Origin of the sequence: Brevibacterium linens ATCC 9172 (assembly GCF_900169165.1) — a bacterium.
GTDB lineage: Bacteria > Actinomycetota > Actinomycetes > Actinomycetales > Brevibacteriaceae > Brevibacterium > Brevibacterium linens.
Map to the genome: position 1 here is coordinate 1 of NZ_FXYY01000021.1, position 55,969 is coordinate 55,969.

General features: G+C 65.2%; 54 protein-coding genes, 1 tRNA gene, 1 other RNA gene and 1 pseudogene (1 of these 57 cut by a window edge). 26 read left to right on the forward strand and 31 right to left on the reverse strand.

What is annotated here, in order from left to right; all coding sequences use genetic code 11:
• Positions 1-259: 259 nt before the first annotated feature.
• The 11 genes from BLIN9172_RS13885 to BLIN9172_RS13935 form a co-directional block, all read right to left on the reverse strand.
• On the reverse strand, positions 260-2,623 hold the full coding sequence (locus BLIN9172_RS13885) for a transglycosylase domain-containing protein (protein WP_101555584.1): 2,364 nt from the start codon (positions 2,621-2,623) through the stop codon (positions 260-262).
• 55 nt (positions 2,624-2,678) lie between these two features.
• Complete coding sequence (locus BLIN9172_RS13890) at positions 2,679-3,611, reverse strand: metallophosphoesterase (RefSeq protein ID WP_101555585.1); 933 nt, start codon at positions 3,609-3,611, stop codon at positions 2,679-2,681.
• A 91-nt stretch (positions 3,612-3,702) separates the two neighbouring features.
• Positions 3,703-4,611, reverse strand: coding sequence for a metal ABC transporter permease (locus BLIN9172_RS13895; protein ID WP_101555586.1), 909 nt, complete (start codon positions 4,609-4,611; stop codon positions 3,703-3,705).
• Entirely contained in the window at positions 4,608-5,477 is an 870-nt protein-coding gene (locus tag BLIN9172_RS13900) for a metal ABC transporter ATP-binding protein (protein WP_025780867.1), read from the reverse strand. The genes BLIN9172_RS13895 and BLIN9172_RS13900 overlap by 4 nt, the downstream gene beginning before the upstream one ends.
• 2 nt (positions 5,478-5,479) lie before the next feature.
• Positions 5,480-6,544 carry a metal ABC transporter solute-binding protein, Zn/Mn family gene (locus tag BLIN9172_RS13905; protein WP_101555628.1) on the reverse strand — a complete coding sequence of 355 codons (1,065 nt, stop codon included), beginning with the start codon at positions 6,542-6,544 and terminating at the stop codon, positions 5,480-5,482.
• A gap of 399 nt (positions 6,545-6,943) precedes the next feature.
• Entirely contained in the window at positions 6,944-7,996 is a 1,053-nt protein-coding gene (locus tag BLIN9172_RS13910; protein WP_101555587.1) for an aspartate-semialdehyde dehydrogenase, read from the reverse strand.
• A complete protein-coding gene (locus BLIN9172_RS13915) occupies positions 7,993-9,318 on the reverse strand; it encodes an aspartate kinase (protein ID WP_101555588.1) in 1,326 nt (441 codons plus the stop codon). Before BLIN9172_RS13915 ends, BLIN9172_RS13910 begins: the two co-directional genes overlap by 4 nt.
• Positions 9,319-9,684: 366 nt before the next feature.
• Complete coding sequence (locus tag BLIN9172_RS13920; RefSeq protein ID WP_101555589.1) at positions 9,685-9,918, reverse strand: helix-turn-helix domain-containing protein; 234 nt, start codon at positions 9,916-9,918, stop codon at positions 9,685-9,687.
• Positions 9,918-10,646 (reverse strand): DUF2975 domain-containing protein, encoded by a 729-nt coding sequence (locus tag BLIN9172_RS13925; RefSeq protein ID WP_101555590.1) that lies wholly within the window; start codon positions 10,644-10,646, stop codon positions 9,918-9,920. Before BLIN9172_RS13925 ends, BLIN9172_RS13920 begins: the two co-directional genes overlap by 1 nt.
• A gap of 89 nt (positions 10,647-10,735) precedes the next feature.
• Complete coding sequence (gene recR / locus BLIN9172_RS13930; RefSeq protein ID WP_025780860.1) at positions 10,736-11,341, reverse strand: recombination mediator RecR; 606 nt, start codon at positions 11,339-11,341, stop codon at positions 10,736-10,738.
• Entirely contained in the window at positions 11,338-14,667 is a 3,330-nt protein-coding gene (locus BLIN9172_RS13935; RefSeq protein WP_101555591.1) for a DNA polymerase III subunit gamma and tau, read from the reverse strand. Before BLIN9172_RS13935 ends, recR begins: the two co-directional genes overlap by 4 nt.
• Positions 14,668-14,759: 92 nt before the next feature.
• Between BLIN9172_RS13935 and BLIN9172_RS13940 the strand changes: the two genes are divergently transcribed.
• The 8 genes from BLIN9172_RS13940 to BLIN9172_RS13975 are packed head-to-tail and all read left to right on the forward strand — an operon-like array spanning position 14,760 to position 20,543.
• The gene (locus BLIN9172_RS13940) at positions 14,760-15,422 is read left to right on the forward strand and encodes a DUF1707 SHOCT-like domain-containing protein (protein WP_101555592.1); all 663 of its coding nucleotides are present in this window, start codon (positions 14,760-14,762) and stop codon (positions 15,420-15,422) included.
• Positions 15,419-15,673: a hypothetical protein gene (locus BLIN9172_RS13945; protein ID WP_145997971.1), complete on the forward strand. Its 255-nt coding sequence runs from the start codon at positions 15,419-15,421 to the stop codon at positions 15,671-15,673. The genes BLIN9172_RS13940 and BLIN9172_RS13945 overlap by 4 nt, the downstream gene beginning before the upstream one ends.
• A gap of 31 nt (positions 15,674-15,704) precedes the next feature.
• Positions 15,705-16,733: a GNAT family N-acetyltransferase gene (locus BLIN9172_RS13950; RefSeq protein ID WP_101555594.1), complete on the forward strand. Its 1,029-nt coding sequence runs from the start codon at positions 15,705-15,707 to the stop codon at positions 16,731-16,733.
• A 24-nt stretch (positions 16,734-16,757) separates the two neighbouring features.
• Entirely contained in the window at positions 16,758-17,408 is a 651-nt protein-coding gene (locus BLIN9172_RS13955; RefSeq protein WP_101555595.1) for a DUF4178 domain-containing protein, read from the forward strand.
• Positions 17,408-18,019 carry a DUF2617 family protein gene (locus BLIN9172_RS13960; protein WP_101555596.1) on the forward strand — a complete coding sequence of 204 codons (612 nt, stop codon included), beginning with the start codon at positions 17,408-17,410 and terminating at the stop codon, positions 18,017-18,019. The genes BLIN9172_RS13955 and BLIN9172_RS13960 overlap by 1 nt, the downstream gene beginning before the upstream one ends.
• Positions 18,016-18,453 carry a hypothetical protein gene (locus tag BLIN9172_RS13965; protein ID WP_205751082.1) on the forward strand — a complete coding sequence of 146 codons (438 nt, stop codon included), beginning with the start codon at positions 18,016-18,018 and terminating at the stop codon, positions 18,451-18,453. Before BLIN9172_RS13960 ends, BLIN9172_RS13965 begins: the two co-directional genes overlap by 4 nt.
• A gap of 18 nt (positions 18,454-18,471) precedes the next feature.
• Positions 18,472-18,900, forward strand: coding sequence for a DUF350 domain-containing protein (locus BLIN9172_RS13970; RefSeq protein WP_051505309.1), 429 nt, complete (start codon positions 18,472-18,474; stop codon positions 18,898-18,900).
• Positions 18,897-20,543: a polyamine aminopropyltransferase gene (locus BLIN9172_RS13975; RefSeq protein WP_240812221.1), complete on the forward strand. Its 1,647-nt coding sequence runs from the start codon at positions 18,897-18,899 to the stop codon at positions 20,541-20,543. The genes BLIN9172_RS13970 and BLIN9172_RS13975 overlap by 4 nt, the downstream gene beginning before the upstream one ends.
• 122 nt (positions 20,544-20,665) lie before the next feature.
• Here the strand turns inward: BLIN9172_RS13975 and BLIN9172_RS13980 are convergent, their stop codons facing one another.
• The 3 genes from BLIN9172_RS13980 to BLIN9172_RS13990 form a co-directional block, all read right to left on the reverse strand.
• Positions 20,666-21,070, reverse strand: a complete 405-nt coding sequence (locus BLIN9172_RS13980; protein WP_101555597.1) for a DUF4190 domain-containing protein — start codon at positions 21,068-21,070, stop codon at positions 20,666-20,668.
• Positions 21,071-21,173: 103 nt separating this feature from the next.
• Positions 21,174-21,764 carry a TIGR03085 family metal-binding protein gene (locus BLIN9172_RS13985; RefSeq protein ID WP_101555598.1) on the reverse strand — a complete coding sequence of 197 codons (591 nt, stop codon included), beginning with the start codon at positions 21,762-21,764 and terminating at the stop codon, positions 21,174-21,176.
• An 83-nt stretch (positions 21,765-21,847) separates the two neighbouring features.
• Entirely contained in the window at positions 21,848-22,759 is a 912-nt protein-coding gene (locus BLIN9172_RS13990) for a Sir2 family NAD-dependent protein deacetylase (protein ID WP_101555599.1), read from the reverse strand.
• Positions 22,760-22,817: 58 nt separating this feature from the next.
• Between BLIN9172_RS13990 and BLIN9172_RS13995 the strand changes: the two genes are divergently transcribed.
• The 4 genes from BLIN9172_RS13995 (at position 22,818) to BLIN9172_RS14010 (ending at position 25,700) form a co-directional block, all read left to right on the forward strand.
• Complete coding sequence (locus BLIN9172_RS13995) at positions 22,818-23,267, forward strand: flavodoxin family protein (protein WP_101555600.1); 450 nt, start codon at positions 22,818-22,820, stop codon at positions 23,265-23,267.
• Positions 23,268-23,424: 157 nt separating this feature from the next.
• Positions 23,425-23,847, forward strand: coding sequence for a hypothetical protein (locus BLIN9172_RS14000; RefSeq protein ID WP_101555601.1), 423 nt, complete (start codon positions 23,425-23,427; stop codon positions 23,845-23,847).
• 13 nt (positions 23,848-23,860) lie between these two features.
• Positions 23,861-24,223 (forward strand): winged helix-turn-helix domain-containing protein, encoded by a 363-nt coding sequence (locus BLIN9172_RS14005; RefSeq protein ID WP_101555602.1) that lies wholly within the window; start codon positions 23,861-23,863, stop codon positions 24,221-24,223.
• A 67-nt stretch (positions 24,224-24,290) separates the two neighbouring features.
• Positions 24,291-25,700, forward strand: a complete 1,410-nt coding sequence (locus BLIN9172_RS14010) for an amidase (RefSeq protein ID WP_101555631.1) — start codon at positions 24,291-24,293, stop codon at positions 25,698-25,700.
• 15 nt (positions 25,701-25,715) lie between these two features.
• Here the strand turns inward: BLIN9172_RS14010 and BLIN9172_RS14015 are convergent, their stop codons facing one another.
• The 4 genes from BLIN9172_RS14015 to BLIN9172_RS14030 form a co-directional block, all read right to left on the reverse strand.
• Positions 25,716-26,381: a DNA alkylation repair protein gene (locus tag BLIN9172_RS14015; protein WP_101555603.1), complete on the reverse strand. Its 666-nt coding sequence runs from the start codon at positions 26,379-26,381 to the stop codon at positions 25,716-25,718.
• A 13-nt stretch (positions 26,382-26,394) separates the two neighbouring features.
• A complete protein-coding gene (locus tag BLIN9172_RS14020) occupies positions 26,395-27,465 on the reverse strand; it encodes an FUSC family protein (RefSeq protein ID WP_101555604.1) in 1,071 nt (356 codons plus the stop codon).
• Positions 27,466-27,646: 181 nt separating this feature from the next.
• Positions 27,647-28,861, reverse strand: a complete 1,215-nt coding sequence (locus BLIN9172_RS14025) for an RNA polymerase sigma factor (RefSeq protein WP_101555605.1) — start codon at positions 28,859-28,861, stop codon at positions 27,647-27,649.
• A 24-nt stretch (positions 28,862-28,885) separates the two neighbouring features.
• On the reverse strand, positions 28,886-29,293 hold the full coding sequence (locus BLIN9172_RS14030; protein ID WP_101555632.1) for a YciI family protein: 408 nt from the start codon (positions 29,291-29,293) through the stop codon (positions 28,886-28,888).
• A 274-nt stretch (positions 29,294-29,567) separates the two neighbouring features.
• Between BLIN9172_RS14030 and BLIN9172_RS14035 the strand changes: the two genes are divergently transcribed.
• From BLIN9172_RS14035 to BLIN9172_RS14045, 3 genes are all read left to right on the forward strand, one after another.
• Positions 29,568-30,254, forward strand: a complete 687-nt coding sequence (locus BLIN9172_RS14035; protein WP_101555606.1) for a hypothetical protein — start codon at positions 29,568-29,570, stop codon at positions 30,252-30,254.
• Positions 30,255-30,524: 270 nt separating this feature from the next.
• On the forward strand, positions 30,525-31,058 hold the full coding sequence (locus BLIN9172_RS14040; protein WP_101555607.1) for a type 1 glutamine amidotransferase domain-containing protein: 534 nt from the start codon (positions 30,525-30,527) through the stop codon (positions 31,056-31,058).
• A 157-nt stretch (positions 31,059-31,215) separates the two neighbouring features.
• Positions 31,216-32,520 carry a SpoIID/LytB domain-containing protein gene (locus tag BLIN9172_RS14045; protein WP_101555608.1) on the forward strand — a complete coding sequence of 435 codons (1,305 nt, stop codon included), beginning with the start codon at positions 31,216-31,218 and terminating at the stop codon, positions 32,518-32,520.
• Between the two features lie 43 nt (positions 32,521-32,563).
• Here BLIN9172_RS14045 and sfnG read toward each other — a convergent pair.
• Positions 32,564-33,476, reverse strand: a pseudogene (gene sfnG / locus BLIN9172_RS14050) (dimethylsulfone monooxygenase SfnG); the annotation flags it as partial.
• Positions 33,477-33,818: 342 nt separating this feature from the next.
• Positions 33,819-33,906, reverse strand: a tRNA-Ser gene (locus BLIN9172_RS14055).
• A 349-nt stretch (positions 33,907-34,255) separates the two neighbouring features.
• Here BLIN9172_RS14055 and ffs point away from each other — a divergent pair.
• Positions 34,256-34,351: signal recognition particle sRNA small type (gene ffs, locus BLIN9172_RS14060), an RNA gene on the forward strand.
• A 191-nt stretch (positions 34,352-34,542) separates the two neighbouring features.
• A complete protein-coding gene (locus tag BLIN9172_RS14065; protein WP_240812025.1) occupies positions 34,543-36,051 on the forward strand; it encodes a L,D-transpeptidase in 1,509 nt (502 codons plus the stop codon).
• Positions 36,052-36,098: 47 nt separating this feature from the next.
• Here BLIN9172_RS14065 and BLIN9172_RS14070 read toward each other — a convergent pair whose 3' ends face one another.
• Entirely contained in the window at positions 36,099-37,127 is a 1,029-nt protein-coding gene (locus BLIN9172_RS14070) for an iron-siderophore ABC transporter substrate-binding protein (protein ID WP_101555609.1), read from the reverse strand.
• A gap of 66 nt (positions 37,128-37,193) precedes the next feature.
• Positions 37,194-37,532 (reverse strand): ClpP family protease, encoded by a 339-nt coding sequence (locus tag BLIN9172_RS14075; protein ID WP_101555610.1) that lies wholly within the window; start codon positions 37,530-37,532, stop codon positions 37,194-37,196.
• A gap of 113 nt (positions 37,533-37,645) precedes the next feature.
• Between BLIN9172_RS14075 and BLIN9172_RS14080 the strand changes: the two genes are divergently transcribed.
• From BLIN9172_RS14080 to BLIN9172_RS14090, 3 genes are all read left to right on the forward strand, one after another.
• On the forward strand, positions 37,646-38,284 hold the full coding sequence (locus BLIN9172_RS14080; RefSeq protein WP_101555611.1) for an endonuclease: 639 nt from the start codon (positions 37,646-37,648) through the stop codon (positions 38,282-38,284).
• A 52-nt stretch (positions 38,285-38,336) separates the two neighbouring features.
• Entirely contained in the window at positions 38,337-38,642 is a 306-nt protein-coding gene (locus tag BLIN9172_RS14085) for a hypothetical protein (protein ID WP_035320514.1), read from the forward strand.
• Between the two features lie 128 nt (positions 38,643-38,770).
• Complete coding sequence (locus BLIN9172_RS14090; protein WP_101555612.1) at positions 38,771-39,592, forward strand: YidC/Oxa1 family membrane protein insertase; 822 nt, start codon at positions 38,771-38,773, stop codon at positions 39,590-39,592.
• A 101-nt stretch (positions 39,593-39,693) separates the two neighbouring features.
• On the opposite strand, the gene BLIN9172_RS14095 is transcribed toward BLIN9172_RS14090, so the two are convergent.
• From BLIN9172_RS14095 to BLIN9172_RS14110, 4 genes are all read right to left on the reverse strand, one after another.
• Entirely contained in the window at positions 39,694-42,243 is a 2,550-nt protein-coding gene (locus tag BLIN9172_RS14095) for an ATP-dependent Clp protease ATP-binding subunit (protein WP_101555613.1), read from the reverse strand.
• A gap of 116 nt (positions 42,244-42,359) precedes the next feature.
• The gene (locus BLIN9172_RS14100; RefSeq protein ID WP_101555634.1) at positions 42,360-43,151 is read right to left on the reverse strand and encodes a DUF3152 domain-containing protein; all 792 of its coding nucleotides are present in this window, start codon (positions 43,149-43,151) and stop codon (positions 42,360-42,362) included.
• A gap of 105 nt (positions 43,152-43,256) precedes the next feature.
• Positions 43,257-43,925, reverse strand: a complete 669-nt coding sequence (locus BLIN9172_RS14105; RefSeq protein WP_101555614.1) for a VOC family protein — start codon at positions 43,923-43,925, stop codon at positions 43,257-43,259.
• Positions 43,913-44,614 carry a VOC family protein gene (locus BLIN9172_RS14110; protein WP_101555615.1) on the reverse strand — a complete coding sequence of 234 codons (702 nt, stop codon included), beginning with the start codon at positions 44,612-44,614 and terminating at the stop codon, positions 43,913-43,915. The genes BLIN9172_RS14105 and BLIN9172_RS14110 overlap by 13 nt, the downstream gene beginning before the upstream one ends.
• Before the next feature lie 192 nt (positions 44,615-44,806).
• Between BLIN9172_RS14110 and BLIN9172_RS14115 the strand changes: the two genes are divergently transcribed.
• The 6 genes from BLIN9172_RS14115 to BLIN9172_RS14140 are packed head-to-tail and all read left to right on the forward strand — an operon-like array spanning position 44,807 to position 52,528.
• Complete coding sequence (locus tag BLIN9172_RS14115) at positions 44,807-46,528, forward strand: TIGR04028 family ABC transporter substrate-binding protein (protein WP_101555616.1); 1,722 nt, start codon at positions 44,807-44,809, stop codon at positions 46,526-46,528.
• Positions 46,525-47,604 (forward strand): ABC transporter permease, encoded by a 1,080-nt coding sequence (locus tag BLIN9172_RS14120; RefSeq protein ID WP_101555617.1) that lies wholly within the window; start codon positions 46,525-46,527, stop codon positions 47,602-47,604. Before BLIN9172_RS14115 ends, BLIN9172_RS14120 begins: the two co-directional genes overlap by 4 nt.
• Complete coding sequence (locus BLIN9172_RS14125; protein ID WP_101555618.1) at positions 47,601-48,467, forward strand: ABC transporter permease; 867 nt, start codon at positions 47,601-47,603, stop codon at positions 48,465-48,467. The genes BLIN9172_RS14120 and BLIN9172_RS14125 overlap by 4 nt, the downstream gene beginning before the upstream one ends.
• Positions 48,464-50,158 (forward strand): dipeptide ABC transporter ATP-binding protein, encoded by a 1,695-nt coding sequence (locus tag BLIN9172_RS14130; RefSeq protein ID WP_101555619.1) that lies wholly within the window; start codon positions 48,464-48,466, stop codon positions 50,156-50,158. The genes BLIN9172_RS14125 and BLIN9172_RS14130 overlap by 4 nt, the downstream gene beginning before the upstream one ends.
• Before the next feature lie 5 nt (positions 50,159-50,163).
• Positions 50,164-51,216 (forward strand): putative FMN-dependent luciferase-like monooxygenase, encoded by a 1,053-nt coding sequence (locus BLIN9172_RS14135; RefSeq protein WP_101555620.1) that lies wholly within the window; start codon positions 50,164-50,166, stop codon positions 51,214-51,216.
• Between the two features lies 1 nt (position 51,217).
• Complete coding sequence (locus BLIN9172_RS14140; protein ID WP_101555621.1) at positions 51,218-52,528, forward strand: alkylhydroperoxidase domain protein; 1,311 nt, start codon at positions 51,218-51,220, stop codon at positions 52,526-52,528.
• A gap of 92 nt (positions 52,529-52,620) precedes the next feature.
• Here the strand turns inward: BLIN9172_RS14140 and BLIN9172_RS14145 are convergent, their stop codons facing one another.
• The 5 genes from BLIN9172_RS14145 to BLIN9172_RS14165 form a co-directional block, all read right to left on the reverse strand.
• Positions 52,621-53,040 (reverse strand): DUF779 domain-containing protein, encoded by a 420-nt coding sequence (locus tag BLIN9172_RS14145; protein ID WP_101555622.1) that lies wholly within the window; start codon positions 53,038-53,040, stop codon positions 52,621-52,623.
• Positions 53,040-54,563 carry an acetaldehyde dehydrogenase ExaC gene (gene exaC, locus BLIN9172_RS14150; protein WP_101555623.1) on the reverse strand — a complete coding sequence of 508 codons (1,524 nt, stop codon included), beginning with the start codon at positions 54,561-54,563 and terminating at the stop codon, positions 53,040-53,042. The genes BLIN9172_RS14145 and exaC overlap by 1 nt, the downstream gene beginning before the upstream one ends.
• Positions 54,564-54,722: 159 nt before the next feature.
• Positions 54,723-55,337, reverse strand: coding sequence for a M23 family metallopeptidase (locus tag BLIN9172_RS14155; protein WP_101555624.1), 615 nt, complete (start codon positions 55,335-55,337; stop codon positions 54,723-54,725).
• A complete protein-coding gene (locus BLIN9172_RS14160) occupies positions 55,334-55,777 on the reverse strand; it encodes a GNAT family N-acetyltransferase (protein WP_180956976.1) in 444 nt (147 codons plus the stop codon). The genes BLIN9172_RS14155 and BLIN9172_RS14160 overlap by 4 nt, the downstream gene beginning before the upstream one ends.
• On the reverse strand, positions 55,774-55,969 hold the final stretch of the coding sequence (locus tag BLIN9172_RS14165; RefSeq protein WP_101555625.1) for a GNAT family N-acetyltransferase. The gene runs 275 nt beyond the window's last position; only the last 196 of its 471 coding nucleotides appear in the window; its start codon lies off the right edge, out of view; the stop codon is at positions 55,774-55,776. Before BLIN9172_RS14165 ends, BLIN9172_RS14160 begins: the two co-directional genes overlap by 4 nt.

Sequence of the window (55,969 nt, forward strand, 5' to 3'; positions counted from 1 at the left end):
TCGAGGCGGAGACATTCGAGTCTGGGTTATCGAGCACCGGTTGACTTCGAGGTCGATTACACATTTATGATGGACATTGCCGCCTGATAGTACACATTGATGTGTCCACTTCCAGGGGTTCACGCCCGACTCGCCGTGGACGGAATTGTCGGCAAGAAGACCTGGTGTGCGCTAGACGCCGTGTGACAGGTACCAACAGCTTTTGCTCCTAATGGCTGGGGGTAGACCATGTCTGGACATGGTCTACCCCCAGCCATGTTCAGTTGCCGCCGAGACCCGGTGCCTCACCGCCGTCTCCGCCGCCGTCACCGCCGCCTCCGTTGTCGCCGGAGTTGCCGCCGCCACCGCCGCCGTTGTTGCCGGAGTTGCCTCCGCCGCCACCGCCGTTGCCGCCGCCGTTGTTGTGGCTTCCTCCGCCACCGCCGCCGTTGCCGCCTCCGCTGCGGTTCGGGCCGGTCGAGGTGCCACCGCCTCCGGAGCCGCCGCCGCGGAAGTATTTGCTGCTGGGCTTCGGGAACGCGGTGTTGCCCTTGGTCTCTTTAACCGCCTGGCTCATAAAGGCCTGCCAGGTCTTACCGGAGATGGTCGCACCGTAGATCTGGCCGCTAACGACACCAGCACCATTGGTGCGCCAGTCGCGGGTTCCGCTCGGGTCACCGGTCCAGACTGCGGTCGACAGGGTCTTCGTGAATCCGAGCAGCCACGTGTGCCCGACCTCGAAGTTCGTCGTACCAGTCTTCGCACCGGCCGGCACTCCGATCTTCAGCGAGCTGGTCGTACCGCCGTTGAACGTCTGCGTCAGTGCGTAGGCGACACCTCTGGCGACGTCCTTGGAGAGCACACGCTTGCAGCCTTCGCCGGGAAGATCGAGCTTCTTGCCGTTGCGGTCCTTGATCTCGATGATCGGCTTGGGACCGCAGAACTCGCCCTCGTTCGCGAAGGTGGCGAACGCCGCAGCCATGGCAATCGGCGTCGTCTCGGTCGTACCGAGGATGGAGGACGGCGACAGGGCCTGGATGAAGCCTCGCTTGTCCTTGAAGTCGAGCGCCTCACCACTGCCGTAGCGGATGCCCAGATCCATCGCGGTATCCATGATGTCGCACATGTTCATCTGGTTGCCCATCGCGGCATACCCGGTGTTCACCGAATTCTTCGTCGCCTCGAGAGCGGTCATCGACCCCTTGCCTGGTCCGTCACCGGCGTTGTTCGGGTCCCAGGGGCCTGCCATATTCGGGCAGCCGTCGTACTTCCAGGAACTGGCCGGGAAGTTGCGCTTCGTAGCATTGACCGTGGTGTTGAGGCTCTTGCCTTCCTTGAGCCAGGCCGTGAGCACGAACGGCTTCCACGTCGAACCGACCTGGAACCCGCCGCCACCGTTGTGCTTCTTATCAACGGTGTAGTTGATCGAGGTCTTCTTGTTCTTGTCCTTCTTCTTCACATCGCCGACCGTGTACTCACGGTTCTCGGCCATCGCAATGACCTCACCTGTACCCGGTTCGATGGTCACAAGGGCGTGGCCTGCGCCGGAGGGATCCCCGACGGGCACACGCTTCTTGACCTCTTTGTCCGCGATCTTCTGAATATCGGGGTTGAGGCTGGTCTTGATCGTCAGGCCGCCGCGCTGCAGGAAAGCCAGGCGGTCTTCGGCCGTCTTTCCGAAGGTATCGTCATTCATGATGACGTTCTGCACATAGTTGCAGAAGAACTCTGCCTTGCTCTTGGCCGCCGAACACCCGTTCGGTGTCTCATGCAGATCGAGATCGAGGTCGGTCTTGACCGCCTTGTCGTATTCCTTCTGCGTGATGTGGTCGTACTTGAGCATCTGGCTCAGCACGATGTTGCGACGCTTGAGGACTTGGTCGGGGAACCGCTGCGGATTGAAAGCCCGTGGGTTCTGCACGATTCCGGCGAGCATCGCCGACTGCTGGATGTTGAGATCCTTCGCGTGGATGCCCCAGTACCGGTAGGCCGCGGCTTCGACGCCGTAGACGTTCGGCGAGCCCGAGTAGTTGTTGATGTTCATGTAGCGGTTGAGGATTTCCTTCTTGGAGTACTTCTTCTCAACCGCGACAGCGAGTTTGGCCTCACGCAGCTTACGCGCGTAACCCGCGGTGCCTTCGGATTCCTTCGCCGCAGCGACTCCCTCGGAGTCCTCTTCTGCGTGCGCGTTCTCGGCCAGCACGTTCTTCACATACTGCTGGGTCAGCGTCGACCCGCCCTGAGTCGTCGAGGACACCATATTGTGCACCGCAGCACGGGCGATGCCCTCGATGTCGACGCCGCCGTGTTCGAAGTACCGGTAGTCCTCGACCGCGATCGTCGCGTTCTGCATGTTCTTCGAGATCTTGTCCAGCGGCACTTCTTGGCGGTTCTGCCAATAGAAATCTGCGATTTTGGAACCGTCGGAGGCAAGCATCGTCGACTTCTCGCCGAGATCCTTGATCTCCAAGGTGGCGGGAAGCGAATCGAAGATCTCGACAGCACTGTTCGCGCTGGCTGTTGCGACGCCGACGCCGGGAATGGCCAGACCGGCAGCGACGATTCCCGCCACCGCACTGACGGCCACGAACTGCATGAACGCGCCCATTTTTGTGGGTGGGGCGTTTGACTCAGGAGACACCATGGTAGTCAGTTTAACGAATTCGCCTTGTGCAGATCTTCAGAAATCGCTGAACGGCCTAGGCTCTTGCAACGAGTTCCAGGACGCTGACTTCCGGTCGGCAGGCAAAACGCACTGGTGAGTACGGTGAGAAGCCGAGTCCTGCGGAGATCGTGACGAGACTCTGCCGGTAAGGGAAAACTCCGCGTGCGCGTGTCCGGTCGAGGTCGCAGTTCGTCACCGGTGCGCCCCAGAAGGGCACACGGATCTGTCCGCCGTGCGTGTGTCCGGCCATGATGAGATGCGCCCCCGCCGAGGCGAATGCCTCCAAGGTCCGCGAATACGGAGCATGTGTCACTCCCACTTTGAGACCGGCCGACGGATCGAATTGCGGATGCTCGAGGTCGCCCTCCCCCGGTTCTCCCCCACTCCAGCGGATCCGATCACGGTCGATATGGGCGTCGCCTAGGCCCGAGAAGTGGATCCGGGTGCCCTTGATCGTCAGCGCCGCCTCGGTGTTGTCGAGGAAATGCCATCCCTGCCCGCCGTTCGCCGTCTCGCCTTCGAACCCGCGGACGAGTGCCTTGACGTCGAGGTCGGGGCTGACGCGGTGCTTGACCTGGGACGGTGAGCGCAGATATTTCGCAGGGTTCTTCAGCTGCGGGGAGAAGAAGTCATTCGACCCGAGGACGAACACACCGGGGATGTTGAGGAGTCCCGAGTAGACGTCGAGGACCTCGGGCACGATGTCGGCGGAGAGGTTGTCGCCAGTGTTGACCACGAGGTCGGGTTCGAGGCGAGTGAGCGCTGTGACCCAGGAGGCGCGATGCTTCTGCCAGGGAGCCAGGTGCAGGTCGGCGACGTGGAGAATCCGGATGGACTCGGCTCCGGCAGGCAGGATCGGCAGGGTGTGGCGGCGGATGGCGAAGAGGTGCGGTTCGATGACCGCACCCCAGATTCCGGCGGCCGCGGGAACGGCAAGAGCACCGGAGAGGAGAGCGCGCTTCTTCATTCCCCCAACTCTATCCGCTCCTCCAATTGCTACCTGACGGCGGCCCAGCAACCTCGCGCGGGGTTGCTGGGCCGCCGTCAGGTAGCAATTATCAGGGGGTGGGGATGGGGGTGTTGTGTTCTTTTGCGGCACGGTGGGCGCGGCGGCGGTGCAGGGATCTCATCCGGCGGCGACCGACGAGGCGGCAAGTGACGTAGATGAGGAACGAGATCGTCGTGACGAACGGGCTGATCGGCACCACCGGCGAACCGAGGGCGATGAGGATGCCCCCGACCGAGGCGGTCACGGCGAAGATCACGCTGAGGACCGGCACCCACACCGGGGAGGCCGAGAGCTGAGTCGCTGCGGCGGCCGGGGTGATGAGCAGCGCAAGGACGAGGAGGACTCCGACGACCTGCACGCTCAGTGCCACGGCAAGTCCGAGGGTGAGCATGAAGACGATGGTGAGCACGCTGACCGGCACGCCCTTCGCCCGAGCCACGTCAGGGTCGAGGCTGGAGAACATGAGCGGACGCCACACGATCGCCAACACCACGAGCACGGCCAGCGCGCAGATGATGAGAGTGAGGATCTGGCCGGGAGTGATGGCGACGATCTGGCCGGTGAGCAGCCCGAACTTGCTCGCCGCCCGCCCGTCGTAGAGGGCGAGGAAGAGGATCGCCAGGCCCAGGCCGAAGGGCATGAGGACGCCGATGATCGCGTTCTTCTCCGAATCCTTGGCGCCGCCGATGCCGATGATGAGAGCGGCGACGATGGATCCGACGATCGACCCGGTCACGACGTCGAAACCGACGAGCAGCGCGAAGGCGGCACCGGCGAAGGAGAGTTCGGAGACTCCGTGAACGGCGAAGGGAATGTCGCGGGCCATGACGAAGACGCTGATGAGACCTCCGACGACGCCGAGTAGCGCAGCGGCGATGAGCGAGTTGGCCAGCAGCGCGACGAGTTCGCCGTAGTCCTCGAAGGTGAAGAGGTTGGCAAAGATCTCAGGAACACTCATCGGTTCGCCACCGTCCCGTCGAGGTCGAAGGAGTCATCGGGCAGATTGTGGTGGTCGACGCACTCCTCTTCACCGCCGACGACGACGAGGCGTCCGCCGACGCGGACCACTTCGACCGGGGAGCCGTAGAGCCGGGACAGCGATTCGGTGGTCATCACTTCAGAGGGGGTGCCGATGAGGAAATGCCCGCCGACGATGTAGAGGACCCGGTCGACGTACGGCAGGATCGGGTTGATCTCGTGGGTGACGAATACGACGGCGGCATCGCGTTTGACCCGCTGTTCGTGCAGCAGAGCGGCCACCACCTGCTGGTGGTGCAGATCGAGCGACAGCAGCGGTTCATCGCAGAGCAGCACTGCGGGATCATTGGCCAGGGACTGAGCCACTCGCAGCCGCTGCAGCTCTCCGCCGGAAACCGTGCCGGCGGGGGCATCGGCATAGTCGGTGGCGCCGACGGAGGCCAAGAGTTCCTCGACCTTCTTCTTCCGACCCCGGGACAGCAGGCCCATCCCCCACCGGTGACCGTCGATGCCCATACGGACCAGATCGCGGCCGCGCATCGGGGTGTGCGGGTCGATTCCGCGCTGCTGCGGAATGTAGCCGATGGCAGGGTTGCCCTTATGCACTTCCCGACCATCGACCTCGGCGGTTCCGGCCGACAGTGTGTTCTGCCCCAGCAGCACCTTGAGCAGTGACGTCTTTCCTGTGCCGTTGGGGCCGAGCACGGCGAGGAACTCCCCCGGCGCGACGTCGAGGTCGAGATCGTGCCAGAGCACCCGCGGGCCGAAGCGCAGTTCGGCATCGCGCAGTCGAATCACCGGCTCCCGGGGTGCAGGTTGCGCGGAAGCGTCGGATTCTTTGGCCATAGTCAGTGCTTGTGTCCTTCGAGTGCTGTCGAAATATCGGTGATGTATCCGTCCATCCAAACGACGTAATGCTCGCCGTCGGGCATGGTCTCGGCGAGGTCGACGACCGGAACATCGGAGTCGTCCGCGGCAGACTTCAGCGCTTCCGCCTGGGGACCTGCCGCCTGAGTATTGTATCCGAGCAGCACCGCCTCGCCGTCGGAGATCTGCTTCTCCGCTTCCTTGAGCACGAGCGGCGGCACATCGTTGCCTTCTTCGACGGCTTCGAGGAACTCGTCCGACGTGATGTTCTCCAGGCCCATATCGGCGAACAGCCACAGCGGCACCGGCTCGGTCGCCGCGACCTTCTCACCGTCGTGGTCCTTCTTGACCGCGTCGATCTTCGTCTGCAGTTCGCCGAGGCTCTTCTTGTACTCATCGGCATTGGCAATGAAGTCATCCTTGTGCTCCGGCACCGCCTCGCCGAGGTGGATCGCCGCCTCATCGACGAGTTTGGTCATCGTGGGCACCGAGTACCAGACATGTTCGTTGAACTCGCCGTGGTCATGCCCCTCGTGCTCGTCGGCTTCTTCGGAGTGCTCGTGTTCCTCCTCGGAGTGCTCGTCGCCCTCGTCGTGCGTGTGTCCGCCCGCCTGGGCCTCGTCCTCGTCCTCGCTGTGGCTGTGATCGTGAGGCTCGTTGCCGAGATCCTCGGAGCCGGGCAGGTCGGAGATCGAGACCGCATCGATCACCTCGGGATCGGCGTCCGAAGCTTCGAGCATTGTGGTCATGAAGGCGTCGTAGCCGCCGCCGTTCTCGACGACGAGGTCGGCCTTCGACAGCTTGAGGCGGTCCTGGGTGGTCGCTTCGTAGGAGTGCGGGTCCTGATTGGGATCATCGATGATTGGGCTCACCTCGGCGTAGTCGCCGGCGACTTGGGAGATGATGTCGGCGTAGACGTTCGTCGAGGTCACGACCCGCAGCTCGCCCGATTCCGAACCGGAGGCCCCTCCCCCGCAGCCGCTGAGGACCAAGGCCGTCGAAGCGGCGATGGCTCCGGTGGTGAGAGCGATTCGCGAAGATGTCATGAGGAGCCTTTCTAAGGCATCGAGGATCAAACAACATCATCGACGATACTCAGATCAGAACTCCGGCACTAATATAAATATTTATATATAGCAACCTTTTTATACGTCCCCGCTGCTCTCAGCATTCTGCGCGCGCTCAGGGGTTTTCGGCCGAATAGTGTGCATGAGCGGCTTCAGAATTCATACGCGGTGATCTTGATCAGGGCGTATGAACTTCGAAGCCGCGAGTGCCGACTTTCCGTTGGGCCGTGTGCCTTCCGCTCTTGCGCTTGTACGAGTCTGATGGGCAGCCGAGCACAGTCGCCGGAGACGACGAACCGCCCGGAAGCGGGTGCTTCCGGGCGGTTCGTCGGCCGCTTCGCCTTACCGATCAACACCGGCGGGCACCAGCAGAGTTTCTCAGGCGGCCTTCGCTTCGAGCTTGGCAGCCAGCAGGGCGGCGATCTGGACGGTGTTCAGTGCCGCGCCCTTGCGCAGGTTGTCGTTGGAGACGAAGAGGACGAGTCCCTTGCCTGCTGGTGCCGACTGGTCGGCGCGGATGCGGCCGACGTAGCTGTCGTTCCGACCTGCGGCCTTGAGCGGGGTCGGGACCTCGTCGAGGGCGACTCCGGGTGCCTGCGACAGGATTTCGGTGGCCTGCTCGGGGCTGATGTCGGAGTCGAATTCGGCGTGGATGCTCAGGCTGTGTCCGGTGAAGACGGGTACGCGCACACAGGTGCCGGCGACCAGGAGGTCGGGCAGGCCGAGGATCTTCCGGCTCTCGTTGCGCAGCTTCTTCTCTTCATCGGTTTCGTTCTGCCCGTCGTCGACGACCGATCCGGCCATCGGCAGGACGTTGAACGCGATCGGTTCGACGTAGTTGTCCGGTGCCGGCAGGCTCACGGCATTTCCATCGGTGGTGAGCTTGCGGGCATCGGGGATGCCGGCCTCGAGCTGACTGGCGAGTTCCTCGACTCCGGACAGACCCGAACCGGACACGGCCTGGTAGGTGGCCACGATGAGGCGGCTGAGTCCGGCCTTGTCATGGAGGGCCTTGAGCACAGGCATGGCGGCCATGGTCGTGCAGTTCGGGTTCGCGATGATGCCCTTGGGCGGCTCGTCGAGTGCGTCGGGGTTGACCTCGCTGACGACGAGCGGGACCTCAGGGTCCGAACGCCACGCCGAGGAGTTGTCGACGACGATGGCACCGGCGGCCGCGAAACGCTCGGCCTGCGCCTTCGACGTTGCTCCACCGGCGGAGAACAGAGCGATATCGAGTCCGCTCGGGTCCGCCTCGGCAGCGTCTTCGATGGTGATGGGCTGGCCCTTGAAGTCGATCGTCTTCCCGGCCGAACGGGCCGAGGCGAAGAGCCTCAGGGATCCGATCTCGAATCCGGGATCCTCGGCCAGGAGGTCGAGCATGACTCCGCCGACCTGGCCGGTTGCACCGACTACTCCGATATTGACGCTCATCGTCCGGTACCTCCGTACACCACTGCTTCGTTGTCTTCGCTGTCGAGTCCGTACGCGGCATGGGCGGCACGGACTGCGTCGTCGAGCAGGTCTGCTCGGGTGACGACGCTGATGCGGATCTCCGAGGTGGAGATCATGTCGATGTTGACCTGGGCTTCGCTGAGCGCCTCGAAGAGAGTCGCGGTCACGCCCGGGTGGGAGCGCATTCCGGCGCCCACGACTGAGAGCTTGCCGATCTGGTCGTCGTAGCGGACCTGGTCGAAGCCGATCTCGGCCTTGACTGCGTCGAGGGCCTCGAGCGCCTTGGCGCCGTCGTCCATGGGCAGGGTGAAGGAGATGTCCGTCTTTCCCGGCTCACGGGTCGAGATGTTCTGGACGATCATGTCGATGTTGGCTTCCTGCTTGGCCAGAGTCTTGAAGATTTCTGCTGCCTTGCCGGGGACATCGGGAACGCCGACGATCGTGACCTTGGCTTCCGAGCGGTCATGAGCGACGCCGGAGATGATTGCCTGTTCCATGGTGGGCTCCGTTTCTGGTTCCGCTGCCGGGGTCGATGATCCCCGGCCCTGGCGGAAGGCTTCGGGGATGGGTGAATCGGTCACCCAGGTTCCTTGGTTGCGAGAGAATGAGGACCGCACGTGCACCGGCACGTTGTAACGGCGGGCGTATTCGACACAGCGGAGCATGAGGACCTTGGCGCCCGAGGCGGCCATCTCCATCATCTCTTCGTAGCCGATCTCGTCGATCTTGCGAGCCGTGGGCACGATGCGCGGGTCGGCGGTGAAGACGCCGTCGACGTCGGTGTAGATCTCGCACACATCGGCATCGAGCGACGCGGCCAGTGCCACGGCCGTGGTGTCGGAGCCGCCGCGGCCGAGAGTGGTGATGTTCTTCGCGGTCTGGCTGACACCCTGGAATCCCGCGACGATGGCGACGTATCCCTCGTCGAGGGAGGACCGGATGCGGCCGGGAGTGACGTCGATGATTCGGGCCTTGCCGAACTGCTCATCGGTGATGACTCCGGCCTGGGAGCCGGTGAAGGACTGGGCTTCGAAGCCGAGGTTGGCGATCGCCATGGCCAGGACCGCCATCGAGATGCGCTCCCCGGCGGTCAGCAGCATGTCGAGTTCGCGGGCGGGGGGCATGGGGGAAACCTGTTGGGCCAAGTCGATGAGATCATCGGTACTGTCACCCATGGCCGACACCACGACAACTACTTCGTGACCGGCTTGACGGTACTCGACAATTCGTTTGGCCACTCGCTTGACCGATTCCGCATCGGCTACCGAGGACCCACCGAACTTCTGGACGACTATGCTCACTGCAGTATCTTCCTTATCGCTGATAAGTTCCGTGCCAGGCGATCGATTCCATGGTTCCAAACATGGAGGTCTCGTGCTGCATCGATCAGGATTTCAGCCGTGTCGGGCTCCCGGCACCTGAACCATTGTATGAGGTAGGTCATTTCGGTTCACCTTCGCCCGTCATTCAGACACCGCCTGACCGGGCCGAATGTCACCTGACGGCAACCCGCTCGATCAGCGCGCACATGGGCGAGCCCGGGGTCGACCACGTACCGTTCAGCGCCTGTTCAGAAATCGTTATATTCCGGGGTCGTGAACCCCAGACAGCAGCCCCTCGCCGAGGCGGCCCGCCGGCTTCGCGCCGACGGGCGCTGCCCTTGGCGGTCAGTCCGACCGTCGCTCCATGGTGAAGAGGTCACCGGGCTGACAGTCGAGGACCTCGCACAGAGCAATGAGAGTGGAGTAGCGCACTGCCTTCGCCCTGTTGTTCTTAAGCACTGAGAGGTTTGCGAGCGAGACCCCGACGCGTTTGGACAATTCGGTCAGGCTCATGTCTCGCCGAGTCAGCAGACTGTCGAGGTGGCAGATAACCCGGGAGGAGTCGAATTCCTCGGCCATCACACGAGCCCTTCGAGCTCTTCTTGAGCTTCGCGCCCTGATCTGAAGCACCGCCGCAGCAGTTCAGCGCCGCCGACGACCCCGAGAACGAAGAAAGCCCGGACGACGGTGACGCCTGGCCCAACTCCGTCGGCGATGCCGATATCGGCGGAGATCCAATTGCTGCCGAGGCCCATGGTGACGAAGTAGACGATCCATCCGATCGCCACGACCCACTCAAACGCAACGAATGCGCGGGCAGCCCGCGGAGTGAACGGCGTCCCCGCCGCTATGTCGCGTATGACAGGCACAAGGGAGACAGCGGCCGCCAGCACTGTGAGGATGACTGCGATTTCGGCGATTGTCACGAGCACAACCGCTCCGGCCGAGGCGTCCGCAGTCGGAACAACGATCTCGGTGACTCCGGTCAGCGATGCTGTTCCGCTCCCGGCCTCAATCGAAGAAGCCTCATCGTCGGAGAAGTTCACCATCACTGCCACTTCGGAGTGAGCTATTCGGGCAACGAGGTCAGTGATGGCGTAGATGACATAGAACCCGACTGCCAAACCGATCCAGAGTTCGTAACCTGTGCCGAACGCCTTGCGCTTCTGAGGTTCGTCGTCCGGCTTCTGTTCCTCTGTTGGTGACATGACAACGCCTTCCCGCCTCGGCGAGAAGCAGGCGAGCTTTCCGCCGACCTTCGCCGCATCCAATGACTTATCGTTTATCGATATATCGATAAACAACATAGTTCACGATTATCGATATGCTGTCAACAGCTCGGCGGACTTCGATTGGAATCGGAAGGGGCCGAAATCCCAGCCCCTCGCCGAGGCGGTCAGTCGATTTCGCGGCGCCCGGAGAATGCTCGGCCGAGGGTGACCTCGTCGGCGTATTCGAGGTCGCCGCCGACGGGCAGTCCCGAGGCCAGGCGGGTCACGGTCACGCCGAGCGATCCGAGGAGGCGGACGAGGTAGGTGGCGGTGGCTTCGCCTTCGAGGTTCGGGTCGGTGGCTATGACGGTCTCCTTGACCTCACCGTCCTGAAGGCGAGTCATGAGTTCCTTGATCCGCAGGTTGTCGGGTCCGACCCCGGCCATCGGGTCGATGGCTCCGCCGAGGACGTGGTAGAGACCCCGGTATTCCCTCGTCCGTTCGATCGCGACGACGTCCTTGGGCTCTTCGACCACGCAGATCATCGACCGGTCGCGGCGCGGATCCTGGCACACCGTGCATTCGGCTTCCTCGGAGACGTTTCCGCAGATCTCGCAGAACCGCACTCGCTTCTTCACGTCGGTGAGTGCCTGCGCCAGCGCATTGACGTCCTGCGAGTCCGTCTGCAGGATGTGGAACGCCAGACGCTGGGCCGACTTCGGCCCGATGCCTGGGAGCTTGCCGAACTCTTCGACCAAGTCCTGGAGGGCACCTTCGTATACAGCGCTCATACTTCTCTTTCGTCAATGATTTCGCCGCCGAGGACCCGTGCGATCACGTCGACGCCCATCTGCGGCGCTTCGGAGACGTCGAGGTCCGTTTCCGGATCATACTCGTCCTCAACCGATCCGGACTGCTGCGGGTAGGCGTTCGATCCCGGCGCCGAGGCGGCTCCCGGACCAGATCCGCTCGCCGGTTTGGCCCGTGGCGCGGATCCGTATCCGGATCCGACAGTCGGAGTGGTGGTGACACCGTGTTTCTCGGCCAGTGCGGCGAAGCGCGATTTGAACGGCTTCTCTCCCCCGTGGGTCGAGGCCGGTGGCGGAGACTGCACGTCTGGTGCCGGCTGTTCGAAGGCTCCTCCCCCGAAGTCGCTGCGGCTCTCTGCGAGGTCGGGGTAGTCGAGATCGTCGTCGGGCGGGGGCACGACGACGGCTCCGACGTCGACGGCTCCGCTGCCTGCGCTCGTCTCATCGACGTCGGCCGAGGCGGTGCCCGTCGATGCAGAGTCGACCGATGAGGGGTCGATCGGTGAGGGACCGTCGTTCCAATTCGGCTCTTCCCACCGCGGTTCGACGTACTCCATCGGCGAGTCGTCGGCGAAGCCGGACGACCCCGCAGACGCTGTTCCCGCATGGTGGTCGGGACCAGATCGAGCGTAGTCGCCGGCTGGTCCGGAGCCAACTGATCCGTCGCCAGCCGGTTCGGATGCGGTGTCGGCCGGCGGGCCGAAGAAGTCATCGTCGGAGAGATCGGGAACGACGACGTCCGGGGCGACCGAGGAAGCGGGCGCATTCTCAGCAACTCGGGCGCTCTCGGCCACAGGCTCATTTTCGGTTTCGGGAGCCGACTCGGCTGCAGGGCCTGCGTCATCGTGCGGTGAACTCGCGCTCACGCCATCAGTGCCGGACTGCTCAGCATCGGCAGATGGTTCGTCGGCCGGTTCGGCAGAGCCGAAGGAGTCGTCGTGTGTCGTGGGTTCAGTCGGTGGACCCGGCTGTTCTCCCTCCTCGTCGTCGGAGGACCAAGGACCCTGAGTCGGGCCGCTGGGCTCCCAGAACTTCTCGTGGTCGACCTGCGGCTTGTCGACCTCACGGGTCCCGACGACCGCGGCGACTTCCTGCGGGCTGGGGCGGCGCTGGCTCGGTGCCGGTCCGTGATTGCCGCCGGAGTCGTTCATGGGCGGAGCCGAGGATCCTTTGCCCTGGTTGCCGCCGCCGGCGCTTCCTCCGCCGATCCGACCGACATCGCCGACGTCGATTCGAGCCTGAATGCCGAGGACGTCATTGATCGCCGCAGAGAGTTTGGCCGCATGGTCGCGCTGCTGGAATCCCTGCACGGAACCGGCATTGTTGAAGCCGAGGTAGACGACCCCGTCGGAGAACGACTGGGGAATCGCATTGGCCGCGATGATCGCACGGGTCAGGCGGCTGCGCTTCTCCACCGAGGCGAGAATGCTCGGCCAGGCGCGGCGGATGGCTTCGATCTCACCACCGATGTCACCGGATCCCGCCACCGAGGTGGCTTCCGGTGCCGCTGCCTGCTCGGTCATCTGACGCTGAGGCTGGTCCGCCGGCGCCGAGTCCGGTCCGGAGTCCGTTGCGGAACTGGGCGCTGAGGCACCGGCAGGGTCGTACCTCTGCTGATCGTCCTGCACAGATTGCGACTCAGTTCGCGGCGCACCCGCCGCTTCGACCGAAGGCTCGGGCGACGGATCGGCCGAAGGCTGCGGTTCCTGCGTCGGCCGGCCCGCATCTGCGCTCCGGGGGTCCTCAGCAGACAGCTGCTGCGGCCCCGCGTCCGCGGTCTGAGATTGCGGCTCGGACTGCGACGCCGGCTCCGGCTCGGCCTGACGCTGTTGCCCCTGCTCAGATTGTTGCCTCGGCTGCGCCGGAGATTCGTTGAGCATCGACTCGGCGGCTGCTGCCATGGCTGCGATGTCGTCGAAATCGTCGTGAGCTGCACTCTGAGACTGCCTGGCGGGCGCGTTCGCGGCAGGTGCCTGCCCCTGGCCTGCCCCATCCGCCGACGTCCGACCGCTCGCGTGTCCCTGATCAGCTGCAGGTGCCTGCCCCTGCCCTGTCCCGCCGGCCGGAGCTCCCGGCCCAGCGCCCTGACCAGCACCCTGGTCCGGGGTCTGCGCCGGCGGCATGTTTGCGGCCACGCCGGTGGCCGACATCCCGATGCGACGCTCCATCCGCTCGACGCGGCTGAGCACAGCGTCTCGGCTGCGACCGGAGCCGGGCAGCAGAATGCGGGCACAGATGAGTTCGAGCTGCAGCCGCGGCGAGGTGGCACCCGACATCTCCGTCAGGCCCACATTCAGCAGGTCCGCGGCACGGGAGAGCTCACCCTGTCCGAAGCCGTTGGCCTGCAGGGTCAGCCTCTCCAGACGGTCCGGCGGCACTTCGGGCAGGAAGGCATGGGCCGCCTCGGGTGCGGCATGGATGACGATGAGATCTCGGAAGCGCTCCAGCAGATCTTCGACGAAGCGCCTGGGGTCCTGACCGGATTCGATGACCCGCTCCACCGCGCGGTACACCCCGGCCCCGTCACCGGCGGAGAACGCATCAACGATGTCGGACAGCAGTGAATCCGGAGTGTATCCGAGCAGAGCGACTGCTCGGCCGTAGTCGACCCCGTCGGGCCCGGAACCGGCGATGAGCTGGTCGAGGACCGACAGCGTGTCACGCACCGAGCCTCCGCCGGCCCGGACGACCAACGGCAGCACGCCCTTGGCCACCTGCACACCTTCACGCGTGCACAGCTCGTCAAGGTAGTTGCCCAGGGCCTCCGGCGGCACCAGGCGGAACGGATAGTGGTGGGTCCGCGATCGGATCGTGCCGATGACCTTCTCGGGCTCGGTCGTGGCGAAGACGAATTTGATGTGCGGCGGCGGCTCTTCGACGATCTTGAGCAGAGCGTTGAAGCCCTGCGAGGTGACCATGTGGGCCTCATCGAGGATGAACACCTTGTACCGGTCGCGCGCTGGCGCATAGACGGCGCGCTCACGCAGGTCACGGGCGTCGTCGACGCCGTTGTGACTGGCCGCGTCGATCTCGACGACGTCGAGCGATCCGGGTCCTCCGTTGGCCAGATCCCGACAGCTCGGGCACTCCCCGCACGGCACCGGAGTCGGCCCCTGCTCACAGTTGAGGCACCGAGCCAGGATCCGCGCCGAGGTGGTCTTTCCACACCCGCGCGGGCCGGAGAACAGGTAGGCATGGTTGATGCGGCCACGTTCGATGGCGGCCTTCAGCGGATCGGTCACATGCTCTTGACCGATGACCTCGTCGAAGGTCTCTGGGCGGTATCTTCTGTACAGTGCGGTGGACACGCCCCCTAGCCTAATGCCAACGACTGACACGAGATACGGCTCCCCGAGTCCCGCCGTTGTCGCTGACCTCCCGATCAGGCACGATAGAGATCATGAGCTCAGCCACCCCCTCCCCCGGCGAGAACGACCCCGCGAAGACCTTCCGCATCGGCCACAAGGAACGCGACGAGGCGATCGAGCTGCTCCGCGAAGCCGCCGGCGACGGTCGGATCACGGTCGACGAGCTCGACGAGCGGATGGAGAAGGTCCAGGCCGCGAAGTTCCCCATCGACCTCGACGCGGTGCTCGCCGACCTCACCACCGAGCTGCCCTCCAATCGCTTCCGTCCCACCTCGGCGATCGCGCCCGCCGCCGGCCACGCAATGGCGGTCAACGGCCACGACCGCTTCGACCCGCTCGTCATCAAGGCCGGCTGGGAGTCCGAAGTCCGCCGCGCCCGATGGGCTGTCCCGCCCTTCATCCGCTGCGAACCCTCGATGTCGAACATCGAGCTGAACTTCCTCGAGGTCGAGACCGATCTCGAGGCCATCGAGATCGAGGTCGTCGCCGGCATGGGCTCGGTCACCGTCGTCATCCCAGACGACTGGGCGGTCAACGTCGACCAGCTCTCAAAGTCCTGGGGAAGCGTGAAATCCGTCGTCGACGCCGTTCCGACCGGCCGCCGACCTCTCGTGCGCGTGGGCGGATCGATCGGAATGGGCTCCTTCAAGGCCCGCTTCGCGAACTACTTCGACCGCCGCCGATTGGCAAAATGATGGAACCCGGACTCGGCGCTGTCATCTTCCTCACCGTCTGCATTATCGTCGTCTTCAGCATCGGCGCCTGGCTCGTCTACCGGGTGATGACGAAACCGGGTGCGCACATCGGCTCCCGCCTGCCCAACCACGACCCCCACGCCGAGGCGGCCCCCACCGACCCGCCCGACCGCGGATCCGCTGCGGACCGAACCGAAGCAGACGACCCCGACGACCCCGACAGTCCCGATCACGGTCACCGGCATCCTTGAAAACCAGTCCCCGCCGTGATCGACTTTCACCATGTCTGAGATCCAGATCACGCGCATCGCCGCCGACGATGAGTCTGCGCTGCTGACATGGAACGACGTCATGCGCACCGCCTACACCGAGGCCCGCACCGCCGCCTGGTGGCGCAGCGCCGAGACGACGCTGACCCAATTCGCCCACCCGCGCCCGGGAGGACAGGACATCGCCCTGATGGGCCGCCTCGGCGAGGAGATCATCGGCGGCGCCGAGATCAGCCTCTCCCCCGACACACCGACCGATATCGAACTCGGTGTCCTCTCCGCTCACCGCCGCCGAGGTTTCGGCACGGCCCTCGCCGAGGCGGCCGCACAGTTCCTTGGACACGATGACCGATCCTCGGCGATCGTGCAGACCGAAACCTACTGCCCGGCCGGGGTCGCCTTCGCCAGAGCGCACGGGATGAGCATCGGCAACGCAGAGCACCGGCTGCTGCTCGACCTTCCCGCCTACCTGGAGGCCGATGCGAATCGGTACAAGGATTCGGGTGCGTCGACGGTCGTGCCCGTGATCAGGGAGGACCCGGACTTCTCGGTCACCTCATGGATCGGAGCCTGCCCCGAGGACGTGTTGGAATCCTGGACGCAGCTGCGGGAGCAGATGGATGAGGACGTGCCCGTCGGCGACCTCACCCGCTCCGCCACCCACGCCAGCACCGCGGCGATCCGCAGCCATGAGGAGCGGATGGAAGGGCAGGGCTGGACCTTGGTCAGCTCGATGGCGCACGTGGGCGACCTGGCCGTCGGCTATACGGAGATCATGGTCTCCGCCCACGATCCGCAGATCGTCATCCAGGAGGACACCCTCGTCGACCGTGCCTTTCGAAGCCGGGGGATCGGTCGGGCCCTCAAGGTCGCGAACCTGCGTCAGCTGCCCGCGGTCGCCGCGACCGCCGCGGCGGAATGGGTGCAGACGTACACGGCGACGGACAACGAACCGATGCTCGCACTCAACCGGGACCTCGGGTTCGCCATCGCCGATACGATGACCGCCCTGGAGAAGAAGGTCGACCAGAACTGTCAGTGACGTTCATTTCGACTAGAGTGGGCGATGACCCGTCCGGCCATCGAACCGAAGCAGACCGCTGTGCCCTCAGAACTCCTCATCGCCGTCCTCGTCTTCATCATCGTCGCCCTCGTGACCGTGCTCGTCATCCGCTCCCGCGCGAACAAGGCCCGCCACGACGCCGAAGCGAAAGCACCCGCCGCCCCGCGCGATCCCTTCGCTGCCGATCAGAACACCGGCGGTGACCCGGAGACCATCAAGGCCGGAGACCTCCTCGAGTTCGGCAACGAGAAGTACTTCGTCCGCGGCACCCTGCGCATCTCCGAGGGCGGCTACGACTGGGCCGAACACTTCTTCCAGGCCGACGCCTCGGCGACCCGCATGTGGCTGAGCGTCGAACGCGACCCCGATGTCCAGATCGCCCGCTGGCGCGACCGCCCCGACCTCGACATCGAACCGAAGGCCCGGACCATCACCATCGACGGCACCGACTACGACCTCGTCGAACACGGCACTGCCTCCTACCGGTCCGAAGGCACCACGGGACTGAACGAGAAGGGCGGGGTCGACTACGTCGACTACGAATCCGGCGACGGCCGCCTGCTCGCCTTCGAACGCTTCGACCACGGACGCTGGGAAGTGAGCACCGGAGAGACCATCCCGACCGGCTCGTTCACCATCTACTCCGGCAGCTGATGCTCACTCTCCCCCGCCCGCTCGACGTCCCCTTCACCGACACCAGTGCCGAGGCGCTGCGGCTGAGCCTCGACCACGACCGGATCGCTCCACTGGCCACCCGCAGCGTCGATGTGCCCACCGCAGCTGCACCCACTGACACAGCCTCCGCCCTCGCCGAGGCGGTTCCTGAGCTGACCCTGACACTGACCGTCATCGGTTCCTCCCACCAGGCGATCCTGACCGATGGCGCCGCTGATGCGTTCGTCGAGACCTTCGCCTGCCTCGGCGAGGGGGCCGACGAGTCCTCACCGATCCGACCACTGTGGAACCGCGAAGTCATCCGCCGCGGTCGGTGGGCCGGTTTCACCGAACACCGATTCACCGCGACCCGCACGGGTGTGCACGGAGACTTCCCGGATGCCGCCGCCGAGGTGCTCGCCGCCGGTGCCGACCGTGCACTCACCGCTGACGACCACCTCGCGGTCGCGTTCCCCGGACAGCCCGGCGCACTGACGGCACTGTCGCTGACGTGTGCGGGACCCGAGCGGATAGCCTGGCAGTCGTGGCACTGCTACCCGCAGCATCGGGAGATCGTCCACAGCAGCTCCGAGTTGAGGAGGTCGACATGAGTCAGGGACCGAACGTCTCGATGGGCGGAGGCTCCTTCGACTTCGACCGCGCAGGAGGCGGCGGGAACGGCCCGCAGCGCCCCGGCGGACCACATCGTCCCGGCAGCGGATCGGGGCGGAAGCCGCGCCGCTTCGGCTGCGGAACGATCATCGGAATCGTCATCGTCCTCATCGTCCTCGGCAACGTCTTCCGCGGCTGCGGATCGCCCGCGAGCGCCGACTGCGGTGACTACGACCTGACCAACGGCCAGTACGTCTCGAACCCCGGCAAGGGCGACTACGAGAAGAACGGCAGCAGCTATGACTACGTCGGCTGCGACACCTCACGCTCCGGAGGCGGCGGATTCTTCTTCCTCCCGTTCTTCTCCGGCGGCGGATCGAACTACGGCGACGGCTCGGGCTTCCGCGGCGGCGGACCGGGCACCGGAAAATAGGCACAGCGAAAGGCAGACATGCTCCTGAACTACCTCATCTACGAGACCGGAGTCGTCCTCTCCTATGCGGGCTGCGGGCTCCTCCTCATGGTCATCGGCTATTTCGTCGTCGACCTGCTCACCCCGGGCAAGCTCCACGTCATCCTGTGGGAGCAGAAGTCGCGCAATGCGGCAGTCCTCGTCGCCTCCGACCTGGCCGGAGTCGCGATCATCGTCATCGCCGCCATCCGCGCCAGCTCCGATGACCTGGCCGCAGGCATCCTGTCCACCCTCGTCTTCGGCATCCTCGGCATCATCCTCATGGGAGTGAGCTTCCTGCTCATCGGTCTGCTCACCCCGGGCAGGACCGGCGACCTCATCAATTCCCCGCAGATGCACCCCGAGGTCTGGGTCAACGCCACCGCTCATCTGGGCATTGCCGGCATCATGGCCGCAGCCCTCCTTTGAGCACCTCTGACGAATCCGGTCAGACGTCGGCCGCGGCCGCACCGACCGACTCGACCACGGACACCACCACCGAGGCGGCCCGACCGGTCACGCTGCCGATGCGGCCGGGTCCGGCTCGGTTCTTCGTCCTGCTGGCCGTGTTCATCTGCGCGAGCTGCGGAATGGTCTACGAGCTCGCGCTCGTGGCCTTGGGGTCCTATCTGCTCGGCGACACCATCGTTCAGGCCTCCATCGTCCTGGCCGTCATGGTCTTCGCAATGGGTGTGGGTTCGCTGGCGACGAAACGGCTGACTGGGTTCGCGGCGGTCTCCTTCGCACTCATCGAGGCGGCCCTGGGCATCATCGGCGGGCTGTCGGTCATTCTGCTCTATCTCGCCTTCGCCTTCGCCGATGTCTACACCGTGGCCATGGTGGCCCTCGCGTTCGTCATCGGCGCACTCATCGGCGCGGAGATCCCGCTGCTCATGGAGCTCGTCCAACGCATCCGCGCCCAGAAGGCCTCGAGCGCGGTGGCCGACCTCTTCGCCGCCGACTATGTGGGCGGACTCGTCGGCGGGCTCGCCTTCCCCTTCCTCCTGCTGCCGCTGCTCGGACTGCCGCGCGGCGCGCTGGCGGTGGGGATGACGAATGCGCTGGTGGGCATCCTCATCGTCCTCTGGCTCTTCCGCACCGAGATCTCCCGCACCGCACAGGTCATCTTGGCGGCACTGCTCGTCGTCATCCTCGGCGGGCTCACCGTGGTGTGGATCTACACCGACGACATCGAAGTCACCACCCGGCAGCGTCTCTACCGGGATCCGATCGTGTATTCGCAGCGCTCGGACTATCAGGAGATCGTCGTCACCGAAGCCCGCAAGACCGGCGATACGCGGCTGTTCCTCAACGGGGATCTGCAGTTCGCTTCGGCCGACGAATACCGTTATCACGAAAGCCTCGTCCATCCGCTGCTGGACGGTCCGCGCCGCAACGTGCTCGTCCTCGGCGGCGGCGACGGCTTGGCCGTGCGCGAGATCCTCAAATACCCCGACGTCGCATCCATCACGCTCGTCGACCTCGACCCGAAGGTGCTGGAACTCGCGAAGACCTCGGAGCACTTCACCGCATTCAACGACGATTCCCTCGACGATCCGCGGGTGAAGACGATCGCCGCCGATGCCTTCACATGGCTGCGGGAGGCGAAGCATTCTGCCTACGACGCGGTCATCGCCGATCTTCCCGACCCCGATGATGTGGCGACGTCGAAGCTCTACAGCATCGAGTTCTACGGGCTCATCCGCCAGGTGATGTCCCCGGAAGCGCGCCTCGTCGTCCAGGCCGGCTCCCCTTATTTCGCCCCAGAGGCCTATTGGGGCATCGGTGAGGCCGTCGCCGAGGCGGGACTGTCGACGACTCCGTATCACGTCGATGTCCCCAGCTTCGGTGATTGGGGATATTTCCTCGCCGATCTCGGCGGCGAGGGCCCCGAGGTGTCCGTGCCCGATGATGCCCCGAGCGGGTTGAAATTCGCCACCTCCGAGGTGCTCGCCGCCTCGACGACGTTCCCACCGGACCGTGATCGCGCGTCTGTGGGCACGGTCGAAGCTTCAACGCTGCTGCATCCGCGGGTCCTCGATCAGGAACGCGGCGCCTGGGTCGGATACTGAATTCGTCTGACACGGGCTTCTCACAACGGGCTTCTCACAACGGCGTCCGACTGCGGCAGAGGGCCGACCCACACGGGTCGGCCCTCTGCCGTTTCTCTGTCGGTGTTGCCTCGTTGTCGTGGTCAGCCGGCCATGAGGCTGGCCAGGCCGCCGACGATGCCGAAGGAGATTCCGAGTGCCCATCCGAGGACGAGGAGTCCGAGGAAGACGAGGCCCAGGATGAAGCCCCACTTGCCCATCTCGTTGTCTCCGTACGCGGCTTCTCGTGAACGCTTGCGCGCCATGTGTCCGGTGATGATGCCGATGACGGGTCCGATGAAGTTGAATCCGAGGAAGGTCGACAGACTCGCCACGAGCGAGACGATGCCGAGCACCTTGCCCGGATCCTCCTCGGTGCGTTGAGCATTGGCCGTATACGGATTCGGGTAGGTCTGCGGTGCCTCGTACTGTCCGGTGGACGGGTGGGGGTACTGTCCCGCGGAGGTCGGATCGAACTGATCGGGCGTCGGGCCGGGTGCTGCGTTCATGGTGCTGGTCTCCTCTGTATCGGCTGTTGGCACCAGCCTAGGAAGACCTCGCCGACCGCCGACAGGGACCAATCCCCCGACCTGGAGGGGGTTTTCCCGACATTCAGTGCACGTCAACGAGCGCGTGGTCGTCTCGTCCCATGAGGTAGAGAAGCAGTTCGAGCGGTGCCCCGGTGATCGTCGTGGCCTCACCGCTGCCTTTCTTCCCCGCGGTGCGGGTACCGAAGCTCGGTGCTTCGATCGTCACGGGACCCTTCGCCTTCGCGGCAAACGGCAGCAACGCTACCTTCGTCTGCGCCCAGACGGTCACCGTCTCTGCCTTGGACAGCTGGCGCGGAATCCATTCGATCGCGGCCCGGCGGATGTCTTCATGGTGGACGAGGAACTCGGTCGTGTTCATCACCGTCTCCACACCCGGCAGGGCGCCCGGAGTCCACTTCGGAGGTGCGGCGACGAGTCCGAGCAGCCGGCTGAACGGCATCTGCGCGTACTCGTCCTCCTTGGCCCGCAGGCGGTCGGAGAACTTCGGCATGAAGATGCCCGCGGCAGCGCGGGGATGACGTTCGCGGATGACGAGGTGGGTGGCAAGGTCCCTGACGTTCCATCCCTCGCACAGTGTGGGGGCGTCTTCACCCGCGCGGCGGGCGGAGTCGACGAGTCGCAGTCGTTCGGCGCGTGCCAAATTGTCTTTCATACCCGCCAGTCTTCCATCTCCGGCTTGGACTCGCCTGGACGCTTCGTCATCTCACCGCACGGTCGCTTCGCCGGCCTGTCACTTCACCGGCGGGCCCAGGTCGTGACGAAGTCGGCGACGCGGGAGATCGACCGGTAATCGGCGAGCTCGTCACCGCGGGTCGGCCCGTCGGTGACGATGACGACGGGTTTGCCCTCTTTTGCCGCCGTCCTGACGAATCGCAGACCGGACAGCACCGCCAGAGAGGAACCGAGCACCACGATGCCGGCGGCCTCGTCAGCGATCCGATTGGCCTGTTGGACCGTGGCCGCGGGGACGGAATCACCGAAGTAGACGACATCGGGTTTGAGCAGTCCGCCGCATTCGGGGCAGTCGGGGACGATGAAACCGGCGGTGTCCTCGAGTTCGACGTCGCCATCGGGTGCGGTTTCGACGTCGATCGGGTCGATGCCGACTTCCTCGGCGAAATCCGGGTTGAGCTCACTCAGTCTCCGCTGCACGAGATCACGGTCGAACAGGTGGCCGTTCTTCAGGCAGATCACCCGGTCGAGGCTGCCGTGGAGATCGATGACGGGACTCGGCGCCGGCGCTCCGGAATCGTTTCCGCGTTCGGCGGCGACCGCCTCGGCGGCGGATTGGTGGAGGCCATCGACATTCTGGGTGATGATCCCGGCCACCGGCAGCTCGGCCAGGGCGAGGTGGGCCCGATTGGGTCGGGTGCCGCGCATCCGCGGCCAGCCCGTCCATGACCGCGCCCAGTACCTGGCGCGCTGATCGGGGTGGGAGAGGAAGGTCTGGATCGTCATCGGCTTCCGCGGCGGGGAATCGGGTCCGCGGTAGTCGGGGACGCCGGAGTCCGTGCTCATTCCCGCGCCTGTCAGCACCGCCCAGTCCGCATTCGCATGCTGCCTGGTGAGGACGTCGATGATCTCGGCATCGGAGTGGCTGGCGTCCGGACGCACACGTCCGCGCAGGGGGTCGAAGATGACTGCCATGGCTCCACTGTAGACATGAGGGCTGACGGAAGGCACCGGGCGGGGCTAGGGTGGGGCCATGGTCAACGTTCTGCTCGTTCATCATTCCCCGTCCGCTGCGACGGTACGGATCGCCGAGGCGGCCGAATCCGGACTGCGCATGCCCGAGCTCGGCGACATCGACGTCACGGTCCGCCCGGCGCTGGAGGCGAGCGTCGAGGATGTGCTCGCCGCCGACGCCTATGTGCTGGGCACGACCGCGAACTTCGGCTATATCTCCGGTGCCCTCAAGCACTTCTTCGACACCACCTATGACGCGGTGCGCGAGCCGACCGCCGGCAGGCCGTTCTCCTATTGGATCCACGGCGGCTATGACACGACCGGGGCCGAGACCGCGATGAAGCAGATCACGACCGGCCTGGACTGGAAGCTCGCTTTCGATCCCCTAATCGTCACCGGCGAGGTCACGGACGAGCATCTCGAAAGGGCCACGGAGTTAGCCGCCACAGTCGCAGTCTCCACCCCCTAATTGCTACCTGACGGCGGCCCAGCAACCTCGCGCGAGGTTGCTGGGCCGCCGTCAGGTAGCAACGGGGAAGTTTGCGGTGAAAGTACTTTCCAATATGGAAAGTAGTTGGTACTGTGGAATTACTTCCACAGAGCAACCCCCAATCAGAGGAACCGACATGAACGCCGACCCCACCCCACACCAGGCTGCAGATCTTCTCAACCAGGTCGAAGCGAACCAGTCCCAGGCGCGCAGCGGCGATGCGTGGCCGCTGGTCACACTGCTCTTCGTCCTCTCTGCCGGGCTCTCCGTCGGACTCATGGCCATCGGCATCATCGACGACAACACCACCCAGCTGATCATCGCCGGAGCCGGACTGAGCTGGATCATTCCCGCCCTGGTCGTCTACCTCGCCAAGGCCCTGTCCTGGAGCCGCCGCTCCACGGCCCTGCTGCTGACATGGCTGGGCGTCATCATCGTCGCCTTCATCGCCGGCGTCATGGCCGATTCGTTCGCAGCCAGCGGTCCGATCCCGTTCATCGCCGCAGGACTGCTGTGGGTCGCCGCCCCGGTCTTCTCCCTGCTGGCCCTGCGCCGCTGAGGAGGGACCGACGATGACTGCGAAACAGAACTCCGCAACCGAACCAGAGGACGCGTACACCGAAGACGAAACGATCCCCCACCTCGGCGACTCTCTGACCCGCCTCGAACCGGAGCTCAACAACCCCACGCGGCTCGGCATCGTCTCGAGCCTGAAGAACCGGGACAGAGCCGAGTTCAAACTGCTGCGCGACAGTCTCGGCGTCTCCGATTCCGTGCTCTCCCGGCACATCACCGCACTCGAGAAGGCCGGAATGGTCGAGGTGAAGAAAGGGTACGTGGGCAAACGCCCGCGCACCTGGGTCTCGATCAGCAAAAACGGGAGCAGACGACTCGAGGCGCACATCCAAGCACTGCGGGAACTGGCCGGAGCATAGCCCTGGAAATCACTATTCCCCCTGGTGAGAAGATCGGCTAGGGTGAGGGAAACCGATGCTGGGAGGCATGATGACCACACCGACGAGCACCGAGATCCCGTTCCTCGAACTCCACGAAGTCTCAACACTCATTCGGACCAGGCAGCTGACCTCGCGCGAGGTCACCGAAGCGATGCTCGAACGCATCGCCGACCTCGAACCCCGGCTCCAGGCCTTCGCCACGGTCATGACTGAATCCGCCCTCGCCGAGGCCGACCGCGCCGATGCGCTCCTGTCCCGCGGGAACTGGCTCGGCGATCTGCACGGTGTCCCCGTGGCGGTGAAGGATCTTGCGAACACCCACGACGCACCGACCGGTGCAGGTACCACGATCCATGCCGACTTCCGACCAGATTACGATGCCACCGTCGTCGCTCGACTGCGAACCGCCGGAGCCGTCATCCTCGGCAAACTGCGTCTGACCGAGGGGGCGTTCGCCGGTCACCATCCCGACCTGCCGACCCCGGTCAACCCGTGGGATGCCGACGCCTGGTCAGGGGTGTCCTCCTCGGGGTCCGGTGTGGCCACTGCAGCCGGTCTCTGCTTCGCCGCTCTCGGCTCGGACACCGGCGGATCGATCCGCCTTCCGTCCTCGGCCAATGGCGTCACTGGGCTCAAGCCGACCTGGGGCCGGGTCTCCCGCCACGGCATCTTCGCACTCGCCCCCAGCCTCGATCACATCGGGCCGATGACCCGCAGCTCCCGTGATGCCGCGATCGTGCTACGGGCCATCGCCGGTCACGATCCGGCCGATCCCACCTCGTCGCTCGAACCGGTACCGGACTACCCGCAGACGTTGCGCGTCGACCGCGCCCCGGTCGTCGGTTTCGACCGCAAGCTGGCCGAAGAGCACTTCGACGCCGCGACGAATGCGATGCTCGAGGACACCATCGAAACGGTGACCGACCTGGGCTGGCGGGTGCTCGAGGTCGAGACTCCCGGATTTGAGGCCGCGGCCAAGGAATGGACTGCTCTGTGCGCGGTCGAGACCGCCGGTGTCCACTCGGAGACGTACACGGCCCGGGCGGACGAATACGGTCCCGACCTGTCCGGTCTCATCGAGATCGGGCGCGGACTCTCCGCCATCGACTACCACCGGCTGCTCGAATCGCGGAGAGACTTCACCGGCCGAATGCGCACCCTCATGGCCGATATCGATCTGCTCCTGCTGCCGGGAATCGGCGTCGGCTCACCGACGATCGCGCAGATGGCGAACCTGGGTTCCGACCAGAAGCTGTTCGCCGCGGTCACCGTGCCGACGGCACCGATCGACAACTGCGGAATGCCGTCGATCACTCCGCCCGCAGGGTTCACCGAACGGGGCACTCCCCTGGCAGCCCAGTTCGTCGGCGGTGACTTCCAGGAGGCGCACGTTCTGGCCGCCGGTCACGCCTTCCAGCAGGTCACGGACTTCCACACCCGCCACCCCGAGTTGTAGACGCAGCACCGCAGCTCACTTCGCCGCGCTGCGGGCCACCATCTCCGTGATCCAGGTCGGGGCGAAGGGTGAGGTGCAGCCGGGCGAAGTCGGGTAGTCGCGGAGCACGCCGAGGCGCTCTCCGATGTCGATGGCCCGGTTCCGCAGGTCCGGGTTCTCGATGCCGATATAGGACAGCGTCTCGTTCATCGCCCACTGCAGACGTTCGGGTGCCTGCGCCATCTCCGCTTCGATTGTGTCCAACAGTCCGGACAGTTCGAGGCCATCGGGTTTCCGGTTCACCCGCTCGCTCGTCAATGCCCATCCGGCGGAGGCAACCACCGGGTCCGGATCGTCCATCCAGTCCCGGCGCAGCGCCTCGGCGTGGGGCGACTTCTTGACGATGTAATTGACCAGCCACCCGTGGACCTTCGGGACTCGGGAGTCACGCAGCATCTCATCGAGCTGTGCTTGACTCCAGGCCTTCGGGCGCATGATGAGAATTGCGACGAGGCGGGCCGCGGTGTCTCCCGTCGCCCAGCGTCCAGCGGCGAGGTCATCCTTCTTCTTCAGGTCTTTCGCCACGGCCCGCAGCTTCGTGAGGTTGACCGCGTGGTCGTCGCCGTGGCGGGCGTTGACGGCACGGATCTTCTCATCCTCGAGCGAGGCCAGAGTGGCGAGCACTTCGGTGCTGGTGGTCATGGTGTCCTCTCGATCAGTCGTCAGCATCAACATGAGGTGAGGCATCGAGTTCGGTGTGTGTCTTCTTCGCATTGCTGAAGCCGACGATGACGACGATCATGCCGACGGCGGCACCGATGACGGTTTCGATGGCGCGGGAGGCCAGCAGCTCCGGAACCTGGTGCGGGGCGCCGATCTGAGTCATGAGCAGGGCCAGCGGTGTGATGAAGAGCAGCGCCACCGAATAGTTGCGCAGCACGTAGATCTCGGCGAGGAACTGCAGCAGGATCACCCACACGACCAACTGCCACGCCTCGGTGGGGAACGACAGCAGGAACGCGGTGACGATCACGCCCAGCAGGGTTCCGACCACACGCTGGACGCCGCGCTTGAGACGGGCCGAGCGGCCGGGCGGCGTGATCGGGGCGACCGCCGCGACCATCGCCCAATAGCTGTGGGACAGAAGCGGCAGCACATCGATGAGCAGGGTGCCCAGAACTCCGGCGATGAACGGGGCGATCGTGAATCGGGCGGCATGGGCTACCAGATCAGCCTTGCCCACCGGCGACAGCCCCACCCGAACATAGGTCTCCTTCTCCGGAGGCATGCGTTCCCCGGCTAAGTGGGCAAGCGCTCCGAGACCGATGCACACCAGCGCCGAGGCGGCCGCCACACCCATTGCCACCGGCACCGATGCGCCGCTCGGAATGGATCCGACGGCTCCGGTGGCGAAGATGAAGAAGATCGACCCGCCGGGTTTGAGCCGGAAGCGCAGGGCGATGGCCGCACCCGCGCCAGACACGAGCGAAGTGATGACGACGAGCACCCACACCGAGGCTCCGAGGCTGCTGAGCAGGGCCCCGATGCCCACGCAGACGACGAGGACGGCGGCCGCGATCGACTGGCGTCTGGTCCGCGATCGTGGGGATTCGAAGCGCGCGTAGATGCCGGTGAATGCGCCGAAGGCGGCATAGACGGCGAGGTCGAGGCGGTCGATTCCGAGCAACACGAGGAGCGGGATGGCGACTCCCAGGGCGATGCGGGACGCGGGGATATGGTCGCGTTCGCCCGGTGGGATGCGGAAGAACTCCTGCAGGTGGCTCAAACGGGTTCGGCCTCTTTCGGCATCGGGAACGGACCCCGGTGACGGGATCGCTGAGATGGGATGATGAGCCGACGGCTCCCTTCGATCGTAGTCCGCCGCAGCTGCACTTCGATGTCATCTGCCGACAGGAGTGATCAACCTCGCTCGCCGAGGCGGCCGACCGAGACCGTGAACACCACCGTCACCGTCGACGAGGCCGAATGCGGTCATCCTGTCCCGACCGAACGCGTGCCGCCTGCCGGTTGAGATGGTCACGTTCGGCGAGGCTGCCGGCGCGTTCGGCGGCCCGAGCGTAGAGGTCGGCGGCCGCCTGCGGCTCTCCTGCCCGTTCGCGCAGGTGCGCTTCGACGGCGAAGTAGCGCGGCAGGCTCTCGTCCAGGCCCCGCAGTTCGGTCAGGCCCGCCGCCGGCCCGTCGGCCTCCCCGACGGCCACGGCCCGGTTGAGTCGCACGATCGGTGTATCGCGCAGGGACAGCAGTTCGTCGTACCACTGAACGATCTGCACCCAGTCGGTGTCCTCGACGTTCTGCGCATCGGCGTGGAGAGCCGCGATGGCAGCCTGCGCCTGATATTGGCCGAGTTCGTCCCGGGCAAGCGCCGCCTGCAGGAGATCAATGCCCTCGACGATGAGCCGTCGATCCCACAGGGTGCGGTCCTGATCGGCCAGGGCGATGAGTCGGCCGTCCGGGCCGAATCGGGCGTCGCGGCGGGCGTGGTGGAGGAGCATGAGGGCGAGCAGTCCGTCCACCTCAGCGGAGTCGATCATCGACGTAAGCGTGCGCGTCAGGCGGATCGCCTCGGCGACGAGGTCGACGTCTCCCGAGTGACCTTCGTTGAACACGAGGTAGAGGGTGGTGAGCACCGAGGACAGGTCACCGGGTCGGTTGAGCCGCGCCCCTGCGATCGTGGCCTTGGCGCGGCTGATGCGCTGGGCCATCGTCGGCTCGGGCACCATATAGGCTGCGGCGATCTGCTTCGTCGTCAGTCCACCCACCGCCCGCAGGGTCAGGGCCACCGCCGAGGCGGGGCTGAGGTCGGGATGGGCGCAGAGGATGTAGAGGTCGAGGGTGTCATCGGCGTTCGGGACGCCGTCGGTCCCGGGTTCGGACGAGGTTCCGGGTGCGGCGAGGGTGGCGGCCATGACCCGTTCCTCGCGTTTTATCCGCGATCCTTCGGATCGCACGGTGTCGAGGAACTTCCGCCATGCCACCGTCACGAGCCAGCCGCGTCGGTCACGGGGCGGGTCGGTAGGCCACGATCGCAGTGCTTCGATGAGCGCGTCCTGAACGGCATCCTCGGCGGTCGGGAAGTCTGCTCCACGGCTGACGAGGATGCCGATCACGGCGGGGACGAGCTCACGCAGCTCCGCCTCGGCGAGGGGATCCGGATCGATCATCGCGGACTCCGTTCGCGTCCCTGCTCACTCGTCCACGCTGGGTGCGTGGTCGAGGAAGGGGCGCAGTTCGAGCCATTCGTTGATCGGCTCCCCGCCCTTGCCCGGGGCGGCCGACAGCTCGCCGGCGAGTTCGAGGGCGCGGTCGTAGCTGTCGACGTCGATGGCCATCCAGCCGGCGATGAGGTCCTTCGACTCGGGGAAGGGGCCGTCGGTGACCGGAGGCTCGCCCGGTCCGCCGGACTGGACGAAGGTGCCCTCGGGCGAGAGCGCCTGGGAGTCGACGAATTCGCCGGATTCCTTGAGCTTGTCGGCGAAGGCGTTCATGTACGCCACATGCGCGTCGACCTCCTCGGGACTCCACTGATCCATCGGGGTGTAATCCAAATACTGCTCCGGCATCCGATAGTGCTTGAGCATGAGGTACTTGGCCATGATGGTCTCCTTGTCTCGTGCCGCTCGCACGGGTTGTGCTCGCTGACATGTCTGGGACGCAGCCGGACAGGTGTTCTCGACATCAGCGCCGAAGAAGTCTCGATCTTCTTCGGCGCCGAAGCCGAACACAGTCCCAGAATAGGCCGACGTGTCCGTCCTGGAACATGCGTCACCGGATCCGAACACGAATCGGCCCAGGTCACGGCTCCGCGCTGAGAGGCTTGTCTTGTACGAAACACCGACAGCCTTTTGCACACGAGACCAGGAGCAGATCATGAAGGCACAGACACTTCTCAAGACCATCACCGTTGCCGGAGCCGTCGCCGCGACCCTGACGCTCTCGGCCTGCGATATGAATATCACCTTCGGCCCCGAGGGCCAGGGGCAGGAGCAGGGCCAGGGACAAGACGGCCAGCAGAGCCAGGAGCAAGACGAGAACACCGAGACGACCGCAGAAGAACCGGCAGCGGATTCGGAGTCCACCTCGGACTCCGCCGGTTCGGACTCCACCGGACCGGATTCGACGGGCACGACGGATAACGGCACCACCGACACCGGCACCACCGACAGCGACGGATCCACGGATTCGTCCAGCGCCTCCTCGGCGAGCGATTCCTCCACATCGAACGGATCGTCATCGAACGGCTCCTCGTCGTCGAGCGGAACGACCGACAACGGCTACCAGGGTCCGCGCATCGGCGAAGACGGAGTCGAACTCGACGCCGACGGCAACGGCAAGATCCCCGCCGACGTTCTCGAGGCGGACATCAAGAACGCCTACGCCAAGCAGGGCACCACGGTCGACACCGTCGACTGCTACTCCGACCTGCGCATCTTCTCCCACAGCGGCTCGCAGAACTGCACCGTCACCGCTGCCGGCACGAATCACTACGGCACTGTGAAGATCACCTCGGCGTCGCAGTCCGGCATCGGCTACAGCCTCGAATTCCCGAACATCTGAGCCGTCCGCCGAGCCCGCGAAACGTACCCCTCGAGGGTCTCGCATCCCCGAATCGGATTCCCCTGGTCATCCCGGCCAGGGGAATCCGTTCGTCGCGATCTGGAACAACTCTGCACTTTCCGTTGTTGTGCCCAATGTGCGCGTCGGCCGGGCTGCGCGTCGGCCGGGCTGCGCGTCGGCCGGGCTGCGCGTCGGCCTCGAGGTTTCGGCCAGCCGAGCCCATGTCAGATTCGACAATCTCACCAATCACAACCGACAAGGAGCACCATCATGGCACTCTCGGACAAGAAGATCGCGTTCCTCCTCACCCGCGGCGTCGAGCAGGTCGAACTGACCAGCCCCCGCACAGCCCTCGACGAGGCCGGAGCGACGACCGTCATCGTCTCCCCCTCAGAGGGGACTCTGCAGGCGATGGAAGGCGATTGGGAGCACGCGAAGACCTTCGACGTCGACGTTCCCGTCGCCGAGGCCTCGGTCGATGACTTCGACGCCCTCGTCCTGCCCGGCGGCACTCTCAACGCCGATGCCCTGCGTCTGAATGAGGACGCAGTCAACCTCGTCAAGGCGTTCTTCGCCGCCGACAAACCGGTCGCGGCCATCTGCCATGCGCCGTGGATCCTCGCCGAGGCGGGAGTGGCCAAGGGACGGAAGCTGACGTCGTTCATCTCGACGAAGACCGACCTCATCAACGCCGGAGCCGAGTGGACCGACACCGAGGTGGTCGTCGACGGCAACCTCATCACCTCCCGTGACCCCGGCGACCTCGACGCCTTCAACAAGGCAATCGCTGATAACTTCAGCTGACCTGGAACGATGCCTCTTTCGCCGAGGCGGAACCGCCTCGGCGAGGGAAACGTCGAACCGATCAGGGCAAGCCTCGACGATCTCCCCGGAACGATCGTTCCGGGGAGTTCGTCTGTTCGACACCTGAGGTATTGACAGCCCCGCTTATGATCTACTCATGCCAGCTTCCCCGTTCGTCAAGGCGACGACTCCTGCCCTCGCGGCCGTTCTCATCGGACTACTCCTCACGCTCTTCGCAGCCCCGTCCCCCGCGAACGCCGCGTATCCGACCGCGGGGGCGATCGGGACGGAGTGGAAGAAGTCCGGGGCGAAGGTGACGCCAGCGAAGCCGCCCTCGTCATTCGCGATCAAGGGGTCAGGCTTCGGCCACGGGGTCGGGATGAGCCAGTACGGAGCACGCGGGATGGCGGCGGCCGGAAAGTCCTCGACGCAGATCCTGCAGCACTACTACACGGGTGCGAAGGTCACGACGATGTCGAAGAACGCCGACGACAGGCTGCGGGTGCAGCTGCTGACCGGGAAGAAGTCGGTGACGATCACTCCCCGGTCCGGGAAACTGAGGGTCAAGATCGGGTCGAAGACCGTCGAGTCGGGGGCGACGGTCACGGTCGAGCCCACCTCGTCCGGTTCGGTCAAGGCGAAGGTCGGGTCGAAGAGCTATGCGGCCTCGAAGCTCATCGTCGAATGGCAGGGAACACGCTATTGGAAGTCATCCTCGGCGGCGACGGTGTCGGTCAGCGGTGCACAGAACGGGGCGACCGGCGTCTACCGGCACGGGCGGATCGAGATCGGGCAGCTGAAGAGCTCGCTCAATGTCATCAACGTGGTGGGTCTCAACAGCGGATATCTGCCGGGCATCGCCGAGATGCCGGCATCATGGCAGTCCGAGGCGCTGCGTGCTCAGGCCATCGCCTCCCGCACCTATGCCTATCGCACCCTCGGCACTCCGAAGTCCGCATGCGACTGCAATGTCTACGACGAAGTGGCCTCGCAGCGTTTCCTCGGGTGGACTCATGAGAACGCAGGCGATTCGGGTCCGTGGCGCAAGGCCGTGGCGGCGACCCAGACGATGAGCGGTCCGACGGTGAAGTCCGCGCGAGTCGTGACGTACAAGGGCAGCCTCATCGACGCCGTGTACTCCTCTTCGGCCGGGGCGACGACGCATTCGGCCGCCGAGGTGTGGGGTTCGGCTGTGCCCTACCTCGTCTCCGTCGATGACTCACCGTCGAAGTATGCCTCCGCGAAGAACCCGAACGCCTCGTGGTCGGTGACGGCTAAGCAGGCCGATATGGCCAAGGCCTTCGGACTGGCAGATGTCCGGTCTGTGACGGTGACGAAGACCGGCTCGGGTCTGGTGAAGACGGTGAAAGCCACCTCGGTGAAGGGAAAGACCGAGAGCCTCACCGGCGATCAGCTGCGGACGAAGCTGAAGCTCAGGTCCGCGTCATTCAGCGTGGCCTGAGGGAACCTCGCCTCCAGGTTCAGACTCCGGCAGACGTGAGCAGTCACCTGTTGACGAGTTCGGCTTCCTTCTCGTGCACGATCGGGATGACGGTCTTGCCGAACGCTTCGAGTTCCTCCTGGAAGTGGAGGAAGCCGGTGAGGATGAGGTCGACGCCGATCTTCTTGTATTCGATGATGCGGTCGGCGACCTGTTCGGGGGTGCCGATGAGCTGGGTGCGGAAGCCGTCGTTGTACTGGACGAGGTCTTCGAAGCTCGAATCCGCCCACATGCCCTTCTTATCGTGAGTCGAGGCACCGGCCTGCTGCACGGACTTGCGGAATCCCTCGACGGCGCCTTCGTCGGCTTTGGCGATGATCTCGCGCAGCTGTTCGCGAGCTTCGGCTTCGGTGTCGCGGACGATGGCGAACCCGTTGAGTCCGAAACGGACCTTTCGATTGCGGGCGCGGGCCACCTCGGTGACGTCGTCGTACTGTTCGCGGAATCCGTCGAAGTCCTTGCCGTTGGAGAAGTACCATTCGGCGTGCTTGCCGCCGTTGATGCGCGCGGCCGAGGAGTTTCCGCCTTGGAAGATCTCCGGGTGGGGGCGGCCTTCGACCGGGTAGGGGCCGGGGCGGAGGGTGAAGTCGTCGACGGTGTAGAAGTTGCCGCGGTACTCGACGTTCTCCACGGTGAAGAGCTTGCGGACGACGTCCATGAACTCCGCGGACCGGCGGTAGCGTTCGCCGTGTTCGAGCCACGGCAGGCCGAGGCGGGTGTATTCGTCCTTGAACCAGCCGGAGACGACGTTGATCGCAGCTCGGCCCTTGCTGAACTGGTCGGCGGTGAGGATGAACTTCGCGAGCACGGCCGGTTCCCAGATGCCCGGATGGATGGCGGCGATGACCTTTGAGCTTCTCGGTGGCCAAGGCGAGCGCGAGTGACGTGGAGGTCGATTCGTGCTGCTGGGCCGCGCCGCAGACCACACACGGCGGGCAGACTTCGCGAGCTGACGCGTGCCGTCACAATGACGCACTTCGCCATGAACCGTCATGTGATTTGCGTTCCGGCAACTGCCGTCCGCTGCACCCAGCTCCGCATCACTCACCCTTGGCGGCACACCACCTCGTTGCACCGGTGCGTTGAGCCACCACCGACGAGGGATACGAAAGCACCGGTAGCAGGTGGCACGAATGGTGCCAACTGTCACAATCGGTGCGGGATGTCCGAATACGAGCCTCCCGCGACCGTCATGGAGGTCCGCAACCGGTGAATCGACGAAGTCCCGGCCCGCAGAAACTGCGAGACCGGGACTTCTGTGGCGGAGGATAGGGGATTCGAACCCCTGAGGGCGTTAACCCAACCCGCGTTCCAGGCGAGCGCCATAGGCCACTAGGCGAATCCTCCGCGAATCAGCTTATCCGAGTCATGACGACAATGCGAAATCGCGGTGGCCGAGTGTGAAGCATCCCACTTCCCGCAGGTGAACACGCGACCTCATCGCCCGACGGCACGCGGTTCAATCGGCGACGGCGCGGAGATGCCGTTCTGCCGACGGCTGCGCTCCGTCCTCCCGTCTGCGCTCGATGCTTCCGTCGTTCCTTAGGGATGGGAAACGAGGATGCGTCCACACTATCCAGTGAATGTCCCGCTCAGATGATGTTTCTGTCACGAGTGGATAACAGTGTCCTTGTCGTATTCTTGTGGCCCCGCCCACTCGTTTTGTCCGCCGAGGCCGCTCTCGACTAGACTGAATCACGGCTCCCCGTGCGGCGTCATCTTGTGAACTCCCCCAGGGCCGGAAGGCAGCAAGGGTAAGCGAGCTCTGTCGGGTGCACGGGGAGTCCTCTATTCCCAAACAACTCCCCAACATCACAATTCCACAACTCCCCCTCTCCCCCATCTGCCCAGGTCAGCTCTGCCTCCACGACCTTTCGGGCGCCGGAATCGGAGCGAAGAAGCGAAAGCGTTAATACTTTCGTGATTTTGCTTCATTACCATTATTCGCAGTTCTCATCCCTGTGTTCTAACGAGGTTTCCCTGTTGTCCACGAAGATCCAAGGGGCCGTTGCCGCCCTTTCGGCGCTGGCCTTGCTCACGGCGTGCACGCCGTCGAGTGATGATCCCGACGCGACCCGCAATGGCGCGAACAAGACCGCCGAGGCGGCCGCGGATCCCGTGTTCCGCGTCGGAGCCATCACCTCCGAGGCAGCAGAATCCGCGTCCGAATCGACGCCGTCTTCGCAGCCCAGCGATGCGACCTCCTCAGCTGAGCCGAGCGAGTCCGCCGATGCGGCGGCCGCGATGCCCGGCGCCGGAGACTTCGGAGAAGTGACCGAATCCGGCGACGACATCGATCTGGAAGCCGGTCAGCGGATCGGCATCTCCGTCGAGAACGCCGACCTCAGTGACATCTCCGTCACCGAGGAGGCCCACCCCCGAATCGCGCACGATCCCGGCACATTCTTCGATGCCTCCGGCACCGCGCTCGAGTCAGATGAGGACGCCCAAGCCGGTTCGTCGACACCGAGCTCCACCGAATCCGGATCCAGCGACGACGAGTCCACGGAAGAGTCGAAGGGCAGCGATTCAGAGAGCAAGGACGATGCCGAAGCGGTCTCCGCCCCGGATGACTCCGCCGCCTGGATCTCGACCTACGGCCTCGTCGCCGACAGCGAATACACCGTGAAGGTCACCGCCACTGCTGCTGACGGAGACGAAGTCGACCTCGACGCAACGGTCATTGTCGGCGCCAGCGACGGGGCACCGATGTCGGTGCGCACGACACTCGCCGATGGCCAGACGGTCGGTGTCGCGGCCCCCATCATGCTCAACTTCGGTTCCACCGTGTCCGAGGAATTCCGTGACGATGTGGAACGTCGACTCTCGGTCAAGGTCACCGACGAAAACGGCGAGGAGCGTGAGGTCGAAGGCTCGTGGGGTTGGCTCTATGACGATCCGCAGTCCCGCCTGCATTTCCGTCCGAAGGAGTTCTGGCCCGCTCATTCCAAGGTCTCCGTCGACGTTCCGCTCAAGGACGTGCCGACGGGTGAGAACAGCGTGGGACGGAACGATCTCACCCTTGATTTCGAGATCGGACGCAAACAGGTCGTCAAGGCCGACGTGAAGACCCACCGGATGACCGTCACCCGTGACGGCAAGACGGTCATGGACTTCCCGGCCTCCCTCGGCGCACCGAAGTCACCCTCGTACAACGGCACGCACGTGGTGATGTCGAAGGCCGCTGACTACACGATGACCTCCGAGCAGTGGGACTACGAGACCGATGTCCAGTGGGCTGTGCGCATCCACAACAACGGCGAATTCATCCACGCTGCTCCCTGGTCGGCAGGCGTGCAGGGTTCTCAGAACGTCTCGCACGGCTGCGTCAACCTCACCACCGCACGGGCGAAGGAATACTATGACTCCGCGATCTTCGGTGATCCCGTCGAGATCACCGGTTCGCAGGTGAGCCTGTCGACCAATGACAGCGACATCTCGGACTGGGTCTATTCCTGGGATGAATGGAAGAAGCTGAGCGCCCTCGATTGAGAGCGCCCAGCTCGCCCGGCTGATTCGGCTGCTGCTTCGCCGTCGACCTACTTGTCGAGCTTCTCCACAGCTTTGTCGATCATCGGCACATAGCGCTCCAGAGTCCAGGGGACGGTGAGCGGGTTGATGATCGAGGATCCGGTGACGAAGGCCTGATCTTCGGAGGCCACGACGGCTCCGGACCTGATCGCCGGAATGTTCTTATACAGTCCCTGCGATTCGATCTCCTTTTTGTTCTTCGCATCGGAGTAGAAGGTGAAGATGAGGTCCGAGTCGTTGAGCTTGTCCGCGTTCTCCAGGCCGATGAGCGCGGAGTCCGTTCCCGGCTCGTCGTACTCCTTCTTCAGTTCGTCGATGACCGGATCCGGGGTCAGCCCGAGAGCCGAGACCATCGCCACGCGCTGTTCGGTGGGATAGAAGACGCCGAGGGTGCCGGGACCGGAGTTGTAGATATAGGAGAATGTGAGGTCCTTGTACTCGTCCCGCTCGGCCTCTTTCAGCTGTGTCTTGATGTCGTCGACGAGCCCAACGGATTCCTCTTCCTGACCGAGTGCCTTGCCGATCGTGGTGATCTGCTCATCCCATTCGATGGTCCACGGCTGCTTCGGGTAAGCCACGGTCGGGGCGATGGCATCGAGCTGCTCATACTGGTCGGCCGTGATTCCCGACCAGGGAGCGAGGATGACATCGGGTTCGAGTTCGGCAATGGCCTCGACGTCGAGTTCCGTATCGCCCTGGAACTGTTCGGGCAGCTTCTCGCCCTTGTCCTTCACGGCCTCGTAGATCCACGGCATATAGCCGGTGTCATCGGATCCCCAGGCGTATTCCTCCATACCGACCGGAGTCTTGCCCAACGCGATCGCGGTCTCCGTCGATCCCTGACCGAGGGTGACGACGCGCTCGGGCTCGGACTCGATGACCGCTTCGCCGAGTGCGTGCTTGATCGTCACGGTCTCGAAATTCGCTGACCCGAACTCCTCCGCGGCCTGCGATCCCTGCCCGCAGGCGGCGGCGGTGAGCGAGAGTGCGACGAGCGCTCCGGCGATGACGGCCCGGCGGCTGTGAGGAACTGACATTCCTGTCCTTTCGACAGTGGTCGGAGCCGGTTGCGGCTCCTCGGCATTAACGTAGGACAGCCTAACTTAACCTACCGACGTTTCCGCAACACCTGTGAGCCACTTCACTTCAGTCACCCTCATTCCGATCCGAGCTCGCGGGTCGGACTGGGAGTCGATGACGCGATCGATGAGTCCGTACTCGATCACCTCCTCGGCGGTGAACCACAGGTCACGCAGGGAGTCGTCGAAGATGCGGTCGTAGGTCTTTCCGGTCGCCTCGGCGATCCGATGCAGGACGGTGTCTCTGACCGATCGGAGGCCGTCGCCCTGGAGTTCGATGTCGGCGGCTCCGCCGATCCCGCTCGACCCCTGGTGGCGGAGGATGCGCGCGTGAGCGATGGTGTCGGCGATCGCGTGCATCATCGACACGGGTCCGCTGGAAGCGGGACCGTGCCGCTATGAGCGGACGGGCACCGGCGGCTGAGGCTCCGGTGGCCCTTGACTCTTCGACCGGGCCCGGACATAGGATCGGCCGCATGAGCACACAGCGAGATCGGGCCGGTCGCCTCATCGATGTGCACGGTCGCACATTCGCCGCGGAGGCCGGGATCACACTCCGGGACAAGCCGGCCCCGCTGTGGCAGCTGCTCGTCCTCAGCCTGCTCCTGTCCACGCGCATCAGCTCCGACATCGCCCTCGCGAGCGCGCGCGAGCTGTTCTCGGCGAAGTGGAGAACGCCGCGGCGTCTGCGCGCGAGCTCGTGGCAGCAGCGCGTCGATGCGCTCGGACGCGGCGGGTATCGCCGCTACGACGAGAGCACCGCCACCCGTCTGGCCGAGGCCGCCGATCTGCTCATCGACCGATGGGACGGGGACCTGCGGAAGCTGCGCGATGAGGCCGAGGGGCAGCCTCGTCGGATTTCGGGGCTCCTGCAGGAATTCACCGGGATCGGTCCGACCGGGGCATCCATCTTCCTCCGAGAGGCCCAGCAGGTCTGGCCCTCGGTGAGGCCTGCATTCGACACTCTCGTTCGCAAGGGCGCGACGACGGCCGGGCTGCCGGAGCAGGACGAGAAGCTGGCCGCATTGGTCGATGACGACGACCTCGCAGGACTCGCGGCCGCGCTCGTGCGTCTCGCCCGAGACCCGGACCTCTCCGCCGACGCAGAGGACTGAGACCTCCGCCCAGGCCCGCGTGCTAGCATCGTGGCGTCTGAAAGGGGACGAGATGATGGCGAATATGTGGCTGACGCTGCAGCTGCTCGTCGTCGTGCTCTCTTCCGACCTCGACTCGGTCGTGCCCCAGTCCCCCACTCATCTCATCGTCCTCGCCCTCCTCGGTGCAGCCCTGCTGACGCCGATCGCCGCATGGGCGAGCATGGCCCTGCTGCGTGTGCTCTCGCTGTCGGCACGCCCGCCGTCTCTGCCGGGCACGCGCCGAAGCATCCGCGAATTCCGCATGCCGGAGGAACCCGGCACTCCGGGTACGGCTCTGCCCAGAGCCCCCTCTACCGTCGTTCACGCCATCGCCTGAACGACCTGTTCCGTACGGAATGTCTCCCCGCCTCGGCGCGGGCAATTGTCATCAATCGTCACGGTGATGGCCTTCAACGGCCCATTCAACCGCGCCTCAGTGCGCCTAAGTCCGAAGGACGATCACCTGTGAACATCTACGAATTCCTGCCCATCCGCCTGCTCGTCGAGGCCGCCTACACAGTGGTCACGGGGATCAGCGACATTCTCGAACCGCTCGCCGGCGGCTTCAGCGCCGCCCTGGCCGTCATCGTACTCACCGTGCTGGTCCGCGCCGTACTCATCCCCGTCGGGGTGTCCCAGGTCAGGGCCGGCATCACTCGAAAACGGCTGGCCCCGAAGATCAAAGAGCTGCAGACGAAGCACAAGAAGCATCCCGAACTCATGCAGCAGAAGCTCATGGAGCTGTACAAAGAGGAGAATGCCTCCCCTTTCGCCGGATGCCTGCCGGTGCTGGCACAGACCCCAGTGCTCATGGCCGTCTATGGCCTCTTCATCAATGCGACGATCGGCGGGCACTCCAATGAGCTGCTCGGTCACACGCTCTTCGGTCTGCCCCTGAACACGAGCTTCGTCAGACTGCTCGGCGGCGGGGATCTCACCGGCACGGCCATCACGGTCTACCTCATCCTCGTCGTGCTCATCACCGTCGTCGCCGGCTTCTCCCGCCATCTGCTCACTCCGGCTGCGCCCGAGACCCCGGCCGTTCCCGCGGGGAATCCGGGGAAGAACAGCTCGGATGCTCCGGCGATGCCGGATCTGTCCGGGGTGATGAATACCCTGAGCTTCATGCCCTTCCTCACCGCGATCTTCGCGCTCTTCGTCCCCTTGGCCGCCGCACTCTACCTGGCGACGACGACCACGTGGACGCTCGGCGAACGGCTCGTCCTCAACAAGCTCCTCGGGGCGAACGACCCCCAACCCGAACAGTCCTCGGCCACCCGCGGCTGAACCGGGACGCGACGCTGCCAGCAGCAACGACAGAGCCCGGGACGAAAGAACGGAATCTTTCGTCCCGGGCTCATGCGGGGACCGCCTCGGCGATCGAGGGATCAGGCCATGATCGGCTCCGGGCGAGCACCGGCCACGACCCTGAGGTCGCCGCCAACGACCGTGGCACGCACGGTGCCGCCCTCGTCGACCGCCTCGGTGACGAGGAGATCGGCGATGCGGTCGTCGAGTTCGCGCTGGATCACGCGACGCAGCGGACGGGCACCGAACTCGGGTTCGTATCCTTCATCGGCCAGCCAGTCGAGAGCCTCTGCCGAGACGTCGAGGGCGATGCCCTGAGCCTCGAGACGCTGCTTCGACGCGGCCAGCTGCTGATCGACGATGGAGCGCAGCTGCTCGCGATCGAGGCGGGCGAACATCACGGTGTCGTCGATGCGGTTGATGAACTCCGGCCGCATGAATTCCTTGAGCCGGCCCATGACCTTGGCCTTGAGGTCTCTCTCTGCGTCCTGCGCAGCACCGGAGGCGAAGCCCAGCGGAGTGCCGGACATGAACTCGGAACCGAGGTTCGAGGTCATGATGATCACGGTGTTGCGGAAATCGACCGTGCGGCCCTGACCATCGGTGAGCCGACCGTCGTCGAGGACCTGCAGCAGCAGGTTGAACGCATCCGGGTGGGCCTTCTCGACCTCGTCGAGGAGGATGACCGAATACGGGCGACGGCGAACCTTCTCCGTCAGCTGACCGGCTTCGTCGTAGCCGACGTAGCCGGGAGGGGCACCGACGAGACGCGACACCGTGTGGCGTTCGCCGAACTCGCTCATATCGAATCGGATCATGGCCGACTCGTCGTCGAACAGGGTCTGTGCCAGAGCCTTCGCCAGCTCCGTCTTTCCGACGCCGGTGGGGCCGAGGAAGAGGAAGCTGCCGATGGGTCGGTTGGGATCGGCCATACCGGTCTGGCTGCGGCGGATGGCGCGGGATACGGCGGTCACGGCTTCGTCCTGTCCGACCACCCGGTCGTGGAGGACCTCCTCCATGTTCGCCAGACGCGCCTTCTGGCTCTGCGTCATCCGCTCCGCCGGGATTCCGGTGGCACGGGAGACCACATGCGCGATCTCCTGCTCGCCGATGATCGCCTCTGCGGCAGCGGTCTTCGCGGCCTCCGCGTCCGGGTTCTCGGCTGATTCGATCCGAGCGGCCACCTCGTTGATCTCATCGCGAACGCGGCCTGCGCGCTCGTAGTCCTCGACCTCGATGGCGGACTTCTTCTCCGCCTCGAGTTCGGAGAGCTTGAGCTTGAGCGCGTCGATGTCGACCGCGGGTCCGCGCCCCAGCGACATCCGGGCGCCGGCCTGGTCGATGAGGTCGATGGCCTTGTCCGGCAGGAACCGGTCGGTGATGTAGCGGTTCGACAGCTCCACGGCGGCTCGGACCGCCTCGGCGGTGTAGGTGACCTCGTGGAACTCCGCGTAGCGGTCTTTGATTCCGTCGATGATCGTCACCGCGTCCTCGACACTCGGCTCGCCCACGGTCACCGGCTGGAAGCGGCGCTCCAGGGCGGAGTCCTTCTCGATGGTGCGGTACTCCTTGAGCGTGGTTGCGCCGATCATGTGCAGGTCGCCGCGGGCCAGGCGCGGTTTGAGGATGTTGCCGGCGTCCATCGAATTCGCTTCGCCGTTGCCGCCGGCACCGACGAGGGTGTGGAGTTCATCGACGAAGACGATCATGTCGCCGTCATCGGCGATCTCGTTCAGCGCTCCGGTCAGACGCTCTTCGAAGTCACCGCGGTAGCGGGTGCCGGCGAGCATGCCGGGCATATCGAGCGCGATGATGCGCTTGCCCTGCAGCTGCTTGGGCACCTGACCGGAGTGGATGGCCTGGGCGAGGCCTTCGGCGACCGCGGTCTTTCCGACGCCTGCCTCGCCGAGGAGGACCGGGTTGTTCTTCGTCCGGCGGGCGAGGATCTCGATCGTCTGTTCGATCTCCTCTGCTCGGCCGATGACGGGATCGAGTCTGCCCTCGGAGGCGAGTTCGGTGAGGTCGGTGCCGAACTTCTCCAGCACGGACTCCTGACCGTCCTCACCCTCGGCCTCCTGGCCCGGGTGCATGCCTGCGGCTTCGGCCGCCTCGGCGCCGGCCTGCAGTGCGGCCTGGGTGACTCCCGCCTGGGCGAGGATCCGGCCGGCGGGCATCTCCTGATTGAGCACGAAGGCGAAGAACATGTGCTCCGGATCGATGTAGGTCGATCCGAAGGCTCGCGCTACCTGGTAGGCATCGAGCAGGGCACGCTGGGCGGAGCCGGTCAGTGTGGGAGTGGAATCCGCCTCGGTGTCGGTTGCAGCCGGAAGCCGCTCTTCGATCGCATGGGCGATGGCCTCGGGGTCGGCGCCTGCCTGGCGCACGGCGGAGATTCCGGGTTCGGAGTCGACCATGGTGCGCAGAATGTGGAGTGCGTCGACCTCGGACTGGCCGTGTCGTCCTGCGAACTCCGCGGCCGCCTCGATGACCTCATGGCTGCGCTTGCTCAGCAGTCGGTTGATGTCGACGGAACGGCCTCGGCGGGCTCCGGTCTGTCCCTGGAGGAAACGAGCGAGGAACTCGTCGAACGAGTCTCCGCCCGAGCCTGCGGGTCCGAAGAATGTGGCCAAAGCTGACCTCCTCTTTCAAAGTTGAGCGTATACGACTCAATCAACAGAGGCGGGCGCGCGGTTATTCCCGAGTCGGCTGAGGTCGGTGTCACATGCGGTGACGGGCGGACGTGCGGTCAGCCCTTCGAGGGCCAGCCGTTGGGCTCGCAGCCCTGCAGACCCTTCGTCTGCTGCTGCATGAGCGGTGCCGTCCTGCCCGGCCCGGGGCAGGACTCGTGGCCGTGGCCGAGAGCGTGACCGACCTCGTGATTGACGAGGTACTGCCGGTACTGGACGATGTCGTCGAACTCGTCCGTGGCAGAGACCCAGCGCTTGGCGTTGAGGATGACATTGGGCCCGTTGCGGCACGAGAGCTTGCCCAAGGTCCGCAGCGGCAGACACCTCTCGTCGACGGTGTCGGGGCTGGCGATGGAGATCATGACGTCCTGACCGTCATCAACGAGTTCGATGGAGACGTCGTCGATGTCCTGCCAGCCGCGTTCGTCCTGGAGGGTCTTGATGATGAAGTCGCCTGCCTCATCGACGTCGATGGGCAGATTGTCCTCGACGCGCAGAGCGACCTTGAAGGTCTTTCCCTTGTCACGATTGGGTCCGGTCTCGTCTTTCGGCCGGTCCCATCGGCCGCTGCCGTGGGTGTCGATATCGTCTTCGCTCACCCCGGCGGCTCCCGCATCGTCAAGGCTCGCGGTCTCGGAAGGCGAAGGGGATGCCGTCGGCTCACCCGACTGCGTGGTCTCCCCCGTCGGGTCGGCGGAGGCGGCAGGAGTCTCGGCGGCCTTCGGAGTCGGTCGGGTCTCGTCGTCGGCGGCGGGCGCGCAGGCACTCAGCCCGATGAGCAGCGCGACTGCGGCAAGGGAGGTCAGGGTGCGGAGGCGTGGGCGGGAGACGGGGCGGGTTCGACTGAGCACGCCTGTGAGTCTATCCGGTGCCGATTCATCGAGAAACGGGTTGCGTGTCGAGAAACGGGCGCGCACACCCGTTTCTCGACACGCAGCCCGTTTCTCGGCGAGTGATCAGAACTCGAGGACGCCGCCGGGACCGCGCAGCCTGGCATGCAGGCGACATTCCGACCCCTCGACCACAGTGGTGTCCCCGGCCCCGAGCTCCTCGAGCACCTCCCGTGCGGCCTCAGGTTCTGGACTGTCCACACGGAAATCGAGCAGCTCGAGGGTGGGCAAGGCCGCCTCGGCGGGGTGGACGGATTCGCCCCAGTCGATGAGGAACGGCTGCTCACCTGAGCGGGGCAGCGGGGAACGCGTGGTCAGCCGCCACTCGAGACGGTCGCCCTCGGCGGTGTCGCGGGCCATGTCCTGAACCTCCCCGAAGTCGATGCCCGCGGTGTTCGCGGCCGCGATCTTCGCGAGGAATGCCGGCGGGTGGATGGCCCAGGTCTGCAGGGTCGGCTCGGAGGCCAGATGCGCGTCGAGCGGCAAGGTCCCGTCAGCGGGCTTCTCCTGCTGCGGGTCGGGGCCGAGGATTTCGAGATAGGTGCGCGCCCCCTCCGGCCAGCCCGCCGGGGCGAGCCCGAGGAGATGATTCGCGGTCCCCCGTCCCGGGTGCGAACCGCCGGGGACCGCGCGCAGGCCGGTGGCCTCTTCCACGGCGGCGACCCCGGCCTCGAGGTCGGGCACCGTGATGATGAGGTGGTCGAGCTGCGCGGGAATGGTGTTCAGAGTGTCCATGATCCACCCGGACCTTTCAGTTGAGCGTGCAGGCCTTCAGTCTCCCCCGCTTCGTCGCCCGGGGCAATGATGTCGAGTCCGATGCCGAAGAAGCCGAGGACCTCGCCGACCGCATCCGGTTCCCCACTCGAAGCCCAGAGCCGCTCAAGCCGGACCGAGGGCATCTCCTGCATCGCCGGATGTTCGGAGTCCTTCCAGTCGATGAGGAACGGCTGGATCCCCGACCACGGCAGCGGAGTGTGCCTGGTCAGCCGCCAATCGAGGACGGTGCCGTCCGGCTTGCGTCGGGTCATGTCATGAACCTCGCCGAGGCGGACGCGCGGTTCCCGTGACCGCGCAGCAGCCGTGACGAGTCCGTCGAAATCATCTGGTCGGATCGCCCACCTCTGCACGGTCGGTGCGGTGATCCCGGCCAGCCGAGTGGCTGCCGATGCTGGGTCCTGCTCGGGGTCGGGGCCGAGGATCTCGAGGTACGTCAGCGGGTTCGGACCACTCTGGTTCTTAAGTCCGAGCGAATCGGCGAGCTCATCGCTGAGCTCGAGCCCGAGCAGCGCATTGGCCGTCCCCAGACCCGGATGGGCGCCCCCGTCAACGGCCGCGACACCGAGGCGAACCTCACATTGCTCAACATATTTCCGAAGGTCGGGAACGGCGATGACCAGATGGTCGAAGCAGGAATTACTCAACATGTCTCAATATTAAGCCATGAATTGACTGCGATTGCGCAGATGCGCTTAACTCAGGGCATGCACATCCGCTTCGGGTTCCACACCGGACACTGCCGCTTCCTGCCGTCAATGGCACCCGTAATGTCCTCAGATTGTTGAACTATCTCGATCAGCTTCTCCTGTTCCACCCCTTTGACCCGAAGGACCTCTGCTATGACGGATCGCCGTCTCTCCACCTCAGCGCGTCTGACTCAGTGCCTGACCGACCGACGCCTCGACCGCCGCTCGGTACTGAGCCTCGGTCTCGGTTTCGGCACTCTGCTCACCCTCAGCGCCTGCACCCCCCATGACTCCGGTTCCTTAGCCGAGGGCGAACCCGTCCGCGGCGGGGTGCTCACCTACTTCGAACCCCAGACCTGGACTCTGCTCTACCCGCCGTCGGTCGGCTTCTACCCCAACGGCGGAATCATGAACAACATCTCGGCACGCCTGCTGTGGCAGGATCCCGAGACCCTCGAGCTCCATCCGTGGCTGGCCACGGACTTGCCGGAGACCGACGCCGACGCCACGACCTACACCTTCACCATCCGCAAGGGCGTGACCTATTCGGACGGTTCGCCGCTGATACCGGAGAATGTGGCGAAGAACTTCGATCTCTTCGGTCGCGGCGACGAATCGCGCACACTGCCGGTGTCCGAGCAGATCTCGAACTACGAACGCAGCGAAGTCCTCGACGGGAATCGGGTCCGGTTCCACTTCTCGGCACCCTCCCCCGGTTTCGCCCAAGCGACGTCGACGATGAACGCGGGCCTGCTCGCCGATTCCACTCTCGATCTCGACGCCGAAGGCTTCGGCCCTGGCGGAGCCACGCAGATCCACACCTGCGGGCCCTTCCACATCACTGCCGAGACCATCGGCACGAAGCTCTCCGTCCGTGCCCGCGAGGACTACGACTGGGCGCCCCCGCACCTGAAACATCAGGGCCGGGCCCACCTCGACGGCATCGACTACCTGACGAACAACGAATACTCCGTGCGCATCGGGGCCGTGCTCTCCGGACAGGCAGACGGCGTTCGCGACGTCCAGGCACCCGATGAGTCCCGCGTGACCGAACAGGGCCTGCGCCTCTATGCGAAGGCGACGAACGGAATCAACAACAGCATCAACTTCCGGTTCCGCCACGACCTGCTGGACGACATCGACGTTCGGCGAGCGCTCATCGCCGCCATCGATCGACAGGAGATCGTCGACAAGCTCTTCACCCCGAACTACCCGCTGGCCACCGGCCTGCTGGCCAAGGGCGCCATGGGATATGTCGACCAGTCGGGGTCCTGGGACTTCGACCCGGACAAGGCGAACCGTCTCCTCGACCAGGCCGGCTGGAGCGAGCGCAACGGGCAGGGCTACCGCGTCAAGGATGGTCAGCCACTGGCGCTGACGGTGAATATCGCGCTGCCGCAGCCCCGGTCGAACGAGGTTCAGACCCTCATCCAACAGCATCTGCGCCGCGTGGGCGTGCGCCTGTCGATCAACCCCGGTGACCAATCGAAGCAGACGCTCGACGCCCTCGAACTCGACACCGTGCAGATCTACCACTCGATGGTCGCCCGCGCCGACTTCGACAATCTGCGCTCGAACTACTCCTCGGTCAATCGCGACGTCTTCCTCAACGGAGTCGACCGCACCGACGCCGACGACGATTCGGTCGACCCGAAGATCGACGAACTCCTCGAAACGCTGGCTGCCGAACCGAACCAGGAGAAACGCCAACAGGCCGCCGAGGCGGTCCAGAACTACCTCGTCGACCAGGCCTATGTGCTGCCGTTCTTCGAAGAACCGCAGGTCTTCGCGTTCCGCCGCCGCGTCCACGGCTTCACCACCGAACCCGTGGGCCGCCCCGACTTCTACAGCACCTGGCTGGCAGGAGAGAAATGATCCTCGACACCCGCTACCTCATCCTGCGCCTGGGCCAAGCGGTCCTCGTGCTGCTGCTCGCGTTCACCGCGGCATTCATCCTGCTCAGCCTCATCCCCGGAGACGGCGTCACCGCCCGCTTCGCCGATCCCGCACTGGGCCTGTCCAACGACCAGATCGCCGAGATACGCGCAGCCACCGCCGCCGACGACTCATGGTTCGGCAAGTACCTCACGAGCCTCACCGGGTTCCTCACGGGCGACTTCGGCTACTCGGTCCAGACCGGTGCGGCCGTGTCGACGATCATCGCGGCGGCTCTGCCGTCGACCGCAGTTCTCGCGGCCTCCGGTTTCGTCACCGCCCTCGTCCTCGCCGTGATCATCGCCGTCTTCGCGACCTTCGGACCGGCCCCCGGGCCGACGGCCAAGGTGCGGCGAGTCCTCGACTCGGTGCCCAGTCTCTTCATCTCCATCCCGGTGTTCTGGCTCGGAATCCTGCTCATCCAGGTCTTCTCCTTCCAGCTCGGTCTCGTCTCCGTCGTCGACCCCGGCCCTGCCGAGGCGCTCGTGCTGCCGACCCTGACCGTGGCGGTTCCGCTGTCGGCCCCGATCGCCCAGGTGCTCATCCGCTCCATCACCGAGGTGCAGGCTTCCGGATTCGTCAAGGTCACCACGGCCAAGGGCGCCTCCGAACTGTGGATCCTCGTCCACACCGTCGCCCGCAATGCGGTGCTGCCGGGGCTGACGATCATCGGCCTCGTCTTCGGCGAACTCGTCGCCGGCGCCGTGGTCACCGAGACCGTATTCGGCCGCAACGGCATTGGACTCATCACCGCCCAAGCGGTCACCCACCGGGACAATCCGATCCTGCTGGCCGTCGTGGTCATCGCCACCTTCGGCTACGCCATCATCAACCTCGCAGTCGACCTCCTCTACCCCGTCATCGACGTCCGGCTGCTCACGAAACGCAGCGCCGCCTCGGCGGGCACAGCCCTGCGCAGCCACGACGAACCCACCCGTCGCGCCATGACGGCGACCGCGGCCAGCGTCGGCGTCGACCTCGACTGGAACGACGAGACGAAGGAGAAGAACTCATGAGCATCGTCTTCACACGCGGCCAAGGCACCGGCACCGACACCCGCCGAGTTCGCGGCGGCCGGGCACGCGCCGCGATCACCCCGGCCACCATCGCCTCCGGGCTGGTGCTGCTCATCGCCATCGCCTGGGCGCTGTTCCCCGGTCTCTTCACCCACTTCGATCCCAACGACGGCGGAGACACCCCTGCCCTTCTGGCCCCGAGCCTCGAGCATTGGTTCGGCACCGACCAGACCGGCCGCGATGCCTTCACCCGCGTCGTCTACGGCGCCTCCCAGTCCCTGCTGGCCGCGCTCGTGGCCGTCGGGGTCGGGCTGATCGTCGGCACCACGATCGGGCTCATCGCCGGCACCCGGCGCGGGTTCGTCGACGATGTGCTCATGCGCCTGATCGACGTACTGCTGTCCATCCCCGCGATCCTGCTCAGCCTCTCGATCGTCGTCGTCCTCGGTTTCGGAACGATCAACGCGGCCATCGCCGTCGGAGTCACCGCCATCGCCCAGTTCGCACGACTGGCCAGGTCCCAGGCGGTGCAGATCAACACGAGCGACTACGTGGCCGCGGCCTACGGATCCGGCGGCACCTTCTTCTCCGTCCTGGTCCGCCACATCCTGCCGAATTCGATCTCTCCCGTGCTCTCACTGGCGGTGCTCCAGGTCGGTTCGGCGATCCTCCAGATCTCCACTCTCGGATTCCTCGGATACGGCACTCCGCCGCCCACCCCGGAATGGGGCCTCATCATCGCCGAGGGCCGCAACTTCGTCGCCACCGCGTGGTGGCTGACCGTGCTGCCCGGCCTCGTGGTCATGGCCATCGTGCTCGCCACCCACCAGATCGGCAACACCCTGCGAAAGGTGACATCATGACCGAGTCCTCACTGCTGCGCATCGACGGTCTCTCCGTCGAATACACCCGCCGAGGCGGCTCCGCGGCACCTGCCGTGAGCGAACTCGACCTCGTGGTCCGTCCCGGTTCGATGACCGCCGTGGTCGGGGAATCCGGTTCGGGGAAGTCGACGACGGCGAACGCCGTCATCGGTCTCCTCCCCTTCTCGGCCAGGGTCGCGGCCGGGCGGATCCGCCTCGGCGAGGTTGATCTGCTCAGCCTGGGCACCTCCGGTTGGCGGGGTGTTCGCGGATCTCAGATCGGCTACGTCCCACAGGATCCGGGGTCCTCGCTCAATCCCCTGCAGACGGTCGGCAAGTCCGTCGCCGAGGCGCTGCGCATCCACCGTCGCGCGGGCCGGGCCGAGGCTCGCGCCCAGGTTATCGAGCTGCTGGACCGGGTCGGCATCGACCAGCCGGAGAAACGGGCCGACCAGTTCCCGCACGAGCTCTCGGGCGGGATGCGGCAGCGGGTGCTCATCGCCGCCGCCATCGCTCTGCGCCCGCGCCTGCTCATCGCCGACGAACCCACCTCCGCCCTCGACGTCACCGTCCAGAAGCAGGTCCTCGACCTCCTCGACGAACTGCGCACCGAGACCGGGATGGGCATCCTCTTCATCACCCACGATCTCGCCGTCGCCGGCGAACGCGCCGACGAGGTCGTGGTCATGCAGGGCGGACGCATCGTCGAATCGGGACCCGCCGGCCGTGTCTTCTCCGACCCGGCCACCGATTACACCTCCCGGCTCATCGCGAATGCTCCCGCGCTGCAGACGAAAGCACGTCCGGACCGCACCGAGGCGACCACGCAGACTGACACCCCGTTCGTCTCCGTCGAATCACTCACCCACATCTTCGACCGCACGGGTGATCAGATCACCGGCATCGAAGGTGTGGATTTCACGGTGGCGCGCGGGACCACGCACGGACTCGTCGGCGAATCCGGTTCGGGCAAGACCACCACGGGCAAGGCGCTGACCGGGTTCCTCACACCCCAGTCCGGGCATGTGCGCATCGGCGATTTCGACGCCGCGGAACTCGGACGCGGTCGTCCCTCACGTCAGCGTCTGCGGGAGTTCCGGAGCTCCGTCCAACTGGTCCATCAGAACCCGTTCTCCGCTCTTGATCCCAAGCATTCGATCCGCTCGACCCTGACCGAACCTCTGCGCAACTTCCGCCTCGGTGACCGCACCTCCCGACCTCGACTCGTCGCCGAGGCCATGGATCGAGTGGCGCTGCCGACCGACTTCCTCGACCGGCGTCCCGCCGAACTCTCCGGCGGGCAGCTGCAGCGAGTGGCGATCGCCCGCGCTCTCATCGTCGAACCCGAACTCGTCGTCTTCGACGAGGCGGTCTCGGCTCTTGACGTTTCGGTGCAGGCACAGATCCTCACACTGCTCGACGAGCTGCAGCAGGAGCTCGGTCTCACCTATGTCTTCATCACCCATGATCTCGCCGTCGTCCGTCAGATCGCTGATACGGTGTCCGTGATGTCGCACGGACACCTCGTCGACGACGGCGCGACCGAAGAGATCTTCACTCGCCCGCGGTCTGCCTATACCCGCACCCTGCTCGAGGCGATCCCCCGTCCAGCGACGCTGTCGGCCGCTGCAGCGCCTGCGAATGACCGACCCGCGACCCCGACCCTGCTCACCGCAGCAGCAGAAAGCTGAGAACCATGACCCCTCAACCGACCGACACCCAGGCGACCGGACCGAAGCTCGGATTCTTCACTCGCCTGCTCGAGGACGCCCCGGCAGCTCAGCGCTACCGCTTCGCCCTCGAACAGATCGAGACGGCCGAGGAGTTCGGCTTCCATTCGGCATGGGTCGCCCAGCACCACTTCTCCGCGGCAGAGGGCGGGCTGCCCTCCCCGCTCGTCTTCCTCTCCCATGCCGCCGCCCGCACCTCCCGAATCGACTTGGGCACCGCGATCATCACCCTGCCGATGGAGAATGCCGTGCGCGTGGCCGAAGACGCCGCCGTCCTCGACGAACTCTCCGCCGGTCGCCTCCAGATCGGTCTGGGCTCCGGCGGGAATCCGAAGTCCTTCCCAGCCTTCGGCACGAGCTTCGATGACCGTCGCGAGGTCTTCGCCGACAACCTCGCAACACTGCGCACCCTGTTCTCAGGCGACCGGCTTCCCACCGACCACAGTCTCTATCCCGTTCCCGACGCGGAGCGTCCGAGTCTCGAACGACGCCTGTGGCAGGCGACATTCTCCTCAGGCGGTGCCGGTGCGGCAGGCGCCGCCAGTGACGGACTCATGCTCTCGCGGACACAGCCACGGCCCCAGGACAACCCGTCGGCACCTCTCGATGAGGTGCAGCTGCCGGTCATCGACACCTATCTCTCGCAGCTGCCGGACGGAGCCGAACCGCGCATCCTCGCCTCCCGTACCGCAGTGGTCGCCGATGCTGAGGATCTGCCCCGGCTGCGTGAGATCACCGAACCGGCGCTGCGGGCCGAGGCCGACCGCCTCGTCGGCTATGACACGTCGTCGCTGACCCTCGATGAGCTCCTCATCGCCACCGACACCTACCTCGGCACGCCCGAGCAGGTGAGCGAACGTCTGCAGCATGACCGCGTCCTCGATCGGGCCACCGATGTCAGCTTCCAGGTGCACTCGGTTCCGGCGACGAACGAGACCGCCCTGCGGTCGATCGAACTGCTCGCCACTGAGGTGGCCCCGGCCCTCGGGTTCTCCGTGACCAAGGAGCGGGTGCACTGAGATGGCCGATATCATCAACCTCCTCGCCGGAATCGCGGCGAATGATCCGCTCGATGTGCTGCGTGATCACCGGGCACAGGCGAAGGAGAACGCCCAGCTGAGTTTCGAAGCTCTGCTCGAGCCCGAGGATCCGCGCGGTGTGTCTTACCGGGAGCGTTATGCCGTGGCCGCGTTCACCGCTGGTCTGCTCGGTTCGGACCGTGCCGAGGAGTTCTACCGTGACCTGCTTCGTGACGAAGATGAAGCCGCGTCGTGGGCGGTCGCGGAACTCCTCGACGAGGCGGTGCTCGCACTCGATTCGCGTGCCGAGGTGCGCGGGCCCTACGGGATCGTCGAATCTGCGGCACTGTCGGCGGAGAGTGTTCCCGGTCCCTGGTTCACCGCCGACGCACAGTCACGCCAGACGTTGGGATCCCGGCTCATCGCGGGGCTCGAGTTTGCTCATCTCCTTGCGCTCCATCCGCGCGATGCCAGGCCGGCGCACCTCGCCCTGCTGCTGGAGTCCGGATGGGACGAGGACGGCATCGTCACCCTGGCTCAGCTCGTGTCGTTCCTCAACTTTCAGATCCGCATCAGCACCGGGCTGGCCGCACTCACCGAGCCGGCGTCCACGGTTCCGTCCCCGGACGACGCAGCCCCGTCCTCACACGACACGGAAGACAGCCCCGCCTCGGCGAGAGTCGAAGAGGCACTGCAGTCCGTCGGGGACCGGGTGAAGACGTACCCGAACCTCAAGCGCCCCGAACTGTTCCAACAGGGTGGGCTCGGCTGGGTGCCGTGGATCGCTCCCGTCGCCGAGGCGGACCTCAGCGATGATCAGCAGGATGCCCTGATCGAGGCGGGACGGGCGAAGAACCCCTACTTCCGGCTGCTTGCGAGGGATCCGGCCGCACTCAAGGCACGAACTCTGACCGACTTCGACATCTTCTTCAACACCACCGATGGTCTCGGTCGGGCCGAACGCGAACTCGCCGCGACCGCGGCCTCTCGTCTCAACGGATGCCTGTTCTGCGCGTCGGTCCACGCGGACCGGGCCACCGAGGAATCCGGGCGTCGGGACCTCGTGCAGCGCCTCCTCGACGAAGGAATCGGCACGGAGTCCCGCCTCGGTGATCAGGTGTGGGACGCCGTCATCGATGCTTCGGTGGCACTGACGCTGACTCCGCAGACCTTCGGCGGGCGGCACGTCGATCAGCTGCGTGCGGCTGGCTTGGGCGACGGCGACATCATCGACGCCCTCAGCTGCGCCGCCTTCTTCAACTGGGCGAACCGGCTGATGCTCTCCCTCGGCGAGCCGGAGCAGCTGAAGTAGGCCTCGCCGAGAAACGGGCTGAGTGTCGAAAAACGCATGTGCGCACGCGTTTCTCGGCACTCAGCCCGTTTTTCAGTGGGACGGTGCAGACTTCAGCCGACGTCCATGAGCGTCGAGCGGATGATGAAGCGGTTTCCCGTCGGTGATTCGACGCTGAAGCCGCTGCCGCGGCCCGGCACCACATCGATCGTCAGATGCGTGTGCTTCCAGTACTCGAACTGCTCCGTCGACATCCAGAAGTCCAGGCCGGCCTTCTCGGCATCATCGATGGGCAGGTCGAAGTGGCCGAGCAGCACATCGGCTTCCGAGGTGAGGAAGTCGCCTTCGGGGAAGCACATGGGCGACGAGCCGTCACAGCAGCCGCCGGATTGGTGGAACATGAGCTGTCCGTGTTTGTCGACGAGACCTGCGAGCAGGTCGATGGCGGCCCGAGTCATCGCCACTCGCGATTTCTCTTCGCCCTCGATCGTCGGTGTCGATTCGAGGGCGGCTGTTTCGGTGGTGTCGCTCATCAGAAGAATCCTTGTGCATTTTCGGAGTAGCTGACCAGCAGGTTCTTCGTCTGCTGGTAGTGGTCGAGCATCATCTTGTGGTTCTCACGTCCGATGCCCGAGGACTTGTATCCGCCGAACGCGGCGTGGGCCGGGTAGGCGTGGTAGTTGTTCACCCAGACGCGTCCGGCCTGGATGTCGCGTCCGGCCCGGTAGGCGGTGTTTCCGGTGCGGGCCCAGACTCCGGCGCCGAGGCCGTAGAGCGTGTCATTGGCTGTGGTGATCGCGTCGTCGTAGTCGGAGAACGAGGTCAGGGCCACGACGGGTCCGAAGATCTCCTCCTGGAAGATGCGCATCTTGTTCGTGCCCTTGAAGATCGTCGGCTGGATGTAGAAGCCGCCGGCAAGGTCACCGTCGAGTTCGGCTTTGTCGCCGCCGATGAGCGCCTCGGCGCCTTCGTCCTTGCCGATCTTGAGGTACGACATGATCTTCTCGAACTGGTCGTTCGAGGCCTGTGCGCCGACCTGGGTGTCGGTGTCGAGCGGGTTGCCCTGCTTGATGGACCGGACGCGTTCGACGCCGGCGGCGACGAAGTCGTCGAAGATCGAGTCCTGGACGAGCGCACGCGACGGGCAGGTGCAGACCTCGCCCTGGTTGAGAGCGAACATCGCGAAGCCTTCGAGCGCCTTGTCTCTGAAGCTGTCGTCGGCAGCCATGACGTCGTCGAAGAAGATGTTCGGTGACTTGCCGCCGAGCTCCAGAGTGACCGGGATGATGTTCTGCGAGGCGTACTGCATGATCAGACGGCCGGTCGTGGTCTCACCGGTGAAGGCGACCTTGCGAATGCGTTTGTTCGATGCCAGCGGCTTGCCGGCTTCGACACCGAACCCGTTGATGATGTTGAGGACGCCGGGAGGCAGCAGGTCGCCGATGAGTTCGGCGAGGACGAGGATCGACGCCGGGGTCTGCTCGGCCGGTTTGAGGACGACGCAGTTGCCGGCGGCGAGCGCTGGAGCGAGCTTCCACGTGGCCATGAGCAGGGGGAAGTTCCATGGAATGATCTGTCCGACCACGCCGAGGGGCTCGTGGAAATGGTAGGCGACGGTGTCGTCGTCGATCTGTGAGATGCCGCCTTCCTGCGCCCGGATGGCCGAGGCGAAGTAGCGGAAGTGGTCGACGGCCAGCGGCAGGTCCGCAGCCAGCGGTTCGCGGATTCCCTTGCCGTTGTCCCAGGTTTCGGCGACGGCGAGCATCTCGAGGTTGGATTCGATGCGATCGGCGATCTTGAGCAGGATGTTCGACCGTTCGGCGACCGAGGTCTTGCCCCAGGCCGGTGCCGCTGCCCATGCGGCATCGAGTGCGGTCTCGACATCGTCGGCTGTGGAGCTGGGGATCTCGGTGAAAGCCTGCCCGGTGACGGGGGTGATGTTCTCGAAGTAGTTGCCGTCCTTCGGCGGCACCCACTCTCCTCCGATGTAGTTCTCATAACGGGGCTTGAACGTAACGAGCGCGCCGTCGGTACCGGGTGCTGAGTAGACTGCCATGACACTCCTTCGTGTGAGTCCATCCACCCCACTTCACGTGCCTCGTCCGATGGCGGTCGGAGGCGCGGAGCAGATGTGTCCGTGTCCTCTCACCTTAGGGCGGAACCGGGGTGCGGACAATAGCCGTCATTGCTTCGTGATCGAGTTCTGAGAGTCCGCTCACGCTTCGACAATGGTGCCATTGGTGGGCAGCGTATCTCCGAACCGAATCGGTACAGCGTCTGCAAGGGAGATGTCCATACTGCTGATCGCTTGGACATGCAGATGAGGTTCGGTGCTGTTGCCGGAATTCCCGCAGCGCCCGAGCCTCTGCCCGATCCGGACAGTCTGTCCGACCTGAACTTCGACACTCCCCTGTTGAAGGTGGCAGAGGGCAACAACAGTGACATCGCTTCGGATCATCACGTGGTTCCCGGCGAGTGCGGGCCATCCGGCATCGACCCGTCTGCGTTGAGTCATCGCATAGCCGAGCGAACGCAGACCACGGTAGGCCGGGTGATCTGCCGCGGAGTCGTGGATTGCCGCAACAGTGCCTCTGACAGGAGCGAGTACGTCGCGGCCGAAACCTATGAACTTCTCTGGCTGTTCCGGACGAAACAGCGACTCGAGTCCGAATGCGGCCGACCGCCCGGAGCCATCGACCGGCACGAAATCGATCGCGTACGAACTCGCGAACCGCTTGGTCCCGTGGCTCGGCACACGATCCCCCGGACTGTTCTGGACCAGCCAACGACCAGTGAAAGGGTAGGCGAGCACGAGAGGTTCAACTGTCATTTCCACCCTCGCCGCATTCCCCATTCGGAAGAAGAAGATGTGAAGTCGATTGCATCGCAGAGTCTGCCGCCGATTGTCTGGTGCTCCACGAACAACTGACCGCGGAGATATCCCGCACGTCCAGCCGTGCGAAGAGACGGAACGTTCCAGGGTTCGATATACAGATCGATGCGCTGGATCTGAGGAATCGACAGACCGAAATCCGTCAGCCCAATGAGGGCGTCTGTTGAGAACCCACGGCCTTCTGCGTGGCGGCCCTGCTGCCGGCGGACCCAAGAACTGGCTTCCGCCTTGTCGGCAGTGCCAAGCAGCGAACCGGTCAACGGCACAGAGGGGTCGGTTGACAGGCTTCGTGCCATTTCGACGTCATGTTGGTCAGCCGGGCGCTGCTGAATCGCCCCGTGGGCTGGAAGAATCTGTGCCCGATTCGGCAGTGTCATCCCACCGACTTCACCATGATCAGGCAGGGCGTATCCGCTCCCCACAGGTCGGTCTCCTCCAGCGGCAGGAAGCCCATCTTCTCGTAGAAGTGACGGGTCCGCGCATAGTTCGAATCGTCCCTCGACGGACCCAAGGTCTTCACTTCGAGCAGCCGCGACCCACGGGCCCGCACATCCTCGGTGATGGCCTCG

What these genes read in the sequence shown, in the direction of transcription:
- BLIN9172_RS14085 (WP_035320514.1), top strand. Translation starts at nt 38,337, where the DNA reads ATGATGGCGAATATGTGGCTGACGCTGCAGCTGCTCGTCGTCGTGCTC.
- BLIN9172_RS14040 (WP_101555607.1), top strand. Translation starts at nt 30,525, where the DNA reads ATGGCACTCTCGGACAAGAAGATCGCGTTCCTCCTCACCCGCGGCGTC.
- BLIN9172_RS13920 (WP_101555589.1), bottom strand. Translation starts at nt 9,918, where the DNA reads ATGGCCGAGGAATTCGACTCCTCCCGGGTTATCTGCCACCTCGACAGT.
- BLIN9172_RS14110 (WP_101555615.1), bottom strand. Translation starts at nt 44,614, where the DNA reads ATGTTGAGTAATTCCTGCTTCGACCATCTGGTCATCGCCGTTCCCGAC.
- BLIN9172_RS14045 (WP_101555608.1), top strand. Translation starts at nt 31,216, where the DNA reads ATGCCAGCTTCCCCGTTCGTCAAGGCGACGACTCCTGCCCTCGCGGCC.
- BLIN9172_RS14105 (WP_101555614.1), bottom strand. Translation starts at nt 43,925, where the DNA reads ATGGACACTCTGAACACCATTCCCGCGCAGCTCGACCACCTCATCATC.
- BLIN9172_RS13945 (WP_145997971.1), top strand. Translation starts at nt 15,419, where the DNA reads ATGATGGAACCCGGACTCGGCGCTGTCATCTTCCTCACCGTCTGCATT.
- BLIN9172_RS14025 (WP_101555605.1), bottom strand. Translation starts at nt 28,861, where the DNA reads ATGATCGATCCGGATCCCCTCGCCGAGGCGGAGCTGCGTGAGCTCGTC.
- BLIN9172_RS14160 (WP_180956976.1), bottom strand. Translation starts at nt 55,777, where the DNA reads ATGACACTGCCGAATCGGGCACAGATTCTTCCAGCCCACGGGGCGATT.
- exaC (WP_101555623.1), bottom strand. Translation starts at nt 54,563, where the DNA reads ATGGCAGTCTACTCAGCACCCGGTACCGACGGCGCGCTCGTTACGTTC.
- BLIN9172_RS13985 (WP_101555598.1), bottom strand. Translation starts at nt 21,764, where the DNA reads ATGAAAGACAATTTGGCACGCGCCGAACGACTGCGACTCGTCGACTCC.
- BLIN9172_RS13895 (WP_101555586.1), bottom strand. Translation starts at nt 4,611, where the DNA reads ATGAGTGTTCCTGAGATCTTTGCCAACCTCTTCACCTTCGAGGACTAC.
- BLIN9172_RS14015 (WP_101555603.1), bottom strand. Translation starts at nt 26,381, where the DNA reads ATGACCACCAGCACCGAAGTGCTCGCCACTCTGGCCTCGCTCGAGGAT.
- BLIN9172_RS13925 (WP_101555590.1), bottom strand. Translation starts at nt 10,646, where the DNA reads ATGTTGTTTATCGATATATCGATAAACGATAAGTCATTGGATGCGGCG.
- BLIN9172_RS13990 (WP_101555599.1), bottom strand. Translation starts at nt 22,759, where the DNA reads ATGGCAGTCATCTTCGACCCCCTGCGCGGACGTGTGCGTCCGGACGCC.
- BLIN9172_RS14080 (WP_101555611.1), top strand. Translation starts at nt 37,646, where the DNA reads ATGAGCACACAGCGAGATCGGGCCGGTCGCCTCATCGATGTGCACGGT.
- BLIN9172_RS14030 (WP_101555632.1), bottom strand. Translation starts at nt 29,293, where the DNA reads ATGGCCAAGTACCTCATGCTCAAGCACTATCGGATGCCGGAGCAGTAT.
- BLIN9172_RS14135 (WP_101555620.1), top strand. Translation starts at nt 50,164, where the DNA reads ATGACCCCTCAACCGACCGACACCCAGGCGACCGGACCGAAGCTCGGA.
- BLIN9172_RS13995 (WP_101555600.1), top strand. Translation starts at nt 22,818, where the DNA reads ATGGTCAACGTTCTGCTCGTTCATCATTCCCCGTCCGCTGCGACGGTA.
- BLIN9172_RS14155 (WP_101555624.1), bottom strand. Translation starts at nt 55,337, where the DNA reads ATGACAGTTGAACCTCTCGTGCTCGCCTACCCTTTCACTGGTCGTTGG.
- BLIN9172_RS14000 (WP_101555601.1), top strand. Translation starts at nt 23,425, where the DNA reads ATGAACGCCGACCCCACCCCACACCAGGCTGCAGATCTTCTCAACCAG.
- BLIN9172_RS14010 (WP_101555631.1), top strand. Translation starts at nt 24,291, where the DNA reads ATGATGACCACACCGACGAGCACCGAGATCCCGTTCCTCGAACTCCAC.
- BLIN9172_RS14145 (WP_101555622.1), bottom strand. Translation starts at nt 53,040, where the DNA reads ATGAGCGACACCACCGAAACAGCCGCCCTCGAATCGACACCGACGATC.
- BLIN9172_RS14130 (WP_101555619.1), top strand. Translation starts at nt 48,464, where the DNA reads ATGACCGAGTCCTCACTGCTGCGCATCGACGGTCTCTCCGTCGAATAC.
- BLIN9172_RS13980 (WP_101555597.1), bottom strand. Translation starts at nt 21,070, where the DNA reads ATGAACGCAGCACCCGGCCCGACGCCCGATCAGTTCGATCCGACCTCC.
- BLIN9172_RS13950 (WP_101555594.1), top strand. Translation starts at nt 15,705, where the DNA reads ATGTCTGAGATCCAGATCACGCGCATCGCCGCCGACGATGAGTCTGCG.
- BLIN9172_RS14005 (WP_101555602.1), top strand. Translation starts at nt 23,861, where the DNA reads ATGACTGCGAAACAGAACTCCGCAACCGAACCAGAGGACGCGTACACC.
- BLIN9172_RS14120 (WP_101555617.1), top strand. Translation starts at nt 46,525, where the DNA reads ATGATCCTCGACACCCGCTACCTCATCCTGCGCCTGGGCCAAGCGGTC.
- BLIN9172_RS14115 (WP_101555616.1), top strand. Translation starts at nt 44,807, where the DNA reads ATGACGGATCGCCGTCTCTCCACCTCAGCGCGTCTGACTCAGTGCCTG.
- BLIN9172_RS14140 (WP_101555621.1), top strand. Translation starts at nt 51,218, where the DNA reads ATGGCCGATATCATCAACCTCCTCGCCGGAATCGCGGCGAATGATCCG.
- BLIN9172_RS13940 (WP_101555592.1), top strand. Translation starts at nt 14,760, where the DNA reads ATGAGCTCAGCCACCCCCTCCCCCGGCGAGAACGACCCCGCGAAGACC.
- BLIN9172_RS13885 (WP_101555584.1), bottom strand. Translation starts at nt 2,623, where the DNA reads ATGGTGTCTCCTGAGTCAAACGCCCCACCCACAAAAATGGGCGCGTTC.
- BLIN9172_RS13965 (WP_205751082.1), top strand. Translation starts at nt 18,016, where the DNA reads ATGAGTCAGGGACCGAACGTCTCGATGGGCGGAGGCTCCTTCGACTTC.
- BLIN9172_RS13890 (WP_101555585.1), bottom strand. Translation starts at nt 3,611, where the DNA reads ATGAAGAAGCGCGCTCTCCTCTCCGGTGCTCTTGCCGTTCCCGCGGCC.
- BLIN9172_RS13970 (WP_051505309.1), top strand. Translation starts at nt 18,472, where the DNA reads ATGCTCCTGAACTACCTCATCTACGAGACCGGAGTCGTCCTCTCCTAT.
- BLIN9172_RS14125 (WP_101555618.1), top strand. Translation starts at nt 47,601, where the DNA reads ATGAGCATCGTCTTCACACGCGGCCAAGGCACCGGCACCGACACCCGC.
- BLIN9172_RS13955 (WP_101555595.1), top strand. Translation starts at nt 16,758, where the DNA reads ATGACCCGTCCGGCCATCGAACCGAAGCAGACCGCTGTGCCCTCAGAA.
- BLIN9172_RS14070 (WP_101555609.1), bottom strand. Translation starts at nt 37,127, where the DNA reads ATGTCAGTTCCTCACAGCCGCCGGGCCGTCATCGCCGGAGCGCTCGTC.
- BLIN9172_RS13910 (WP_101555587.1), bottom strand. Translation starts at nt 7,996, where the DNA reads ATGAGCGTCAATATCGGAGTAGTCGGTGCAACCGGCCAGGTCGGCGGA.
- BLIN9172_RS13960 (WP_101555596.1), top strand. Translation starts at nt 17,408, where the DNA reads ATGCTCACTCTCCCCCGCCCGCTCGACGTCCCCTTCACCGACACCAGT.
- BLIN9172_RS13900 (WP_025780867.1), bottom strand. Translation starts at nt 5,477, where the DNA reads ATGGCCAAAGAATCCGACGCTTCCGCGCAACCTGCACCCCGGGAGCCG.
- recR (WP_025780860.1), bottom strand. Translation starts at nt 11,341, where the DNA reads ATGAGCGCTGTATACGAAGGTGCCCTCCAGGACTTGGTCGAAGAGTTC.
- BLIN9172_RS14035 (WP_101555606.1), top strand. Translation starts at nt 29,568, where the DNA reads ATGAAGGCACAGACACTTCTCAAGACCATCACCGTTGCCGGAGCCGTC.
- BLIN9172_RS13905 (WP_101555628.1), bottom strand. Translation starts at nt 6,544, where the DNA reads ATGACATCTTCGCGAATCGCTCTCACCACCGGAGCCATCGCCGCTTCG.
- BLIN9172_RS14075 (WP_101555610.1), bottom strand. Translation starts at nt 37,532, where the DNA reads ATGATGCACGCGATCGCCGACACCATCGCTCACGCGCGCATCCTCCGC.